We start from the raw sequence: 56,531 nt of genomic DNA, 5'->3' as shown, positions 1-56,531 counted from the left end.
TGGCGAGCTGTGCGAGGCCCTTCCACGCCTGGCCCATCGCCTCCCAGCCACCGAAGCCCACCAGCGTGCCCAGGCCCTTGATCGTGCCCCAGATGCCGTCCACGATCAGCCCGTCCCACACGAAGGACTTCACCCAGTGGCCGACCTCGTACCAGTGGTGCTTCTCCTCCACCGGGTCACCCCAGGGGAGTTTGGCGTTCTTCATGTCCTCGGCCGAGAACCCGTACTGGTCCTTCCGGTCCGAGCCGTCCCCGGCGACCATCTGCGTGCCGCCCCACAACGCCGTGATCTTGTTGTGGCACGTCCGCTCCGCAGCCCAGAACGCCGCCACCGTCGCCGTGATGTCATCACGCAGCTGGTTGTGCTCGGAGACCTTGTCCTCGTCGTACTCCCACTCGTCGTCGTCCTTGACGGAGTCGACGAACGCCGCCGCGTCCGTCTTCAGCTGCTTCAACTTCGCCACCAGCGGCCGGATCTCCGTCGCATACGACGACAGAGCCGACGACACCGTCTCCAAGTCGTCCGCGAAACCGTCCGCACGGTCCTGCACCGGCTTCGTCGTCGCGAACAGCTGCTCCGCCTCCGGAGCCTGGTAGTACGCCGACAGGCCCTGGAACTGGGAGTGGACGTCGGTGCCGGCGTCCCGGATGTTCCCGGCGTCCTTCTTCAGGTCGCCGTAGTCCTTCTCCAACTGCGCCAGATCGCCCGTGAACTGCGGAATCTCCCCCGGCTTGATCACGCTTTCCCCCAACCCCCGTACGTCCGCGTCGCTCCGGCCTGCCAGGCCCAACCCGCCTGTCGTTCAGCTCGCGTGAGTCTCCGTCAAGTCCGTCCATCATACGAACTGGCGCGTGGGGAGAGCTGATTCCGTCACGGAACTACTACACAGGCGGGCAGGTCCCGTTACTCCCGCTCGCGCTCCCGCGTGCGCGGTCCGCCGAAGCGCGCGTGCTGCTCGTCGGACCCGGCGTACGGGGTCCCGTGGGTGCGTACGTCCCGCTCCGCCAGGTCGCGTGCCTCCTGGGCCAGGGTGTCGGCGGCAGACAGCTCGTCCGGCGCGGCCGAGTCCAGGAGCCGCCGGGCTTCCGCCAGGCGCGTGCGGGCGGTCCAGCCGACCGTGCCCCGGTGCGTCGTGACGAATCCGTCCGCCGCGGCGACGGACTGGCGCGCGGCCAGCAGGGCGGCGGCCGACAGGGCGCCGGTGCGCGCGCCCCCGAGCGCCGTGCACGCCCGCACGATGCGGCGCAGGGCGTCCAGCGGGTCGCAGATCCCGGTCGACAGCTCGTTCCGTACGGCGGACAGGACGGTGTCCGCGTGCATCCGGCGTGCACGCAACTCCCCGGCGGGGAGGTCCGGCGCGCCGCTGCCGCTGCCCGCGGTGGCGTTGGTTCCGGCGCTGGTGCCGGTATCGGGGCGCGTCCCCGTCCCGGTGCTGGCGGCGTCGAGCGGGACTCCCCGCGTCGTCGTCGGCTCCGCCTCGGCCTCCGTCAGCGCGGCCGGGAGCAGGTCCTCGGCCGTCGACAGGTCGGCGGCGAGCCGTTCCACGCCGGAGACGAACACCCCCGCCTGAGCCACGGCCCCCTCGGCGGAGCGCAACTGCCGCGCCGCCTGCGCGAGTTCGCCTCGGTCGGCCGTCTGGCGCGCCGCGTTGAGGCGGGTGGTGGCGAACACCAGCCGGTCCTTGGCCTGTTCGACGTACCCGGTGACCGACTCGCAGGCGGCGGGCCCGTACCGCTTGACCAGGTCCGCGAGCACGCCGTCGGCGGCGGCCGTACGGGCGGTCAGCTCCCGGAACCTGGCCTCCGCGACGGTCAGCGCCTCAGCCGGGTCCGTGTCCAGGCCGCGCAGCCGGTCGAAGTCGTCGGCGGCCGCGTCCAGCCGCCGGCCCGCCTCCTCGCACCGCCCGACGATCCCCACCAGCGCCTGACGCCGGCCCGCCGGGTCGGCCGGCACACCGTCCTCGTACCGCGCCCGCATCCGGAACGCCGCCGCCAACTCGTCCCGCGCCTCCCGCAGGGCCTGCGCGAAGGGAGCCATGGCGGCGGCGCCCGACCGCGCCTCGGCGAAGTCGAACTCCTCCCGGCCGGAGCGCACCCAGTCGTCGGCCGCGACCAGCAACGCCCTTGCTCGCTCGTCCAGTTCGACCAGCTCCGGTACGGCCGAAGGGGTCACGGGCGCGCCGCCCGGCGTCGTACGCGTGCGGGCGCGGCGCGTGCGGCGTACGTAGCCGTATCCGCCGAGCACCGCGGCGGCGCCGACCACGGCGACGGGGAGGATCAGCTCGAAGCCCGACGTCTCGTCCTCCTGCGCCGCCGTGGAGGCGGGGGAGGGCACGGACGAGCGCGGCGGCACCGCCTCCGCCGCGCTCGCCACGGGCCCGACAGCGTTGATCGCAACCGGAACAGTCCCGCCCGTCGTCATCACCGGCAACACCAGCCACACGACCCCGGCCGCACCACCCAGCACGGCGTGCCCGACCCGCACGCCCGCGTGCGAGGGGGACGCGCGCCGTGCCAGGCTCCGGATGAAGGAAGGCGTCACATTCCGGAGCGTATGAGCAGCGCAGCGGCTCCGCGACCGGGAGCCGGGGCCGCGGGGCGCCGGGGGAGGGCAGCACGCCGATGAAGCCGACGGAGCACGGGGACCACCACCCCGACGACCGACACCACGACCCGGACCCACCCGTCGACGGGCGGAAGAAGGACGCCGACGTCGCGGCGCTCGCGCGGCGGCTCGACGGGACCGGTGTCCGGGACCTGAACCGCACGGACGCGGACCGCGCGAACTCCCCCGGGTCGCCTTGATGCCGGTCTACGACGACCGGCGGCGGATCTTCGACCCCAGCCACACCAGCGGGTCGTACTTGCGGTCCACGGCCCGCTCCTTCAAGGGGATCAGCGCGTTGTCCGTGATCTTGATGCCCTCCGGGCAGACCTCCGTGCAGCACTTGGTGATGTTGCAGTAGCCGAGGCCGTGTTCGTCCTGGGCCGCCTTCTTGCGGTCCAGGCCGGTCTCGGCCGCCGCGTCCAGCGGGTGCATGTCCAGTTCCGCCACCCGCATCAGGAACCGCGGGCCCGCGAACGCCGGCTTGTTCTCCTCGTGGTCGCGCACCACATGGCAGGTGTCCTGGCACAGGAAGCACTCGATGCACTTGCGGAACTCCTGCGACCGGTCCACGTCCTCCTGCATCATCCGGTACTCACCGGCGCCGACCCCGGCGGGCGGCACGAACGCCGGGACCTCGCGCGCCTTGTCGTAGTTGAAGCCGACGTCCGTCACCAGATCGCGGATCACCGGGAACGCGCGCAGCGGCGTCACCGTGATCGTCTCGGCCCGGTCGAACACCGACATGCGCGTCATGCACAGCAGCCGCGGACGGCCGTTGATCTCCGCCGAGCACGAACCGCACTTGCCCGCCTTGCAGTTCCAGCGCACCGCCAGGTCGGGGGCCTGGGTGGCCTGGAGCCGGTGGATGATGTCGAGGACCACCTCGCCCTCGTTCACCTCGACGGAGAAGTCCGCGAGGCCGCCGCCGTCCGCGTCGCCCCGCCACACCCGGAAACGGGCCTCGTAGCCGCTCATTCGTACAGCTCCTCCTCGGCCAGGTACTTGACCAGCTCCTCCTTCTCGAAGAGGGCCAGCAGGTCCGGGCGGATGGGCTCGGTCGTCTCGCGGGTGAGGGAGATCCGGCCGGGGACCGGGTCCGTGGCCGCCTCGCCGGTCGCCCGGTCGGTGAGGCCGCACAGCAGGTTGACCGCCCGCCAGGCGCGGTCCATGGAGGGATGGTCCTCGCGGGTGTGCCCGCCCCGGGACTCGGTGCGCTCCAGCGCCGCCCGCGCCACGCACTCGCTGACCAGCAGCATGTTCCGCAGGTCCAGGGCGAGGTGCCAGCCCGGGTTGAACTGCCGGTGCCCCTCGACGCCCGCGCGCCGGGCCCGGCCCCGCAGCTCGGCCAGCTTCTCCAGCGCCTGCTCCATCTCGCCCTGCCGGCGGATGATGCCGACCAGGTCGTTCATCGTCTGCTGGAGCTCCTGGTGCAGGGTGTACGGGTTCTCCGGGGGCCGCCCGGCGTCCTCCGGCGTCTCGCGGCCCTCCGCCGAGAACGGCCGCAGCGCCTCGGCCGCCGCCGTGTCGACCTCCTCGTCGGCCACCCGGGGAGGGGCGGCGGCCAGGCCCGCCGCGTACTCGGCCGCGTGCAGGCCGGCGCGGCGCCCGAACACCAGCAGGTCCGACAGCGAGTTGCCGCCGAGCCGGTTCGAGCCGTGCATGCCGCCGGCCACCTCGCCCGCCGCGTACAGCCCCGGCACCCCCCGCGCCGCCGCCGAGTCGGAGTCGACGGCGATGCCGCCCATCACGTAGTGGCAGGTGGGCCCGACCTCCATCGCCTCGGCCGTGATGTCGACGTCGGCCAGCTCCTTGAACTGGTGGTACATCGACGGCAGCCGGCGTTTGATCACCTCGGCCGGCATCCGCGTGGAGACGTCGAGGAAGACACCGCCGTGCGGGGAGCCGCGGCCCTCCTTGACCTCGGAGTTGATCGCGCGCGCGACCTCGTCCCGCGGCAGCAGCTCGGGCGGGCGCCGGTTGGTGTCCGGGTCGTCGTACCAGCGGTCGGCCTCGTCCTCGGACTCGGCGTACTTGTCCTTGAAGACGTCCGGGATGTAGTCGAACATGAACCGCTTGCCGTCGGAGTTGCGCAGCACACCGCCGTCGCCGCGCACCGACTCGGTGACGAGGATGCCCTTCACGGACGGCGGCCAGACCATGCCCGTCGGGTGGAACTGCACGAACTCCATGTTCAGCAGGGGAGCGCCCGCGAGGAGCGCCAGCGCGTGCCCGTCGCCGGTGTACTCCCAGGAGTTCGACGTCACCTTGAAGGACTTGCCGATGCCGCCCGTGGCGATGACGACGGCCGGGGCCTCGACGACGAAGAACCGGCCGGACTCCCGCTCGTAGCCGAAGACGCCCGAGACCCGGTCGCCGTCCTTGAGGACGCGGGTGACCGTGCACTCCTGGAAGACCTTCAGCCGGGACTCGTAGTCGCCGGTCTCGCGGAAGTCCTCCTGCTGGAGCGCGACGATCTTCTGCTGGAGGGTGCGGATCAGCTCCAGGCCGGTGCGGTCGCCGACGTGCGCGAGGCGCGGGTACTCGTGGCCGCCGAAGTTGCGCTGCGAGATCCGGCCGTCCTTCGTCCGGTCGAACAGGGCGCCCCAGGTCTCCAGCTCCCACACCCGCTCGGGCGCCTCCCGGGCGTGCAGCTCGGCCATCCGCCACTGGTTCAGGAACTTCCCGCCGCGCATCGTGTCGCGGAAGTGCACCTGCCAGCTGTCGTGCTCGTTGGCGTTGGCCATGGCCGCCGCGATGCCGCCCTCGGCCATCACGGTGTGCGCCTTGCCGAACAGCGACTTGCAGATCACGGCCGTACGGGCGCCCCGCTCGCGCGCCTCGATCGCGGCCCGCAGCCCGGCGCCGCCCGCCCCGACCACGACGACGTCCCATTCCTGCCGGTCGACCACGGACATCTCAAGGCCTCACTCATCAGAAGAAGCGGCATCGGAAGAAGCGTCATCAGAACAAGCGCGGATCGCCGAACACCCCGGACGCGACGAGATACACGTAGAAGTCGGCGAGCGCCACGCTCGCCAGCGACGTCCAGGCGAGCAGCATGTGCCGGGCGTTGAGCTTCCCCACCCACTGCCACATGCGGTAGCGCACGGGATGCCGGGAGAAGTGCTTCAGCTTGCCGCCGACGATGTGCCGGCAGGAGTGGCAGGACAGGGTGTACGCCCAGATCAGCACGATGTTCACCAGGAAGACGAGCGTGCCGAGGCCCATGTGGCCCCACTCGTAGTGCTCGTCGCGGAAGGCGAGCACCGTGTCGTAGGTGAGGATCGCGGCGACGGGGATCGCGGCGTAGAAGAAGTACCGGTGGATGTTCTGCAGGACCAGCGGGAAGCGGGTCTCGCCGGTGTACTTCTTGTGCGGCTCGGCCACCGCGCAGGCCGGCGGGGACGCCCAGAAGCCCCGGTAGTAGGCCTTGCGGTAGTAGTAGCAGGTCAGCCGGAAGCCGAGCGGGAAGATCAGGATGATGACGGCGGGGGAGATGCCCCACCAGCTGCCGAAGATCTCCCAGTTGGGCCCCGACCGCATCGGCTCGCAGTTCTCCGCGAGGCAGGGCGAGTAGAACGGCGACACGTACGGCGCCGCGTAGTAGTCGGCGTTGGCGAAGGCCCGCCACGTCGAGTAGACGATGAAGGCCAGCAGACCGGCCACGGTGGCGGCGGGCGCCAGCCACCAGCGGTCGGTCCGCAGATGAGGGGCGGCGATCGCGGCACGCGCACCGCTGCGCACGCCGCCGCCCGGGGGACTGGGGTCTGTGGCTGGAGGTTCCGTACCAGTGGCCACGTCTCGCCTCCGGTCGGGGTCAGGGAGCGTGCCGGTCGCGGGCGCCGAGCCCCTCGTCGTCGGAGTCGGTCCACAGCGCCGGGTCGTACGGCGTGTCGGAGATCGTGACCAGCTCGGGCCGCTTCTGCGCGGCCGGGGCCGCCGCGGCCGCCCGCAGCAGCGCCACGCTCTCGCGCAGGTGCTCGGCGTCGGTCCGGACCCGGCGCATCTCAAGACCGCCGCTGCCCAGCTGCTTCTCCAGGCGCCCCACGGACCGGTTCAGGTCGTCGAGGCAACGCTGGACTGATGTCAGGTCGTCGTGCACGGACATGACTTGCCCTCACTTCCACGGGTTTTTCCACCCAAGGCGGCAACGTTCATGCGCCTGAGAGTGTCGCGCGTCACACCGGGCGGTGTGAAGGGACGTGCACGGATTGGCCGAGGCGCGTCCCCGTCCGCCGGCGCACGCCGCGTACGACGCGCCCCGGGCCCCGTTCCGCCGCACGGGTGGGCTTGGACCCTCCCGCCGCCGTGTCGCCGCCCGCTGCCGAACCCTTTCCTCTTCAGTGGCCGCATACATCTGATCAGCTCCATATACGGCCAAAAGTGATCATACCGCCCGCGGCTTCCCGGAGGTAACCCAGAGATGTCCCACCGCGTCGGACCCAGGCCCTCTCGCCAGACCCCCGGCTGCCGCGCGGTGCTGCGCTCGGTCGCCTTCCTCACGGCGGGCGCCCTCGCGGTGCCCCTGCTCACCGCGTGCAGCTCGGAGGACGAGGCGGGCAAGCCCCTCGCCAAGCAGGACATCGCGCCCGCCGCCCGCGACCGGATCGCCGACGGCGGCACCCTGCGCTGGGCCGTCGACTCGGTGCCCGAGACCCTGAACACCTTCCAGTCGGACGCCGACTCCACCACCTCCCGGATCGCCCAGGCCGTCCTGCCCTCCATGTACCGGCTCGACGCGCGCGGCCGTGCCGAGCGCAACCCCGACTTCCTGGAGTCGGCGAAGGTCGTCGAGACCGAGCCCAAGCAGGTCGTGCTGTACAAGCTGAACCAGCAGGCCGTCTGGAGCGACGGCCGCGAGGTCGGCGCCGCCGACTTCGCCGCCCAGTGGCGCGCCCTGTCCGGCAAGGACACCGCCTACTGGACCGCCCGCAACGCCGGGTACGAGCGCATCGAGAAGATCCAGCGCGGCGCCAACGACCTGGAGGTCAAGGTCACCTTCAGCCGCCCCTACGCCGACTGGCAGTCGCTGTTCTCGCCGCTGTACCCGAAGGAGGTCATGGGCAGCCCCGACGCCTTCAACGACGGGGCCCGCCGCAAGCTGAAGGTCACCGCCGGCCCGTTCACCGTGAAACGCGTCGACCGCGCAGAGGAGAAGGTCACCCTGGTCCGCAACCCGCGCTGGTGGGGCGACCCGGCCAAGCTCCACCGGATCGAGCTGCGCTCCGTGCCCCGCGACGAGCGGACCGCCGCGCTGACGGCCGGCACCATCGACCTGGCCGAGATCGACCCCTCGGCCGCCCGCGGCATCACGGTCGCCGCCCGCCCGAAGGCGGCCAGTACGCCGCCGCTGATGGGTCCCGGCCGGGCCCCGCTCACCGGCCCCGCCCTCGCGCCCGCCCCCGGGTCCGCCGCCGACGCCCCGCGCTCCTGGGCCGTCGCGAACGGCTCCGACGACGAGGCCGCCGAGCGCGAGACCGAGGCCCGGCGGAAGCTGCGCGAGGCGGCCGGGAAGAACGAACGCCGGCAGCGGGCGCTGCGCGAGTACGAGGTGCGCAAGTCCCTGGAGCCCGCCTACACACAGCTCGCCCTCAACGGCGCCGACGGTCCGCTCGCCGACGAGCGGGTCCGCCGCGCCGTGGCCCGCGCCCTGGACCGGAAGGAGATCGCCCGCGCCGTCCTCGACCCCCTCGGCCTGCCCGCCGAGCCGGTCGGCAGCCACCTCGCGCTCTCCGGCCAGGCCGCCTACGCCGACGCCAGCGGCACCCTCGGCGGCCAGGACACCGAGGGGGCGCAGGCCCTCCTCGCGGACGCCGGCTGGGTGCGCGGCGGACCCGTCAAGGAACAGAAGGGCGAGAAGGCGGCCGGCGGCGAAGGCGAGAAGACCGGGAAGGACGCGGAGAAGGACACTGGCAAGGACAAGGACTCCGGGGACGACGACGGCACGTACATCGTCGGCGAGGACGACGGCGGCAACGGTGACGGCAAGGCCGACCGCGACAGCGCCTCCGGCGCCTACGCCCCCAAGGGCACGGCCGCTCCCAAGGGCACCGCCGCCCCCGCCGGGGCCGCGGCCGACCGGCTCGCCAAGGACGGCAAGGCGCTCACCCTCCGCTTCGTGCTGCCGTCGGGCCCCGGTACCGAGGCCCTGCGCACCGTGGCCGACCGGATCACCCGCATGCTCGACCGCGTCGGCATCCGCACGGCCGTGACCAAGGTGTCCGACGAGAGCTACTTCAAGGACCACATCGCGTCCGGCGAGTACGACCTCGCCCTCTACTCCTGGCCCGCGTCCGCCTTCCCCGCCACCGACGCCCGCCCGATCTTCGCCAAGCCGGTCCCGGCCGCCGACGGCTCCCTGAGCGTCGAGCAGAACTACACCCGGGTCGGCACCGACCAGGTCGACCAGCTCTTCGAGCAGGCCGCGGCCACCCTGGACGAGGAGGAGGCCCGCTCCCTGATCCGCAAGGCCGACTCCCGCATCTGGGCGGCGGCCGGCTCCATCCCCCTCTACCAGCGCCCCCAGCTGGTGGCGGCCCGCAAGAACCTGGCCAACGCGGGAGCCTTCGGCTTCGAGACGCCGGTGTACGAGGACATGGGCTTCCTGAAGAAGGGATGAACCGCCGGGGCCGCCCACGTCAACGAAGTCCACGTCAGCGGCCCCGTCTCGGCCCGGCAAGCCCCAGCGGCAGCGGCCCCGTACCATGGGGTGAGGCCGTGGCATGTTCAGCCCGGCAGGGCCCGCGCACCACAGGCGTTCGCGCAGGGCATTCCTCAGCACTCCGGGAGTACGCCTTATATGGCCACGCGCCACGACATCCGCAATGTCGCCATCGTCGCTCACGTCGACCACGGCAAGACCACCATCGTCGACGGCATGCTCAAGCAGGCGGGCGCCTTCGCGGCCCACCAGCTCGACTCCGTCGACGACCGCATGATGGACTCGAACGACCTGGAGCGTGAGAAGGGCATCACGATCCTCGCCAAGAACACCGCGGTGAAGTATCACCCGAAGGACGGCGGGGACCCGATCACGATCAACATCATCGACACCCCCGGCCACGCCGACTTCGGCGGCGAGGTCGAGCGCGGCCTGTCGATGGTGGACGGCGTCGTGCTCCTCGTGGACGCGTCCGAGGGCCCGCTCCCGCAGACCCGCTTCGTGCTGCGCAAGGCGCTCCAGCAGCGGCTGCCGATCATCCTGTGCATCAACAAGACGGACCGGCCGGACTCCCGCATCGACGAGGTCGTCAACGAGACGTACGACCTCTTCCTCGACCTGGACGCCGACGAGGAGCAGATCGAGTTCCCGATCGTCTACGCCTGCGGCCGTGACGGCGTCGCGTCGCTGACCAAGCCGGACGACGGCACGGTCCCGGCCGACTCCACCAGCCTGGAGCCGTTCTTCTCCACGATCCTGGAGCACATCCCGGCCCCGACGTACGACGAGTCGGCGCCCCTCCAGGCGCACGTGACGAACCTGGACGCGGACAACTTCCTCGGCCGTATCGCGCTGCTGCGCGTGCACCAGGGCGAGCTGAAGAAGGGCCAGACGGTCGCGTGGATGAAGCGCGACGGCTCCGTCGCCAACGTCCGCATCTCCGAGCTGATGATGACCGAGGCGCTCACCCGCAAGCCCGCCGAGAAGGCCGGCCCGGGTGACATCTGTGCCGTCGCCGGCATCCCGGACATCATGATCGGCGAGACGCTGGCCGACCCGGAGAACCCGGTCCCGCTGCCGCTGATCACGGTCGACGAGCCCGCGATCTCGATGACCATCGGCACGAACACCTCGCCGCTGGTCGGCCGCGGCGGCACCGGCAAGGGCGCCGACAACAAGGCGGCCGTCAAGGACCGCAAGGTGACCGCGCGCCAGGTGAAGGACCGCCTGGACCGCGAGCTCATCGGCAACGTCTCGCTGCGCGTCCTGGAGACCGACCGCCCGGACGCCTGGGAGGTGCAGGGCCGCGGCGAGCTGGCGCTGGCCATCCTGGTCGAGACGATGCGCCGCGAGGGCTTCGAGCTGACCATCGGCAAGCCGCAGGTCGTCACCAAGGAGGTCGACGGCAAGGTCTACGAGCCGGTCGAGCGCATGACGATCGACGTGCCCGAGGAGCACATGGGCGCGGTCACGCAGCTGATGGGCGTCCGCAAGGGCCGGATGGACAACATGTCCAACCACGGCTCGGGCTGGGTCCGCATGGAGTTCGTCGTGCCGTCCCGCGGCCTGATCGGCTTCCGGACCGAGTTCCTGACGCAGACCCGCGGCACGGGCATCGCGCACTCCATCCACGAGGGCCACGAGCCCTGGTTCGGCACGCTCCAGACCCGGAACAACGGCTCCCTGGTCGCGGACCGCGCCGGCGCCGTCACCGCGTTCGCCATGACGAACCTCCAGGAGCGCGGCGTGCTGTTCGTGGAGCCCGGCACCGAGGTGTACGAGGGCATGATCGTCGGAGAGAACTCCCGCTCCGACGACATGGACGTCAACATCACCAAGGAGAAGAAGCTCACCAACATGCGGTCGTCGACGGCCGACGTGGCGGAGTCGATCGTCCCGCCGCGCAAGCTGTCGCTGGAGCAGTCCCTGGAGTTCTGCCGCGACGACGAGTGCGTCGAGGTGACCCCGGAGGCCATCCGGATCCGCAAGGTGAACCTGGACGCCCGCGAGCGCGCCCGCGCCGCGAGCCGCGCCAAGCACGGCTGACGCGCTCTCGGGGCCCCGCCCCGACCGGCCGACACCGGGCACCCCGCCGCGTCGCGGGGTGCCCGGTGTCGTCGTAGAAGCACGGTTCGCGGGGCCGTGAAGAGGAGGGTAGGGAAAACCCTCTAATTGTTCGGGAGGCCCGGTCAGAGGTCCGCGCGGCCACTACCCTGCTGCGGAAAGTCACCTGTGTGCGGGTCATGCGGTGGTCGCGGCCGTCTCGAACGGCCCGTCCGGACCGGCATGTTGAGTGTGCGACAGGTCACTGCGTGGGCCGGCGGGCATGCCGAATCGGCAGCCAGCATGCCGGACACGTTACGCGCAATCGGTTTTTCGCTCCCGTGCGTCCGGAATACGGACACCTACCACCGATAGATGTGTAACAAGTCCGTTTCGCAGGGATCTTTCACCAAACCCTTTGTCCGGATTTTGGAAGATGTAGGCGCGAGCTGTGATCGAACCGAGACCTCAGGAAGGTGGTTCGGTCTTGGCTCTTGGCAGATAGTTAGGCGCGTAGAGCTCGGATGAACGGGGCACGTGCTGCAGGCGGCACCGACTCACGAGCGCGGGGGCACCTGCCTATCTCCGGCACCGACGACGGGCGGTGGACGGTGAAGTGTCGTGTGCTCCCCTTTGCGGTGAACCAATGGACTCATGAGGAGGAACCCATGCGTGGTGCCAAGAGCGCCAAGTGGGTCGCGGGCGCAATAACCGTTGCTCTGGCGGTCACGGCTTGTGGCGGCGGCGACGGTGACAGCGAGGGGCAGAAGAAGGGCTCCGGGCCCGCGGGTTACGTCTCGATCGACGTCGGCGAGCCCCAGAAGCCGCTGATCCCGGCCGACACCAACGAGTCCAACGGCTCGTACGTCATCCAGTCCCTGTTCACTCAGCTCCTGGACTTCGACGCCAAGGGCGAGATCGTCTACACGAACGCCGAGTCGGTCACGTCCGACGACTCCAAGACGTGGACGGTCAAGCTCAAGAAGGGCTGGAAGTTCCACAACGGCGAAGAGGTCACCTCGAAGTCGTACGTCGACGCGTGGAACTGGTACGCCAACATCAAGAACAACCAGCAGAACTCGTTCTGGTTCCAGGACATCAAGGGCTACGACGACGTCCACCCCGAGAAGGGTGACCCGAAGGCCGAGACCATGTCCGGCCTGAAGATCGTCGACGACCACACCTTCACGATCGAGCTGAAGTACACGATGCCGTACTTCAACTACAAGCTCGGCTACACCACCTGGGCCCCGCTGCCCAAGGTCTTCTACGACGACCCGAAGGCCTTCGGCCAGAAGCCGATCGGCAACGGTCCCTACACCTTCGAGAAGTGGGACCACAAGAAGCTCATCCAGGTCAAGGCCTGGGACGAGTACCAGGGTCCGAACAAGGCCAAGAACAAGGGCGTCCAGTTCAAGTCGTACACGACGCTGGAAGCCGCCTACAAGGACGTCGTCTCCGGCAACCTGGACATGATCCGCCAGGTCGGCCCGACGGACCTGCCGAAGTACAAGCAGGACCTGGGCGACGGTGCCATCGAGCAGCCGTACGCGGCCATCCAGACGCTGACGCCGGCGTTCTACTCCAAGACCTTCAAGGACATCGACCCGAAGGTCCTGCAGGGTCTGTCGATGGCGATCGACCGCGAGACGATCACCAAGACGGTTCTGAACAACACCCGCACCCCGGCCAAGGGCTTCACGCCCCCCGGTGTCAAGGGCAACCAGGAACTCGACACGGACGTCTTCACGTACAACCCCGAGAAGGCCAAGCAGCTGGTCAAGGAGGGTGGCGGCGTCCCGGGCAACAAGTTCACCATCCAGTACAACACCGATGGTGGGCACAAGGAGTGGGTGACCGCGGTCTGCGAGTCCATCCGCAAGGCCACCGGCGTCGACTGCGTCGGCGACCCGAAGCCGGACTTCGCCACGGACCTCGAGGCCCGTGACAACGACCAGGTGAAGGGCATGTACCGCGGTGGTTGGGTCGCCGACTACCCGGTCAACGCCAACTTCATGAAGGAGCTGTACCACACCACCGCCGAGGCCAACAACGGTCGCTTCTCCAACAAGGAGATCGACAAGCTGATGAACGAGGCGGACAAGGCCGATTCCCTGGAGGAGTCGGTGAAGGCCTTCCAGGAGGTCGAGAAGAAGCTGGTCGACCACATGCCGGCCATCCCGCTGTGGTACTACCGCATCAACGGCGGCCACGGGAAGAACGTCGACAACGTCAACGTCGACTTCCACGGTGACCTCGAAGTGTGGGCCGTCACCACCAAGTAAGAGGAGTCCTCAGGACTCTTCCCACTCGGCCGTAGACCCGCCGCCGCTCCGGTGGCGGTGGGAGGTGCGGGGGGCCGTCTCATCACCCGGAGACGGCCCCCGTACCTGCGTTAACCCCTCACGGAGGCACCTATGGGGCGCTATGTCGCACGACGACTGCTCCAGATGATCCCGGTGTTCATCGGGTCAACCTTGATCATCTTCTGCATGATGTACGCCCTGCCCGGCGACCCCGTCCGGGCGATGATGGGCGACCAGGCGTACGACCCGGCGGTGGTCGCGAGCATCAAGAAGGAACTCGGCCTCGACCAGCCGCTCCTTCAGCAGTACGCGAACTACATGACGGGTCTGTTCCAGGGAGACTTCGGAACACAGATCGCCAGCAAGCGGCCCATCGCGGACATCATCGCCGACGCGTTCCCGGTGACGATCAGACTCACGATCTTCGCCTTCACCTTCGTCACCGTCGTGGGCATCGGTCTCGGTGTCGTCGCCGGTCTGCGCCCCGACACGCTGCGCGACCGCGGACTGCTCACGCTGACGCTGGTGCTCGTGTCGATGCCGTCCTTCGTGCTGGGCTTCCTGCTGCAGTACCTGCTCGCGTTCAAGTGGGGGGTCACCACCCCCACCGTGACCGACTCCACGGACTTCTCCCAGCTCGCGCTGCCGGCCACTGTGCTGGCGTCGCTGTCGCTCGCCTACGTCGCCCGGCTGACCAGAACGTCGATCGCGGAGAACCTGCGGGCCGACTACATGCGCACCGCCGTCGCCAAGGGCCTGCCGCGCCGCCGCGTCGTCGGCGTCCACCTCATGCGCAACTCGATGATCCCCGTGGTCACCTTCCTCGGTATCGAGATCGGCAGCCTGATGACCGGCGCCATCGTCACCGAGGGCATCTTCAACGTGCGGGGCATCGGTATCGAGATCTACGAGGCGCTCAGCCGCCGTGAGGGCGCCACGGTCGTGGGCATCGCCTCGCTCATGGTGCTCATCTACCTCGCCGCCAGCCTGATCGTCGACCTGCTTTACGCGGTCCTGGACCCGAGGATTCGCTATGCCTGAGAAGACCATCGAGAAGCAGGGCGAAGTCCTTCCCGGCGACACCGTGAGCAGCGCGGGCGTCGTCGTGGCGGAGGCCGGCCCGGCTCCCGGCAAGCCCCGCAGCCTCTGGTCCGACGCCTGGCACGACCTGCGGCGCAACCCGCTGTTCCTGGTCTCGGCCGTGCTGATCGTGTTCCTGCTGGTGATGTCGTTCTGGCCGGGGCTGTTCACCAGTGCCTCGCCGCGCGACGCCGACCTGGCCAAGCACTACCTGGGCAAGCCCAACTGGGGCAACTTCTTCGCCCCGGACTGGCTGGGCTACGACGTCCAGGGCCGTTCGATCTACGCGCGTGTCGTCTACGGCGCCCGCGCCTCGATCACCGTGGGTGTGGGCGTGACGGTCGCCGTGACCCTCATCGGCACCTTCATCGGCATGATCGCCGGCTACTTCGGCGGCCTGGCCGACACGCTGCTGTCGCGGGTGACGGACATCTTCCTCGGCATCCCGTTCCTGCTCGGCGCGCTGGTGGTGCTGAACTCCTTCGACAACCGCACCGTCCTGGTCGTCATCATGGCGCTGGCCTTCCTCGGCTGGACCCAGATCGCCCGTGTCGCGCGCGGCGCGGTGATCACCATCAAGCAGTCCGACTACGTCGTGGCCGCCAGGGCACTCGGCGCCTCGACCTCCCGGATCCTCTTCCGGCACATCCTGCCCAACGCGCTCGCGCCCATCATCGTCGTCGCGACCATCGCCCTCGGCGGTTACATCGCGGCCGAGGCCACCCTGTCCTTCCTGGGCGTGGGTCTCGGCGACACGGCGGTCTCCTGGGGCGGCGACGTGGCGCGAGGACGTGAGCAGCTCCGTATCGCGCCGCACACCCTGATCATTCCGTCGGTGATGGTCTCGATCACGGTGCTGTCGTTCCTTATGTTCGGCGATGCGGTCCGCAACGCCCTTGACCCGAAGTCGCGCTGAGGGAGGCGTACGTGACCATCATCGACAAAGTGGCCGAGAGTTCCGCACCGGACGGCCCGGAGGGCACGGGCGGCGCGCTGCTCGAAGTGCGCGACCTGCACGTGGAGTTCCACACCCGTGACGGTGTCGCCAAGGCCGTGAACGGCGTCAACTACTCCGTCTCCGCGGGCGAGACGCTCGCCGTGCTCGGCGAGTCCGGTTCCGGCAAGTCCGTGACCGCGCAGGCGATCATGGGCATCCTCGACATGCCGCCCGGCCGCATCCCGAAGGGCGAGATCCTCTTCCGCGGCCAGGACATGCTGAAGATGTCCGGCGAGGAGCGCCGCAAGCTGCGCGGGCGGAAGATCGCCATGATCTTCCAGGACGCGCTGTCCTCGCTCAACCCCGTGCTCTCGGTGGGCTACCAGCTCGGCGAGATGTTCCGCGTGCACCAGGGCCTGTCCAAGAAGGACGCCAAGGCCAAGGCGATCGAGCTGATGGACCGGGTGAAGATCCCGGCGGCCGCGGCGCGCGTGAACGACTACCCGCACCAGTTCTCCGGCGGTATGCGCCAGCGCATCATGATCGCGATGGCGCTGGCCCTGGAGCCGGACCTGATCATCGCCGACGAGCCCACCACGGCGCTCGACGTGACGGTGCAGGCCCAGGTGATGGACCTGCTGGCGGAGCTCCAGCGCGAGTACCACATGGGTCTGATCCTGATCACGCACGACCTCGGCGTGGTCGCCGACGTCGCGGACAAGATCGCCGTGATGTACGCGGGCCGCATCGTGGAGCAGGCCCCGGTCCACGAGCTGTACAAGCGCCCGGCGCACCCGTACACCAAGGGTCTGCTGGAGTCGATCCCGCGCCTGGACCAGAAGGGCCAGGAGCTGTACGCGATCAAGGGCCTGCCGCCCAACCTGACGCGCATCCCGAGCGGTTGCGCGTTCAACCCGCGCTGCCCGATGGCGCAGGACATCTGCCGTACGGACGTCCCGGCACTGCACCCGGTCACGGAGCAGGACGGGTCCGACCTCGTCGGCCGTACGTCGGCGTGCCACTTCTGGAAGGAGACGATCCATGGCTGAGCTCAGCAAGAACGACGAGCCGCAGGACGCCACGCCCAACGTCTCCGAGGTGGACGTCGTCGACGCCGCCACCGAGTCGGCCGCGGTCGCGGCCATCGAGGCGCCGGTCGAGCGGGGCGAGCCGATCCTCCAGGTGCGGAACCTGGTGAAGCACTTCCCGCTCACGCAGGGCATCCTCTTCAAGCGGCAGATCGGCGCGGTCAAGGCCGTCGACGGCATCTCCTTCGACCTGTACCAGGGCGAGACCCTGGGCATCGTGGGCGAGTCGGGCTGCGGCAAGTCGACGGTGGCCAAGCTCCTGATGAACCTGGAGCGGGCGACGGCCGGCGAGATCTTCTACAAAGGTCAGGACATCACCCGGCTGTCGGGGCGGGCCCTGAAGGCGGTGCGCCGCAACATCCAGATGGTGTTCCAGGACCCGTACACGTCGCTCAACCCGCGTATGACGGTCGGCGACATCATCGGGGAGCCGTTCGACATCCACCCCGAGGTGGCGCCGAAGGGGGACCGCCGCAAGCGCGTCCAGGACCTCCTGGACGTCGTCGGCCTCAACCCGGAGTACATCAACCGCTACCCGCACCAGTTCTCGGGCGGTCAGCGCCAGCGCATCGGCATCGCCCGCGGCCTGGCCCTCAACCCCGAGATCATCATCTGCGACGAGCCGGTGTCGGCGCTGGACGTGTCCGTGCAGGCGCAGGTCATCAACCTGATGGAGCGTCTGCAGGACGAGTTCAACCTGTCGTACGTGTTCATCGCGCACGACCTGTCGATCGTCCGGCACATCTCGGACCGGGTCGGCGTGATGTACCTCGGCAAGATGGCCGAGATCGGCACGGACGAGCAGATCTACGACCACCCGACGCACCCCTACACCCAGGCGCTGCTGTCGGCGGTCCCGGTCCCGGACCCGGACGCCCGCGAGAACCGCGAGCGGATCATCCTCACCGGCGACGTGCCGTCCCCGGCCAACCCGCCGTCGGGCTGCCGCTTCCGCACCCGCTGCTGGAAGGCCGAGGCCAAGTGCGCCGAGGAGGTCCCCCTGCTCGCGGTCCCGGAGCGCTTCAAGGGCTCGGACTCCCCGGCGGCCCACGAGTCGGCCTGCCACTTCGCGGAGGAGAAGGACGTCGTCCACGCGGCCTGACCCCTCACCGCCCCACCGGTTCCCGGCACCCCGTCAGGGGTCGCCGGGATCCGGCGTTCTCAGGACCGGAACGGGAGAGCCGTGATGCCGCAGTTGGCGGCGGGGGCCGACGTACCTCGTCGTGGAGCAGTCGCCGGCGCTCAGCGGCGACCGGCACGACCGGCTGCTGCCCGGACTCAATCACCTCGCGTTCCACGGGGGAACGGCGGCGGAGGTCGACGCCCTGGCCGGGGAGGCGGCCGGGCACGGGTGGGCCCCGCTGTTCGCCGAGCGGTATCCGCATGCCGGCGGGCCGGGGCACTACGCCGTGTATCTCGTCAACTCCGACGGGTTCGAGGTCGAGGTCGTGGCGGGGGAGGCCGGGGCCTGAGCGGGTGTCAGGCGGCCGGTGCCCCCGTACGGGGGAGTGCGTGTGCGGTAGGTCGGTTTTCGGTTGATATTGGCCGGAAAGGGTCAGTGCTTCGGTGCTGGCGGCAGCGCACGTCCTGCGCACCTACGAGGAGGCACTCCATGCGCGGAGCCACGCACGCCAAATGGGTCGCCTGCGCGGTGGTCGCGGCCCTCGCGGCGACCGCCTGCGGCGGGGAAGGGGCCGGTGGTGCCGCGGGCGACGCCGGGGCCGTGCTCAGCTCCTCCTGGGGCGACCCGCAGAACCCGCTTGAGCCCGCCAACACCAACGAGGTGCAGGGCGGCAAGGTCCTCGACATGATCTTCCGCGGCCTCAAGCGCTACGACCCGAGGACCGGCGAGGCCGAGAACATGCTCGCCGAGAAGATCGAGACCACCGACTCGCGGACCTTCCACGTCACCGTCAAGAAGGGCTGGACCTTCAGCAACGGCGAGAAGGTCACCGCCAAGTCCTTCGTGGACGCCTGGAACTACGGCGCGAGCCTGAGGAACAACCAGAAGAACGCGTACTTCTTCAGCTACATCGAGGGCTACGACAAGGTCCACCCCGAGGACGGCAAGCAGACCGCCGACACGATGTCAGGCCTCCGCGTCACCGGCGAGCGGACCTTCACCGTCAGGCTCGCCCAGAAGTTCTCCACGTTCCCCGACACCCTCGGCTACCACGCCTTCGCCCCGCTCCCGCGCGCCTTCTTCGACGACCACGACGCCTGGGTCGAAAAGCCCGTCGGCAACGGCCCGTACGCCGTGCGGTCGTACACCAGAGGCGCCCAGATGTCGCTGCGCAAGTGGGACCGCTACCCCGGCCCCGACCAGGCCCGCAACGACGGCGTCGACCTCAAGGTCTACACCGACAACAACACCGCCTACACCGACCTGTTGGCCGGCAACCTCGACCTCGCCGACGACATCCCGGCCGCCCAGCTGGGGAACGTCGCGAGCGACCTCGGCGACCGCTACATCAACGCGCCCGCCGGCATCCTCCAGACCCTCGCCTTCCCCTACTACGACAAGGACTGGGGGAAGAAGGGCATGGAGAAGGTCCGGCGCGGGCTGTCCATGGCCATCGACCGCGACCAGATCACCAAGACGATCTTCCACGGCACCCGCACCCCGGCCACCGACTGGACCTCCCCGGTGCTCGGCAAGGACGGCGGCCACCGCGCCGGCCTGTGCGGCGAGGCCTGCGCGTACCGGCCCGCCGAGGCGAAGAAGCTCATCCGGGAGGGCGGCGGCCTCCCCGGCGGCCAGGTCAGGATCACGTTCAACACGGACACCGGCTCCCACAAGCAGTGGGTCGACGCCGTCTGCAACTCCATCAACAACGTCCTCGGCGACGACCGCGCCTGCGTCCCCAACCCCATCGGCACCTTCGCCGACTTCCGCGGCCGGATGTCCGACGAGAAGATGCCCGGCCCGTTCCGCGCCGGCTGGCAGATGGACTACCCGCTCATCCAGAACTTCCTCCAGCCGCTCTACTACACCAACGCCTCCTCCAACGACGGCAAGTGGACCAGCCCCGAGTTCGACGAGCTCGTCGACCGGGCCAACGCCGAGTCCGACCCCGCCCGGGCCGTCAAGCTGTTCCAGCGGGCCGAGGAGGTCGTCCGCGACACCATGGCCGCCATCCCGCTCTGGTACCAGAACGGCAGCGCCGGCTACTCCGAGCGGCTGTCCGGCGTACGGCTCAACCCCTTCAGCGTCCCCGTCTACGAACAGATCGAGGTCGGCTGAGAGGCGGCGGCATGGGACGGTACGTCGTCCGGCGCCTGCTCCAGATGATCCCGGTCTTCGCGGGCGCCACCCTGCTGATCTTCCTGATGGTCAACGTCATGGGCGACCCCGTCGCCGGCCTGTGCGGCGACCGCGCGTGCGACCCGGCCACCGCCGCCCGCCTCAGAACGGAGTTCGGCCTCGACGAGCCCGTCTGGGAGCAGTACCTGACCTACCTGGCCAACGTCCTCACCGGCGACTTCGGCACCGCGTTCAACGGCCAGAAGGTCACCGAGCTGATGGCGACGGCGTTCCCGGTCACCATCCGCCTCACCCTCGTGGCCGTCACCTTCGAGATCGTCATCGGCATCACCCTCGGCGTCGTCACGGGCCTGCGCCGCGGCCGGCCCGTCGACACCGCCGTCCTCGTGCTCACCCTCGTCGTCATCTCCGTGCCCACCTTCGTCACCGGCCTGCTGCTCCAACTGCTCCTCGGCGTCGAATGGGGCTGGATCGGACCGTCGGTGTCCGCCGGGGCCGGCTTCGGCGAACTGATCGTCCCCGGCCTCGTCCTCGCCTCCGTCTCCCTCGCCTACGTGACCCGGCTGACCCGCACCTCCGTCGCCGAGAACCGCCGCGCCGACTACGTCCGCACCGCCGTCGCCAAGGGCCTGCCCCGACACCGCGTCGTCACCCGGCACCTGCTGCGCAACTCCCTCATCCCCGTCGTCACCTTCGTCGGCACCGACGTGGGCGCCCTGATGGCCGGCGCGATCGTCACCGAGCGGATCTTCAACATCCACGGCGTGGGCTTCCAGCTCTACCAGGGCATCCTGCGCCAGAACACCCAGACGGTCGTCGGCTTCGTGACCGTCCTCGTCCTCGTCTTCCTCGTCGCCAACCTCCTCGTCGACCTGCTGTACGCCGTACTCGACCCGAGGATCCGCCATGCCTGAGCAGCCGCTGCGGGCCGCGAGCGCCGTCGCCGGGACCACCGCGGGCACCGCCGCCGGTCTCGCCCCCGGCACACCGGACACCGTGGGGCGCCCGCCCGGCGGCCCCGAGCGCACCCCGCCGCGCGACAAGCCGCGCAGCCTGTGGTCCGACGCCTGGCACGACCTGCGCCGCAATCCCGTCTTCCTCGTCTCCGGGCTGCTGATCGTCTTCCTCGTCGTCATCGCCCTGTGGCCCTCCCTGATCGCCTCCGGCAACCCCCTCCAGTGCGACCTGGCCAAGGCCCAGCAGGGCGCCGGGCCCGGCCACCCCTTCGGCTACGACGGCCAGGGCTGCGACGTCTACACCCGCACCGTGTACGGCGCCCGCACGTCCGTCACGGTCGGCGTGCTGGCCACCCTCGGCGTCGCCGTCCTCGGCAGCGTCCTCGGCGGCCTCGCCGGGTTCTTCGGCGGCCTCTGGGACGCGGTGCTGTCCCGGATCACCGACGTGTTCTTCGCGATCCCGGTCGTCCTCGGCGGCCTCGTCCTGCTGTCCGTGGTCACCGGGAACACCGTGTGGCCCGTCATCGGGTTCATGGTGCTGCTCGGCTGGCCGCAGATCTCCCGCATCGCCCGCGGCGCCGTCATCACCGCCAAGCAGAACGACTACGTCCAGGCCGCCCGCGCCCTCGGCGCCTCCCACTCCCGGGTCCTGCTGCGGCACATCGCGCCCAACGCCGTGGCCCCGGTGATCGTCGTGGCGACCATCGCGCTCGGCACGTACATCGCGCTGGAGGCGACCCTGTCGTACCTCGGCGTCGGCCTGAAACCGCCCGCGGTGTCCTGGGGCATCGACATCTCCGCCGCCTCCCCCTACATCCGCAACGCCCCGCACGCGCTGCTGTGGCCCTCCGGGGCGCTGGCGGTCACCGTGCTGGCGTTCATCATGCTCGGCGACGCGGTGCGCGACGCCCTCGACCCGAAGCTGAGGTGAGCCGCCGTGCTCCTCGAAGTGCGCGACCTGCACGTGGAGTTCCGCACGCGCGACGGCGTCGCCCGGGCCGTCAACGGCGCCGGCTTCGGCGTCGACGCCGGCGAGACGCTCGCCGTGCTCGGCGAGTCCGGCTCCGGCAAGTCCGTCACCGCACAGGCCGTCATGGGCATCCTCGACACGCCGCCCGGCCGGATCACGTCCGGGGAGATCCTCTTCCGGGGCCGCGACCTGCTGAGGCTCAAGGAGGACGAGCGCAGGAGGATCCGCGGCGCCGAGCTGGCGATGATCTTCCAGGACGCGCTGTCCGCCCTCAACCCCGTGCTCACGGTGGGCGACCAGCTCGGCGAGATGTTCGTCGTGCACCGCGGCATGTCGAAGAAGGACGCCCGCGCCCGGGCCGTCGAGCTGATGGACCGCGTGCGCATCCCGGCCGCCAAGGAGCGCGCCGGGCAGTACCCGCACCAGTTCTCCGGCGGCATGCGCCAGCGCGTCATGATCGCCATGGCGCTGGCCCTGGAACCGGCACTCGTCATCGCCGACGAGCCCACCACCGCCCTGGACGTCACCGTCCAGGCCCAGGTGATGGACCTGCTCGCGGAACTGCGGCGCGAGTACCGCATGGGGCTGGTCCTCATCACCCACGACCTCGGCGTGGTCGCCGACGTCGCCGACCGGATCGCCGTGATGTACGCGGGGCGCATCGTGGAGACCGCGCCCGTCCACGACCTCTACAAGGCACCGGCGCACCCGTACACCCGCGGCCTGCTGGACTCCATTCCCCGCCTGGACCGCAAGGGCAGGGAGCTCTACGCCGTCAAGGGCCTGCCGCCCGACCTCACGCGCATCCCGCCGGGCTGCGCCTTCCACCCGCGCTGCCCCCTCGCGGGCGACGTGTGCCGGACCGACGCGCCGCCCCCGCTCCAGGTGGCCGAACTCCGGCACAGCGCCTGCCACTTCTGGAGGGAGTGCCTCCATGGCTGAGCCGATCCTCGCGGTGCGGGGCCTCGTCAAGCACTACCCGCTCACCCAGGGTGTCCTGTTCAAGAAGCGGGTCGGCGCCGTGAAGGCCGTCGACGGCGTCGACTTCGCCCTCGGCCGGGGCGAGACCCTGGGCATCGTGGGCGAGTCGGGCTGCGGCAAGTCGACGGTGGCCAAGCTCCTGATGAACCTGGAGCGGGCGACGGCCGGCGAGATCTTCTACAAGGGTCAGGACATCACCCGGCTGTCGGGGCGTGCCCTGAAGGCGGTGCGCCGCAACATCCAGATGGTGTTCCAGGACCCGTACACCTCGCTCAACCCCCGCATGACCGTGGGTGACATCATCGGGGAGCCGTTCGACATCCACCCCGAGGTGGCGCCGAAGGGCGACCGCCGCAAGCGCGTCCAGGACCTCCTGGACGTCGTCGGCCTCAACCCCGAGCACATCAACCGCTACCCCCACCAGTTCTCCGGCGGTCAGCGCCAACGCATCGGCATCGCGCGGGCGTTGGCGCTCCGCCCGGAACTGATCGTCGCCGACGAGCCGGTCTCCGCGCTGGACGTGTCCGTGCAGGCGCAGGTCGTCAACCTGATGGAACGGCTCCAGGACGAGTTCGCCCTGTCGTACGTCTTCATCGCGCACGACCTCTCCCTCGTCCGGCACATCTCGGACCGGGTCGCCGTGATGTACCTCGGACGGATCGTGGAGACCGGCCGGGACACCGAGATCTACGACCACCCGACCCACCCGTACACGCAGGCGCTGCTGTCCGCGGTGCCGGTGCCCGACCCGGAGGCCCGCGAGAACCGCGAGCGGATCATCCTCACCGGCGAGGTGCCGTCCCCGACGAACATTCCGTCCGGCTGCCGGTTCCGCACCCGCTGCTGGAAGGCGCGGGAGCGCTGCGCGGTGGAGGCCCCGGCGCTCGCGGTGCCGGAGGACTTCCGGAGCGCGGGCGGGCCCGCCGCGCACGCCTCGGCGTGCCACTTCGCGGAGCCGAAGCAGGTGGTGCCCGCGGAACCGGCGGGCGCATAACCGCACATACGTGCACGAACGTCGTTAACACGCAGGCAACTTGGCCGACCCGGTCCCGATATACGGACGGGGCACGCTGAACAGCGTACGGCCGTGCGGGTGCCGTAAACAGGCCGGGGCGCGCGTCGCCCCGGCCTGTTGCCGTACGGGAGCCGTCCCGCGGCGCGCTACGCCATCCCCAACGACCGCTTGAGGAAGTCCACCTGAAGCAGCAGCAGGTTCTCCGCGACCTGCTCCTGCGGGGTCATGTGCGTCACGCCGGACAGCGGGAGCACCTCGTGCGGGCGCCCGGCGGCCAGCAGGGCCGAGGACAGCCGCAGGGCGTGCGCGACGACCACGTTGTCGTCGGCGAGGCCGTGCACGACCATCAGCGGGCGGTGCGGTCCGGCGGGGGAGGACAGCCCGTCGTCGGTCACGAGCGAGCTGTTCGCGTACGTCTCCGGGTCCGTCGCCGGGTCGCCCAGATACCGCTCTGTGTAGTGCGTGTCGTACAGCCGCCAGTCCGTGACCGGCGCGCCCGCGATGCCCGCGTGGAAGACGTCCGGGCGGCGCAGCACCGCCAGCGCGGCCAGCCAGCCGCCGTAGGACCAGCCGCGGATCGCCACCCGGGACAGGTCGAGCGGGTGGCTCCCGGCGAGCGCGTGGAGGGCCTCCACCTGGTCGTCCAGGGAGACCGTGAGGTCGCGGTGGACGGCCTTCTCCCAGGCGGGGGAGCGGCCCGGGGTGCCGCGGCCGTCGGCGACGACCACCGCGAAACCCTGGTCGGCGAACCACTGCGAGGTCAGGTGCGCGTTGTGCGCGGCGACGACCCGCGCGCCGTGCGGACCGCCGTAGGGGTCCATCAAAACCGGCAGGGGGGTGTCACCGGCGTAGTCCCGAGGCATAAGCACGGCGCACGGGATTCGGCGTGCGCCCCCCTGGGTGAGCAGCAGGCGCGGCGACAGACCGGGATCCTCGGCGTACGAGGCGATCACCGCGACCTTCTTGCCGTCGCGCAGCACCTGGACCCGCGCCCCCGGCCGGTCCGGCGCCGCCGACACCAGCACCGTCACGTCCCCGGAACGCACCGCCGCGTGCACGCCGGGCTCCTGCGACACGCGCTCCCAGCCCAGCTCGTTGACCCGGTACACGTGCACCTCGCCGGTCTCCGGCTCGGCCGCCTCCTCGCCCGCCGACGCCTGGACCAGCACGTCGTGGGCGGTGACGTCCAGCACCGCGCGGACGTGCAACTGCGGTCCGGTCAACGGTCGTTCACCCACCGCGAGGACCCGCGCGCCGCCCTCGTCGGCGATGCGCACGAGCTGTCCGGACGGGCTCCAGCACGGCACTCCGGCGAAGATTTCCAGCCAAGTTGGATCTTCATCGGCGTGCACCATCCGGGTCGATCCGGACTCCGGGTCCACGGCCAGGAACAGCTGGCTGCGCTGATCGCGCGCCTGTACGAGAAGCAGCGGCGCACCCGCCGCTGACCAGTGCACACGCGCCAGATACGGGTAGCGCGCCCGGTCCCAGGAGACCTCCGTGCGGGCCCCGTCCAGGCCGATCACGAACAGCCGCACGTCCGCGTTGGCCGTCCCGGCCGCCGGGTACGGGACGTGTTGTGGCTCACGTTCCGGATGGGCCGGGTCCGAGATCCACCAGCGCCGCACCGGCGTGTCGTCCACGCGCGCCACGAGCAGCCGGTCCGACTCCGGAGACCACCAGAAACCGCGCGAACGCCCCATCTCCTCGGCCGCGACGAACTCGGCCAGGCCGTACGTGACGCCGTCGCCGTCCGGCTCCGCCAGCGCCCGGTCCGCCCCGCCCTCGGCCTCCACGACCCGCAGCGCGCCGCGCGCCACGTACGCGACGTGCCGTCCGTCGGGGGAGGGGCGCGGGTCGATCACCGGCCCGGGGACGCGCAGTTCACGGGCCGTACCGGCGCGCAGCTCGGCCGTGAAAAGCCGCCCCGACAAGGCGAAGGACGCCAACTCCACGGCGTCGTCGGTGGCGTATCCGACGACGCCGGCACCGCCCTCACGGCTGCGCTCGCGCCGCGCCCGCTCCTCCGGCGGGAGGTCCTCCGAGGCGCCGCCCAGCAGGGCCCGCGGGTCGGCCGCGACGCGCTCCGCGCCCTCCGCGACGTCGAGCACCCACAGCGAACTCGCCCTGTCCGTACCGGAGTCGGAGCGCAGGAACACGACACGTTCACCGTCGGGCGCCACGGTGAACGAACGCGGCGCGCCGAGCGTGAACCGCTGGGTGCGGGCGTGCCGCCTGGGGAAGGAGTCAGCCTCGGTCGTCATGCCCCGACCATATTGGCCATGCGCCCCCTTGTGTTGCCGTGCGCCGATCGATGCGCACGTACGGATAGTTATGATCAGTGGCGCACAGTGGGTAGAAACCTGCTTGTCCCACTGATCAATCCCCCGCGTCCCCTGGGTCCTTGGAGGTGAGCCGCCGTGGCACTCTCGATTTCGGCGGTGGTGCTGCTGGCGATCATCGTCTTCCTGCTGATCAAGAAGTCAGGACTGAAGGGAGGGCACGCGGTGGTCTGCATGCTGCTCGGCTTCTACCTCGCCTCCTCGACCGTGGCACCGACGATCAGCGACCTGACGACGAGCGTGGCCAGCATGATCGGCAGCATCAAGTTCTGACGGCGTACGGCACGAAGCCGGCCCACGCGGCGGGACTGAACGCCAGCCGCGGGCCGGTGAGACCCCGGCACGCAGTACCCCGTCGGCCGTGTCCAGGTACTCGGGCCGCGGGATTCGCTTGCCGCCCTCGATCTTGTGCACGAGGTCCTCGCCGTACCCGACGGCCACCGCGAACTCGCAGGCACGCATGCCCACCGCCTCCCGGCGCAGCTTCAACCCTCCCCTCACGGTAAGTGAGTTCTGCCGCGCCTCGTGACGTGATCGGAAACGGTGTCGGCGCCGGAACCCGACCGCTCGTGCTCCGGTGGCGCGGGCGGTCTCTTTTGAAGAACCAAGAGGGAAAGAACCCTCACCAAGCCCCACCCCACCCGCCCGCGGCGGCGCGTCACTCGCCCGGGTGAATGTCCCAACTGGGCTGGATTCCGGGGAGGTTGTCAGTCATATGCTCGCGGCAAGGACAACCGCAGACATGCGACGGCCCTCGCCGGGACGGGCAATCCCAGTGCGAGGGCCTGACCACCGAGGAAGAAGAGAGCTTCCCGATGGGTACCCAGAACCCTAGCGTGCCCCCGCACGCCCTCGCCCGCCTTGCGGGCAACAAGCACCCGAACCGGCGGCCCGGGACGGCCCATCGCACCGGCGGGCTCCAGCACGACAACACCCGGCACACCACCCGTTTCACCGTCGTCGGCAACCACCTGGCCCAGCACAGGGAGCTCTCGCTCCTCGCGATCGGGCTCGCCGTGCACCTCCAGTCGCTGCCGCAGGGCGCCCCGGTCGGCATCAAGGACCTCGCGTCCCGCTTCCCGGAGGGCGCCACGCGCATCGCCGCCGCCCTGCGGGAACTGGAGGCCCACGGCTACCTGCGCCGCGAACGGCACCGCACACCCGCCGGGCGCATCGTCAGCCGCACGATCTCCTGCAACCAGCCGGGCGCGGCGCGCCGACCGGCCGAGGCGCACGGCCGGGCTCGGGTCCCTGCGCCGCGCACACCGCGTAAGTCGCTGCCCTCCGTACCGCGCCCCGCCTGCCCCGCCCCCGCGCTCCTCCAGGCCGCCGCCGACGTCCTCGCGGGCCTGCACCGTCACGATCCCCGGCTGCTGCTCTCCGTCCGCGACGCGGAGCATCTGGCCCCCGGCGTCGCCGCCTGGCTGGAGCGGGACGTGCCCCCGGCCGCCGTGAGCCGCGCACTGAGCGCCGACCTGCCACCGGAAGGCGTACGCCGCCCCGCCGCCCTCCTGGCGCACCGCCTCGCCGCTCAGCTTCCGCCCTTGCCGCCCTTCGGCGAGAAGTCCGCCAGGCCACCGGCGCGGTTGCCCATGCAGAACTGCGACGGCTGCGACCGGGCCTTCCGTGCCCCGGAGCCCGGGCCCCTGCCGCGACTGCCGAAGCGAAGGGCAGGAGGGCGCCGGCCCTGGACGACAGCGCGCCGTGAACGCGCCGGGCGCCGCCTCATAAGGTGGCCCCATGACGGAACTGCCAGCCCGGCGGCTGCTGCTGGTGCACGCGCACCCGGACGACGAGTCGATCAACAACGGCGCCACCATGGCCCGGTACGCGGCCGAGGGTGCCCATGTGACCCTGGTCACCTGCACGCTCGGGGAGCGCGGCGAGGTCATCCCGCCGCACCTCGCGCACCTGACGGGACCGGCCCTCGGCGAGTACCGCCACCGCGAACTCACCGAGGCGATGCGCGCCCTCGGCGTACGGGACTTCCGTCAGCTCGGCGGTCCCGGCCGCTACCGCGACTCCGGGATGATGGGCCTGCCCGACAACGACGACCCCGACTGCTTCTGGCAGGCGGACGTCGACGAGGCGGCGGCCCATCTGCTGGAGGTGATCCGGGAGGTGCGGCCCCAGGTCCTCGTCACCTACGACCCCGACGGCGGCTACGGCCACCCCGACCACATCCAGACCCACCGCGTCGCCATGCGCGCCGCCGGACTCGCCGCCGACGCGGGCCTGCCCCTGGCCAAGATCTACTGGAACCGCGTGCCGCGCAGCGCCGGAGAGGCCGCCTTCGCCCGGCTCGCCGACGACCTGCCCGGCCTGCCCTTCTCCAAGGCCGGCGTCCTCGGCGACGTCCCCGGCGTCGTCGCCGACGACCGGATCACCACCGAGATCGACGGCACCGCACACGCCGCCGCCAAGGCCGCCGCGATGCGCGCCCACGCCACCCAGATCGAGGTGGCCGAGCCCTACTTCGCGCTCTCCAACGAACTCGCGCAGCCGCTGTTCACCACCGAGTACTACGAGTTGGTCCAGGGCCCGCGCGCCGCCGGGCTGCGCGAGACCGACCTGTTCGCCGGCACCGGGGAGGCGGCGGCATGAGCGACCGCACCCCGGCGATGGCCCGCCCGCCGCGCCTGCCCGCCGCCGGTCGCGCCGTCGCCCACCTGGGCCTCTTCCTGCTCGGCGGCGTCGTCGCCGTCGCCGGGGCACTCGTACAGCCCGCGTGGTTCCCGGGCGGACTGCTGCTCGCCCTGGCCGCCGAGGCCGGGCTCTGCCTTGGCGCCGGGCGCGCCCTCGGCAGCCGGGGCGGGGCCGCCGCCGCGGCCGGCGGCTGGATGCTCGCCGTCATCCTGCTCACCGCCAGCCGGCCCGAGGGCGACTTCATGTTCGGCGCGGGCAGCGGCTCGTACCTCTTCCTGCTCGGCGGCATGGCCGTCGCTGTGATCTGTGCCACGCTCGCGCCCGTACGGCAACCCGACGAGGCTCCCGCCCGACTTGGGAAGTGACGTACCACTTCGCCGTGACACGCGCGTGGGAGTCCGGTGTGGGTTTCCCCAGCGGTCAGGAGATACGGGCCAGAAGTGGCCAGTATGGTGGTGCGCGCCGCCGAGCTTCTCCCGAGCTCCCGAGTCCGCTCGGGCCGGGGGAGCCCCCCAACGTGAGGTGACGTGACGGGCGGCGGAGCCAACCGGGAGAACCTGCCTTGAGTCGTGAAACTGACAGTCCGTCCACCGGGCCCAACGGGCGCGGCGGAGCCGCATACCCCTCGGGCACGCCGCCGTACGGCACCCCGACGGGGGCCGACGGCGGTGCGGAGGCGGGCCGTTCGGCCGCGCAGCCGGAAGAACGCAAGACCGAGACGACGCTGACGACCCGCGTCCGGATCAACATCCCCGGGTCCCGGCCGATTCCGCCGGTCGTCGTGCGCAAGCCCGTCGGGGACTCCGACGGCGGCAAGGCCGAACCGGAGCCCGAGGCCCCGGCGCCCGGCCCCGCCCCGGCCACCGCGTCCGCCGCGCCTCCCGCCGAGCCCGCGCCGCAGGCCGAGGAGAAGACCAGCGACTGGTTCGCGCCCCGCAAGTCCGCGACCCCCAAGGCCGGTCAGGGCGGCGGCGCCGCCAACGGCGCGGGCCGTCCCGGCGGTTCGGGCGCCGCCCCGGCCGGATCCGGTCCCGCGACGGGCGGTTCCGGCACGCCCGGCACCGGCGCGGCACGTCCCGGTGGCGTCGTCGGCTCCATGAACGCGCCCGGCGGTTCCCGGCCCGGCGCCCAGGGCGGCGGGCGACCCGGCGCGAACGGCGCCGGTCTCTCCGGTGCGACCGGCGGACCCGTCGCGCCCGGACACGGCGGCGGCACCGGCTCCTTCGACGTGACCGAGGCGCTGGCCGCGGGCCCGCTGGGCGGCGGGCCGCGCACCGGCCCCGACACCGACGCGCGCCGCGACGACCTGCCGTACTTCTCGGACGACGGCCGCAACGAGCGGACCGGGCAGCAGCCCCGCGTCGACCGCGACGGCCGCCCCGACTACGGCGACCCCCACGACTTCACCGAGCCCGGCGGCCCGCGCGGCACCACCCGCCCCACGGGCCCCACCGGCGGCCCGGTGACCGGCGACAGCCCGCTGACCCCGCCGCTCGGACCCGGCGGCTCCGGCCCGGCCGGTCTCGGCGGCCCCGGCCTGATCTCCGGCCCCGGCGGCCCCTCCGGTACGACGGGCCCCGGTGGGGCGCCCGGCTCCGGCCCCGGGGGCGGACTCAGCGACGACACCGCCATCCTCACCCCGCAGAAGCCCGCCCCCGAACCGCCGGGCGGCCTCGGCTACGGCAACCCCGGGGAGAACGTCTCGGGGGACACCCTCTCCAGCGGCATCCCGGTCGTCCCGAGCGACCGCAACTCCCTGTACGGTCCGGGCACGCCCTCCGACGGCCCGCTGCCGCACACGCCCCCGCGGCTGCCCGACCCCGCCCCGGCCCAGTCGGCCTCCTCGGCGAAGCCGCCGAAGAAGGGCCGCAACAAGCTGGTGCTGCTGGGCGCCGGCGTCGTGTTCGTCGCCGGTGTCGCCTACGGCGCCGGGCTGCTGATGAACCACTCCGACGTGCCCAAGGGCACCACCGTGCTCGGCGTCGACATCGGCGGGGGCACCCGCGACGACGCCGTCGAGAAGCTCGACGCGGCCTTCGACGACCGCGTGAACAAGCCGCTGAAGCTCACGGTGAGCGGCAAGACCGTCGAGCTCACGCCGGACCGGGCCGGGCTCCAGTTCGACATGCAGGCCACGGTCGCCGAGGCGGCCAAGAGCGACTACAACCCGGTCTCCGTCATCGGCTCCCTGTTCGGCAACCACCGGGTCGTCGAGCCGGTCATGCCCGTCGACGAGGAGAAGCTGTACGCGGCCCTGGAGGACTCGGCCGGCGGATCCGGTTCCGTCACCGAGGGCACCATCAAGTTCCAGTCCGGCCGTGCCGTGCCCGTCTACCCGAAGGCGGGCCAGGGCATCCACGTCGCCAGGGCGGCCGACGTCGTGGCGGAGGCGTACCGCGCCCAGGTCGGCACCGGCAGCTCCGCGCCAGTGAACGTCCCGACGAGCGTCCAGCAGCCCAAGGTCTCCAAGGCCGAGGTCGACCGGATGATGAAGGAGTTCGCCGAGCCGGCGATGTCGGCGCCCGTGACGGTGGAGACCGACGCGGCGCACTCGGTCCCGATGAGCCCGGAGAAGTCCCTGTGGAAGTTCCTCAGGGTCGAGGCCGTGGGCGGCAAGCTGGTCGACAAGCCCGACCTGGCCGCCCTGAAGGCGCTCTACGGCGGGGCGTTCGACGACGTGCGCATCACCCGGGGCAACGGCGAGAAGACCCCGGTCACCCCGCAGGACGTCTACGCCGCCCTCCGCCAGGTCCTGACCAGCAAGGGCGACCGCGTGGCCACCATCGAGACCGACCCCAGCTGAGCGACTGGTTCCGGCTGGGCGATCGACCCGGCTCACGCACCCACCTCACGGGGCACCCGGCAGCCGAGCCGTCGGGTGCCCTGTTGGCGTGCGACCGGCGGGGGTCCGGCCGAGGGCTCGGCAGCCGGCGTGCGTCAGTTCAGCTTGGCGCGGGCCACCCGGGCCTCCGCGCGCACCTTCTCGGCGGCGTCCTCGTCCACCGCCGCCACGACCTCCGCGTACGCGTCCAGCTCGGCGGCGCCCGCGAGGAACTCGCCCCGCCGCACCAGCAGCAGCGCCCGCTCGTAGCGCAGCCTGGCCGGGTGCGCGGGCAGCAGCAGCGACAGCTCCAGCGCCCACAGCGACACGTCGGAGCGCTCCGGCCGCGCGGCGGCCCACGCCCGGATGTTGTTCAGGATCCGCAGCACCACCTCCAGCGGCTCCGCGGGCTCCAGCATCGACGGGTCCAGCGGCGCCCCGGTCGACCCCACGACCAGCAACTCGGCGTCCGGCCCCGTCAGCACCCGCCCGCCGTCGAACGGGTCCGCGAGCACCTGCTCCCGGGCCGGCCCGAAACCCACGACGAAGTGCCCCGGCAGCGCCACCCCGTACACCGGCGCCCCGGCCCGCCTCGCCACCTCCAGCCACACCACCGACAGCAGGATCGGCAGCCCGCGCCGCCGCTGGAGCACGTGCTGGAGCAGCGACGACTCCAGACGCCGGTAGTCGCCCGGCGTGCCGTGGAACCCATTGCCCCCGCCCAGCAGGTCCCGCAGCGCCTCCGCCCAGGCGCGCGGCCCGCCCGGCCGGTACGGCAGCAGCCCCGCCAGCCGGTCCAGCTCGATCTGCGCCGCGTCGACGGAGGCGTCGTCCAGTGTCCCGTCCCCCGCCGCGCCGATCAGCAGGCACAGCGTCGACAGGTCGGGCCGCTCGGAGCGGACCTCGGCGGCGAACCGGTCGCGCAGTTCGGCGGAGCGTTCCGGGGGAGGCGGGAAGGGGGAGCGCATAGCAGGCTGGTGCCCTCTCACGGTGCGTCGTACCGGTCGCCGGCGCCGGTTTCCGGCGCGCGGTAGTGGTGGTAGGCGTGGTGTGCGGCGAAGCCCAGGCGCGCGTACAGCTCGCGCGCCGCCGCGTTGTCCTCCTCGACCTGGAGCCAGGCGGCCGACGCGCCCTCGTCCAGGGCCCGCCGGGCCAGCGCCGCCATCACGGCCGTCGCCAGCCCCCGCCGCCGCAGCGCCGGGTCGACCTCGACGGCCGCGAAACCGGCCCACCGGCCGTCCACCACGCACCGCCCGACGGCCGCGGGCGGCTCACCCCCGGCGGCGCCCGGCACGGTCGCGAACCACACCGAGGGCCCGCTGCCCAGCACCCTCAGCGCCACCTCGCTCACGCCCTTGCGCCCGTAGCGCTCCAGCCACGCCGCGTCCGCCTCCCGCGCCAGCCGCACCGCCGGCGGCTCGGCCACGTCGGCCACGTCCGCCACGGGCGCGAGCGCCCCGGTCCACAGCTCGGCGGTCACTTCACGCACCCAGCCGCGCCGCTCCAGCTCCGCGCACAGCAGCTCCTGCGTACCCTCCGCGCCGGTCGCGGTCTGGACGTACGCGGGCAGGCCGCGCTCGCCGTACCAGCGGCGTACGGCGCTCAGCGCCTCGTCCAGGGGGACGCCCGGGTCGCCGAGCGGCAGCACCGAGTTGGCGCGCCGCGTGAACCCGTGCGCCGCCCGCAGCTCCCAGTCGCCGAGCCGCTCGCTCTCCACCGGCCGCCAGGCCCGCGCCGAGACCCGGGCCAGTTCCTCGTACGAGGAGGCGGGCCCCCGGCGCCGCGCCGGCGCGGCCGGCACCACCTTGCCCGCAACCAGCACGGACTCGGGGATGCGCACGCTCTCGCCGGACTTGCGTGTGATGAGCAGCACACCGTCCGTCCATGATGTGAGAACACCGACCGTGTCAGTGAACTTCTCCGGTGTTCCCCCCGGTACTCTCAGGCACCGCACGGAGACCCGTTTGCCCACGTCAGCAGCGGTGATACGGACCTCAAGGCGCCCGGCGGCAGAGATTTCCACAGGTCAGTTCACCCCTCCTGTTCGGATCATGCCCAGGAACGGAGATACTAGGGGCGGGCATCGACGACGCCGCGCTCCCGCGCGCCAGGCGGCGGAGCCTGAGGAGGCCCGCCAGCGCCCTATCGAGGAGGAACGACAGCGTGACCTACGTCATCGCGCAGCCTTGTGTCGACGTCAAGGACAAGGCGTGCATCGAGGAGTGCCCGGTCGACTGCATCTACGAGGGCCAGCGGTCCTTGTACATCCACCCGGACGAATGCGTCGACTGTGGGGCCTGTGAGCCGGTGTGCCCGGTGGAGGCCATCTTCTACGAGGACGACACCCCGGAGGAGTGGAAGGACTACTACAAGGCGAACGTCGAGTTCTTCGACGACCTCGGCTCGCCCGGTGGTGCCAGCAAGCTGGGGCTGATCGAGCGCGACCACCCCTTCATCGCCGCGCTGCCGCCGCAGGCGTCCGGCGAGTAATTCCCGCAAGCGGCCCGCAAGCGCGCCGCCTCGGTCCCGTACGGCCCGGTCACCGCGACGGCCGCACGGGACCGAGGCGTTTGCCGTTCCCAGCCGGACCGGACCGTCACCGGGCCGACCGTCACCGGGCCGGACCGTCACCGGCCGGACCGTACGGGAACGGGGCGGACAGGGCCGCCCGCACCGCACCGCACGAAAGCGAGCCAGGACCGTGTCCGCAGTCTCCGACCGCCTCCCCACCTTCCCCTGGGACAAGCTGGCCCCGTACAAGCAGACGGCCGCCGCGCACCCGGGCGGCATCGTCGACCTGTCCGTCGGCACGCCGGTCGACCCGGTGCCCGACCTGATTCAGAAAGCGCTGACGGACGCGGCGGACTCCCCGGGCTACCCGACCGTGTGGGGCACCCCTGAGCTGCGTGACGCGATCACCGGCTGGGTGGAGCGCCGCCTGGGCGCCCGGGACGTCACCCACCGCCACGTCCTGCCCGTGGTCGGCTCCAAGGAACTCGTCGCCTGGCTCCCGACCCAGCTGGGCCTCGGCCCCGGCGACCGCGTGGCGTTCCCGCGCCTGGCCTACCCGACGTACGAGGTCGGCGCCCGGCTCGCGCGCGCCGAGTACGAGGCGTACGACGACCCGACCGCGCTGGACCCGGCCGGCCTGAAGCTGCTCTGGCTGAACTCCCCGTCCAACCCGACGGGCAAGGTCCTCGCCAAGGACGAGCTGGCCCGGATCGTGGCCTGGGCCCGCGAGCACGGCGTGCTGGTCCTCTCCGACGAGTGCTACCTGGAGCTGGGCTGGGAGGCCGACCCGGTCTCGGTCCTGCACCCGGACGTCAACGGCGGTTCCTACGACGGCATCGTCGCCGTGCACTCCCTGTCCAAGCGCTCCAACCTCGCCGGCTACCGCGCCGCCTTCCTCGCCGGTGACCCGGCCGTCCTCGGCCCGCTGCTGGAGATCCGCAAGCACGGCGGCATGATGACGTCGGCGCCGACGCAGGCGGCCACGGTCGCGGCCCTGGGCGACGACGCGCACGTCCGCGAGCAGCGCGAGCGCTACGCGGCCCGCCGGGCGGTGCTGCGCGAGGCGCTGCTGGAGCACGGCTTCCGCATCGAGCACAGCGAGGCGAGCCTCTACCTGTGGGCCACGCGGGACGAGTCCTGCTGGGACACGGTGGCCCACCTGGCGGGGCTCGGCATCCTGGTCGCGCCCGGCGACTTCTACGGCCCGGCGGGCGAGCGGTTCGTCCGCGTGGCCCTGACGGCGACGGACGAGCGCGTCCGGGCGGCGGCGGAGCGCCTGACGTCCGCGTAGGCGCGCGCCCGCACACACGCGAGCGGCGGGGCCCAGGAGGGGAATCCTGGGCCCCGCCGCTCTGTGCGTGCCGGGCGGGCGGGCAGCCGGTCGGCCGGGCCGCCGGACAGCCGGACAGCCGGACAGCCGGACAGCCGGGTCAGCCGGGTCAGCCGAGGGGCAGGCCCTTGGTGGGCAGCTGGTCGGTCGGCAGGCCACCGGTCGGCAGCTGGTCGGTCGGCAGGCCGCCCTTCGTCACCGTGCCGGCCGTCTCGCCGACGAGGTCACCGGCGGAGCCGGCCACGTCACCGGCCGCCTTCTGCGCGACCGGGGTGGCCTTCTTGACGGCCTTGCCGCCGGTCTTGCCCGCGACGGGCACGGCCTTCTCGACCGTCTTGCCGCCGGTCTTCCCGGCCGTCTTGGTGACCTGCTGCGTCGCGCCGTCGACGGTCGCGGCGGCGTTCGCCCCGTCCAGGGCGGTGAGCCCGCCGAGGTTCGGGGTGGCGGGCAGCTCGGGGGCGGCGCTCGCGGAGCCGGCCGCGCCGACCCCGGCGGCCGCTCCTGCGGCGACGAGCAGCGCGGCACGGGCGATCCGGCGGGTCAGGGGGAGGGACATGATGCTCCTTCGACGGGAGAGAACGATGAAGTGTCGCCCCGGGCCCGGCAGTTGACCGACTGGGTGTTGATCGTCCGGGCCCGGACGCAGTGACTACCGCTCGAATCCCGCGAAGGTTGCGGCGCCCCGACGTAAAGAGTTGGTAATGCGTCGCATAATCGCCTGCGGAGAAAAACGGGCAAACCCCGTCCGGTGTGAAAGTCCGCCGAATCCTTACAGCCCTTGATTTGCAAGGCTTTTCGCGGATGCACGGGTGACGGGACGAAAACCTGCGCCCCACCGCTCACGGCGGTGGGGCGCATAACCCTCGCGAGTGACGACTCGTACTACCGCGCGGTCACGATGCGGACCGTGCCGACGCCCTTGTCCGAGCCCTCCGCGCCCTCCGGCGCGTTCGGGGCCGCCGCGCCCCGGTCGGCGACCGGCCGCCACTGGCTCTGCGTGTGCCCCGCGGTCCACTCCCGGCCCGCGTACGTCACCCGCTGGATGCGCAGCGCCGAGGCGTTGGCCACCGCCCAGTGCGCCAGCTGCCAGCCGCGCCGCCCGGTGCTCCGCTCCCCGTCCGCGCCCGGCTCGGGGGTCACCGGCAGCACCACCGTGCGGTCGCCGGAGCCGCCGCCCGCCCGGCCGCCCGGGGACGCCGTGGCCGTCGGCGCGGGCGTCGCGCCCGCGTCGCCGACCTCGGCGCCCGCCGGCTGCAGCGCGTCCCGCCCGAAGTCGCGCACCAGCGCCTCGCGCACCGCCTCCGCGCCCGCCTCCCGGGTGGCGCCCGGCCGTCCCTCGCAGGTCAGCGTGGCCGCCGAGCGTCCCGTGAGGGCGGCGGCGAGCAGCGTCGCGTCCGGCTCGTGCTTGGCGTACGCCTGCGGGAAACCGCTGCGCTGCACGCGCTGCGCGGCGACCGTCAGCGGCAGCCGCGTGTAGCCGGGCACCTTCACCAGGTGGTCGTAGAACATGGCCGAGGCGTACGTCGGGTCCATGATCTCGGCCGGGGTGCCCCAGCCCTGCGAGGGCCGCTGCTGGAACAGGCCGAGGGAGTCCCGGTCGCCGTGGTCGATGTTGCGCAGGGCGGACTCCTGGAGCGCGGTGGCGAGCGCGATCGTCACGGCCCGCTCCGGCAGGCCCCGCGCCGTGCCCACGGCGGTGATCGTCGCCGCGTTCACGGCCTGCTCCGGCGAGAACTCGTACGTCGCCCCGTCGCCCTTGGCGGAGACGACCTTGCAGCCCGGCCCGCTCCTGTTCCCGGTGACGTACTGCACGGCGAGGTAGCCGGCGAGCGCGAGCAGGACCACGAAGGCCGCCCCGAATCGGAAGAGGCGGCCGCGACGCTTGGGAGAAGAGGGGGGCGGCTCTGGCACGCGTACAAGGTACTGGAGGCGCACGCCCGTACGGACCCAGGTGTGGACAGCGCCACAGCGCCCCGGACGGACAGCGCCACGGCGGCCCGGGCGGACACCGTCGCAGCGGCCCGGGCGACGGTGCCACGGCGGCCCGACGGTCCGGTGCGGCCGAGGCGCGAAAGCCCGGGGACGTTAGGGTCGGGGCCATGGCCGACACCCCGCTTGACCTCACCCTGGACGCCGCGGAGCTCACCGCCCGGCTCGTCGACTTCCCCTCCGAGAGCGGCACCGAGAAGCCCCTCGCGGACGCGATCGAGAGCGCCCTGCGCGCCCTGCCGCACCTGACGGTCGACCGGTACGGCAACAACGTGGTGGCCCGCACCGACCTGGGGCGGCCCGAGCGGGTGATCCTCGCCGGGCACATCGACACCGTGCCGATCGCCGGCAACGTCCCCTCGCGCCTCGACGAGGACGGCGTGCTGTGGGGCTGCGGCACCTGCGACATGAAGGCGGGCGTCGCGGTCCAGCTGCGCATCGCGGCGACCGTCCCGGCGCCCAACCGCGACCTGACGTTCGTGTTCTACGACAACGAGGAGGTCGCCGCCGAGCTCAACGGGCTCAAGCATGTCGCCGAGGCGCACCCCGACTGGCTGGAGGGCGACTTCGCGGTGCTGCTGGAGCCGTCCGACGGGCAGGTCGAGGGCGGCTGCCAGGGCACCCTGCGGGTCCTGCTGAAGACCAAGGGCGAGCGGGCGCACTCGGCGCGCGGCTGGATGGGCTCCAACGCCATCCACGCGGCGGCGCCGATCCTCGCGAAGCTCGCCGCCTACGAGCCGCGCCACCCGGTCATCGACGGCCTGGAGTACCGCGAGGGCCTGAACGCGGTCGGCATCACCGGCGGCGTCGCGGGCAACGTCATCCCGGACGAGTGCGTCGTGACCGTCAACTTCCGGTACGCGCCCGACCGTTCGGAGGAAGAGGCGCTGGCCCACGTCCGCGAGGTGTTCGCCGACTGCGGCGTCGAGGAGTTCGTCGTCGACGACCACAGCGGCGCCGCCCTGCCCGGCCTGTCCCACCCCGCGGCGGCGGCCTTCATCGAGGCCGTCGGCGGCACGCCGATGCCCAAGTACGGCTGGACCGACGTGTCCCGGTTCTCCGCGCTCGGCGTCCCCGCCGTCAACTACGGCCCCGGCAACCCGCACTTGGCCCACAAGCGGGACGAACGGGTGGAAACCGCGAAGATCCTTGCGGGCGAGGAGCGGCTGCGGTCCTGGCTGACCGCGTGACGCGCGAGCTCCGCAACAGACAGGGCCGGTTTACGGCGCTTCACGGGCGGACATGCGGAGGTCCCTCGGCTGTAACCCCTGTGGATCTACGCTGAGGCCGAACGACATGCCGACGGAGGGAGCGCACATGGCTACCGGAAACCCCGAGGGGAAGAGGAAGCCGCCCGGGGAGCAGCGCCTGGGACCGGTCCTCCGGAGGCGGGACCAGGTACAGGCGAGCACCACCGACCAGCGGCTGCTGGACGCGGGCGGCCCGACCGACTGGGTGCACACCGACCCCTGGCGGGTGCTGCGCATCCAGTCGGAGTTCATCGAGGGCTTCGGCACGCTCGCCGAACTCCCGCCCGCGATCAGCGTCTTCGGCTCCGCCCGCACCCCGGCCGGCACGCCGGAGTACGAGGCCGGCGTCCGGCTCGGCAGCGGCCTGGTCGAGGCCGGGTTCGCCGTCATCACCGGCGGCGGCCCCGGCGCCATGGAGGCCGCCAACAAGGGCGCCTGCGACGCGGGCGGCATCTCGGTCGGCCTCGGCATCGAGCTGCCCTTCGAGCAGGGACTCAACCCGTACGTCGACATCGGCCTCAACTTCCGCTACTTCTTCGTGCGGAAGATGATGTTCGTCAAGTACGCGCAGGGCTTCGTCGTCCTGCCCGGCGGCCTCGGCACCCTCGACGAACTCTTCGAGGCCCTGACCCTGGTCCAGACCCAGAAGGTCACCCGCTTCCCGATCGTCCTGTTCGGCAGCGAGTACTGGGGCGGCCTGGTCGACTGGCTCAGGAACACGGTGATCGCCCAGGGCAAGGCCGCCGAGAAGGACCTGATGCTGTTCCACGTCACGGACGACGTGGACGAGGCCGTCGCCCTGGTCTCCAAGGAAGCCGGGCGCTGAGACCGATCCGCTACGCCAGACCCCGGCGGGCCACCGCCGGGGGACGGTGACCGGCGATCGACGCCACCATGTCCAGCACCTGCCGGGTCTCGGCGACCTCGTGCACCCGGTACACCCGCGCGCCGAGCCACGCCGAGACCGCGGTCGTCGCCAGCGTCCCGAGCACCCGCTCCTTCACGGGCCGGTCCAGCGTCTCCCCGACGAAGTCCTTGTTCGACAGCGACACCAGCACGGGCCAGCCCGTGGCGACCATCTCGTCCAGGCGCCGCGTCGCCTCCAGGCTGTGCCGCGTGTTCTTCCCGAAGTCGTGCCCCGGGTCGATCAGCACCGACTCCCGCGGCACGCCCAGCGCCACCGCCCGCTCGGCCAGACCGACTGTCACCCGCAGGATGTCCGCCATCACGTCGTCGTACGTCACCCGGTGCGGGCGCGTGCGCGGCTCGGCGCCGCCCGCGTGCGTGCAGACCAGGCCCACCCGGTACCGCGCCGCGACCTCCGCGAGCTTCGGGTCGACCCCGCCCCACGCGTCGTTCAGCAGGTCGGCGCCCGCCTCGCACACGGCCTCGCCGACCTCGTGGCGCCAGGTGTCCACGCTGATCACGACGTCCGGGAAGCGCCGCCGCACCTCCGCCACGAAACCGACCGTGCGCCGCGCCTCCTCCTCGGCGGTGACCTCCTCGCCGGGCCCGGCCTTCACACCGCCGATGTCGATGATCGCGGCCCCTTCGGCCACGGCCTGCTCCACGCGCGCGAGGGCCGGCTCGTCGCGGAAGGTGGCGCCCTGGTCGTAGAAGGAGTCCGGGGTCCGGTTCACGATCGCCATGATCACCGGCTCGTGCGGGTCGAATTCGCGCCTGCCCAGCCTGAGCATCCCCTGTGACCTCTCCCTGTACGTCCCGCTCCACGGTCGCCCGCGGCCCTGAGTGTCAGAGTCGCATGGCACGATCGGAGCCTGACACATCCGCATCCGATCCATCCGACGTGGGGGCCCCAGCGATGGTGATGTTCTTGTTCCTGGTCGTGGCGCTCGCCGTCGTGGTCAGCGGGGTGACCCTCGCCGTGGTCGGCGGCGGCGACCGCGCCCCGCTGCCCGACGCCCCGCCCGAGCGGCTCGAGGACCAGCTCCCGCCGGACCGGCCGCTCGGCCGCGCCGACGTGGAGCGCCTGCGCTTCCCGCTCGCCGTGCGCGGCTACCGCATGTCGGACGTGGACGACGCCCTCGGCCGCCTCGGCGCCGAACTCGCCGAGCGGGACGCCCGCATCGCCGACCTGGAGTCCGCGCTGGCCGGCGCCCGGGCCGCCGCCCACCGGGCCGCCCCGGACGAGCCCGCGCCGGAGGACGAGCAGTGAGCGCCGCCCTCGCCGGTCCCGACGGCGCCCCGCGCTGCCCGTGGGCGCTGTCCACCGAGGACTACGTGACGTACCACGACGAGGAGTGGGGCCGCCCGGTTCACGGCGACGACGCCCTGTTCGAGCGGCTCAGCCTGGAGGCCTTCCAGTCCGGCCTGTCCTGGATCACCATCCTGCGCCGCCGCCCCGGCTTCCGCGCCGCCTTCGCCGGCTTCGACATCGCCGAGGTCGCCGCCTTCACGGACGACGACCGCGCGCGCCTCCTGGCCGACCCGGGCATCATCCGCAACCGCGCCAAGATCGACGCCACGCTCGCCAACGCGCGCGTGCTGGCCGACTGGGCCCCGGGCGACCTGGACGACCTCATCTGGTCCCACGCCCCCGGGGCCGGCCGCCCGGCCCCGAAGACCCTCGCGGACGTCCCGGCGATCACCCCGGAGTCGACGGCCCTGTCCAAGGCCCTGAAGAAGCGGGGCCTGCGCTTCGTGGGCCCGACGACGGCGTACGCGCTGATGCAGGCGTGCGGGCTGGTGGACGACCACCTGGAGACGTGCGTGGCACGCGGCCCCGGCCCGTCCGGCGCCTGAGCACCGGGCACCGCGTCCCACCGGCCCGCACGGAAGACGTCGACGCCCCCGCGCGCGACCCTCACCGGCCCAGATACGCGGGCTTCTCCTTGTTGACGAACGCCCGCACCGCGATCGCGTGGTCCTCGGAGGCCCCGGCCCGCGTCTGGAGCTCGTCCTCCTTCTCCAGCGCCTCCTCCAGCGAATGCGTCAGCCCGTACGCCACCGACTCCTTCAGTGCCGCGTAGGCGACCGTCGGCCCCGCGGCCAGCGCCCGCGCCACCTTCTCCGCCTCCGCCCGCAGCTCCGCGGCCGGCACGACCCGGTTCGCGATGCCCAGTTCGTACGCCTCCTGCGCGCCGATGTTGCGCGGGAACAGCAGCAGGTCGGCGGCCCGGCCCGGCCCGACGACCCGCGGCAGCGTCCACGAGATGCCGGAGTCGGCGGTCAGCGCCACCCCCGCGAAGGAGGTGTTGAACGCGGCCGTGTCCGCCACCAGCCGGTAGTCGGCCGCCAGCGCGAAACCGAAGCCCGCCCCGGCCGCGACGCCGTTCACCGCGGCCACCACCGGCTTCGCGGCCCCGGCCAGCGCCCGCACGATCGGGTTGTAGTGCTCCCGCACCGTGCTCATCGTCTGCCCCGAGCCGGACTCCCGGTCCGAGGCCAGCAGCCCGATGTGCTCCTTGAGGTCCTGACCGACGCAGAACGCCCGCTCACCGGCGGCCGTCAGCAGCACGGCCCGTACGGCGTCGTCGTCGGCGGCGGACCTCGCCGCGTCCCGCAGGGCGACCTTGGCCTCGACGTTCAGCGCGTTCATCGCCTCGGGGCGGTTCAGCGTGATCGTCGCGAGCCCGTCGCTCACCTCGTAGAGCACGGTGTCGGCCATGGCGTATCCCCTCCGTGTGGCGGTTGTCTGCTGGACAGCATGGCGGAGATCCACGACGGCGGAACGGACCGGCCGTGTGAGCTGCGTCAAAGAATTCCGGGCGGTTTCCGTTCGGCGGATGTGTGTACGGGCGCGCAGTATCGCAGTCACACCGCCGAATTGAGTGGTTTTGCTCGCGTGCGTTGCCCAAGCGATGCCGACCGATGTTGGTCATCGGGTCCTGCCATGCGGGATAATGGCTGGGAAGCAATGTGTTCGATGCCGGTGTCGCGCGCGTGCCAGTTCCGGACCGTGCGTGCCCTTCAGGGGGCCGTCGGCTTTGACGATGAGCTGGTTTCAGGAAGGGGAACGAGCATGGCGGCCATGAAGCCGCGGACGGGTGACGGCCCGCTCGAGGTGACCAAGGAGGGGCGGGGCATCGTCATGCGCGTTCCGCTCGAAGGCGGCGGTCGGCTCGTCGTCGAGCTGACCCCGGACGAGGCCGACGCGCTCGGCGACGCTCTCAAGAAGGTCGTCGGCTGACGCGCGAGCGACCATACCCTTTCAGTGGCCCCGGCACCGTACGTGGTGCCGGGGCTGTTGTTTTCCCGGGATTCCCGGAATTCCGGGGGCATTGACGGTCAGCGTTTGACCGCGCACAGCAGCCCGTCGCCGACCGGCAGCACCGACGGCACGAGTTCCTGGCTCTCGCGTACGGTGCGCAGCAGCTCGCGCAGCCGCAGCACCTCGGTCGGCTGCGGGCCCGAGTCCACGGTCCGGCCGTTGGCGAAGACGCCCTCGAAGACGACCAGTCCACCGGATCGCAGCAGACGCAACGATTCAGCGAGATAGTCGGGATACTCCAGCCGGTCGCCGTCGCAGAAGACCAGGTCGTACCCGGCGTCCGCGAGCCGCGGCAGCACGTCGAGGGCCCCGCCGGGGATGAACCGGGCGCGGTTGCTGGCGAACCCCGCGGCCCGGAACGCCTGGCGCGCGAACTGCTGGTGCTCCGGCTCCGGGTCGACCGTGGTGAGGACCCCGTCCGGCCGCATGCCGTGCAGCAGGTGGATCCCGGAGACGCCGCACCCCGTCCCGATCTCGGCGACGGCCTTCGCGTCCACGGCGGCGGCGAGCAACCGCAGCGCGGAGCCCGTGCTGGGCGACACCGAGCGCAGCCCTGCCTCACGGGCCCGGTCGCGGGCCCAGTGCAGCGCGTCGTCCTCGGCGACAAAGGCGTCGGCGAACGCCCAGCTCGTCTGCCGGTTGCCGGTAATGACCCTCTCCTGTCCCCGTGGTTGCCTCGGCGTGACTGTATCCGTTGGCGCCGGGAACCCGCAGATGGGACCGGTCGTTAAAAGGGATGAGCAAGGGGCGGACGCCGTGACGGGGGGTGGCGGGTGGACCGGGACGCCGAGCAAGTGCTGACGCAGCCGTACGAGCCGTGTCAGCCCAGATCAATTTCTCGTAAAACCGCTTATCCGGAGCTAACGGGCGAGGTGGCTATGGTAGGGGCTCCACTGGACACCACCAGAGCCGACAGGGGAGGTGCGGCTGCGCCTGTGGATCGGAGAGGAGCGCTGCGGCGCTTCCTCGGATCGGCGGGCAGGCCGAAATCCGTGAACGACACCGCTGACCACAGCCACGCCGCCGGCCACCCGCAGACCGCGACGTTCTCGACCGACGCGGACGGCTCGGCGTGGACTCCGCCCACGTGGGAGGAGATCGTCAGCACGCACAGTGGTCGGGTCTACCGCCTCGCCTACCGCCTCACCGGCAACCAGCACGACGCCGAGGACCTCACCCAGGAGGTCTTCGTCCGCGTCTTCCGCTCCCTGTCGACGTACACGCCGGGGACGTTCGAGGGCTGGCTGCACCGCATCACCACGAACCTCTTCCTGGACATGGTCCGCCGCAAGCAGCGCATCCGTTTCGACGCGCTCGGCGAGGACGCGGCCGAGCGGCTGGCCAGCCGGGAACCCACCCCGCAGCAGATCTTCAACGACGCCCACTTCGACGCGGACGTCCAGCAGGCCCTCGACACGCTCGCCCCCGAGTTCCGTGCCGCGGTCGTGCTCTGCGACATCGAAGGACTGTCGTACGAGGAGATCGCCGCGACCCTCGGCGTCAAGCTCGGCACGGTCCGCTCCCGGATCCACCGCGGGCGCTCCCAGCTGCGCAAGGCCCTCGCGCACCGGTCTCCGGAGGCGCGGGCCGAGCGCCGCACCTTCGCGGCCCGCGTGCCGGCACTGGGAGGAGGGGGCGCGAGCGCGTGAGCGGGTCACGGCCGAAACCTGTCGAGGGACACCTCGCAGAGCAGCATTTGGGAGACCGACTCGCCGCCCTGGTGGACGGTGAACTCGGTCATGACGCGCGCGAGCGCGTACTGGCGCACGTCGCCACCTGCCCGAAGTGCAAGGCGGAGGTGGACGAGCAGCGCCGGCTGAAGAACGTCTTCGCGGAGACGGCCCCGCCGCCGCCCTCGGAGAGCCTGCTGGCCCGCCTCCAGGGGCTGCCCGGCGGGGACCCGGACGGCGGTTCCACCCGCCTGGGCGACGGCTTCGGCGGTCTGCCCGGCCGACTGGGCACGTCCGGCGCCTTCGGCGTGAAGCGGGACGACGGCTTCCCGTTCGGCTACGCGCCCGCCAGGTCCCACGCCGCGGTGCTGCCGTCCGCCCCCGGCCGCGGCTTCCGCATCCACGACGTCGGCCGCCACGACACCGACCGGCCGTCCTCGCGCGGACTGCGGCTGGCGTTCGTCGCCGCCGGGGCCGTGTCGCTGGCCGCGATCGCCCTCGGCGGGGTCACCACCGGCACCACCGCCGACACGTCGGAGTCGCGCGCCGGCTCCGGCAGCAACGTCACTCCACTGCGTCCCCAGGGCGCGGGAGCCGCGGCCACCCCCGACTCACAGCGCCGCCGCACCGCCGGTCCCGTGTCGGTCCAGGGCGGCCAGCAGGCGATCGGCGGGACTCAGGCCGCCCCGACCGCGGTGTCCGCGCCGCTGCTGCCCGGCCTGCCGTCCCCGGCCACGGCACGGCACTACGCGACCCCGCCCGGCACGCCGTCGGACCCGACCGCCGTGTCCCCGCTCATACGCCCGCTGACCGCCACGCCGCCGGTCTCCCTGACCTCGTGGTCCACGCCCCCCGGTCTGCTCACCGCACCCGTCCCCGAGGCCACCCCGGTCCCCACGCCGACGCCGTCCTTCCGCAACCTTCCGTAACGGGCGCGTCGTCCGGCCCGCGAACCTGATTGAATCCGGGGTGGGCCGCGCCCCCGCCAGGGTGCCGGGCGCGGAGTCGACGAACTGCGGCCACCGCCGACGTGCCGTGCCGCGGGCAGCGTGGGGAGAGCATGAACGAGGGGAAGCCCACACAGGGCCCTGCCGGGCAGCCGGTGGCGACGGGGAGCGCACCGGGACAGCCGGACGTACCAGGACCACGGGAACACGGTGAATCGGGCGGCCCGGCGACACCGCCCGACGCGCCCGCCGACACGGCGACCGACAGCGACGGCGACTACGAGCTTGAGCGCCCGGCCGGCACCGGCGCGGAGGCCGCCTCCGGCGCGGCGGATGTCCCGGCCGGCGGCACTGAGACGGCACCTGCCGTTGCCGCCCCGGCCGCGGGAGCGCTCGCCACCGGCGCTCGTCCGGCTGGGGCTTCCGGGGCGCCCGGCGCCGCTGCCGGGGGTGATGCCGAGACGGTCTCCGCCGATTCCGCCGACGCCACGCGGGCGCTCGCCGCTGTCGCTTCTCCGGCCGGCGCGGTCGAGAAGTCCGCCGCCGCGCGGGCCACCGAGTCGCCCGGCGCTTCCGCTTCTCCGGCCGGGTCCACCGAGTCGTCCGCCGGGGCCACCGGCGCGCTATCGGCTTCCCCCGCCGCTGGTCTTGCCGACGCCGAGTCGTCCGCCGGGGCCGCCGGTGGGCTGTCCGCTTCTCCTGCCGCTGGTCTTGCGGACGCCGAGCCGTCCGCTGGTCTTGCGGACGCCGAGTTGTCCGCTGGCTCCGCCGGTGGGCTGTCCGCTTCTCCCGCCGCTGGTCTTGCCGACGCCGAGTCGTCCGCCGGGGCCGCCGGTGCGCCATCCGCTTCCCCCGCCGAGGGTCTCGCCCTCGCCGGGCCGTCCGCCTCGGCTTCCGTCGCCGTTTCCCCCGTGGCCGACGTCGCGACCACCGTCGCCGGGACTCCCGGTGGTGATCGGCCCAAGCCGTTGCACGACCCCGATCCCTACAGCACCCCGCCGTACGGTGAGCCGGGGCCCTGGGCGCCCGCGCCGCCCGTTCAGCACCCGGCGACGACCCCGGCGCACGGCACGGCCGTCGTGGCGCCGCCTGTCGCGCCCGTGCCGCCCGGCCAGGTCCCCGCCGTCGGTCCGGTGCAGCCGGGGCCTCACCCGGCGCCCGCCGTCGCCGCTCCCGCGCCTCACGCGTCGCCTCTGGCCCCGCAGCCCCACGCCTCCGCCTCCCCGGCGCCCGTGCCCGTCCCGGCCGCCGATGCCCACGCCCCGGCGTCCCCAGAGGGCGCCCCCGACCCCTGGCGGCGTTACGACCCCTGGGCCGCGTCGGCCGCGTCGGCCGCGTCCACCGGTGCCGGGGTGTTGCAGCAGACCGGCGCAGCCGTGCCGAGCACCGAGCAGCGGCGCAGGCGCGGGCGCAAGCTGCTGCTCGTAGGCATCCTGCTGATCGCCGTCGTCTCCGGCGGCGTCGGCGGTGTCGTGGGCGCGTACCTCGAGCGCAACGGCGGCGTCGGCGGCGTGGAGCTGCCGCAGGCCGGCAAGGAGAGCTCCGGGCGGGCGCCCGACAGCGTGGCCGGGATCGCCGCCCGCGCCCTGCCCGGCGTCGTCACGCTGCACGTCAGCGGCAAGGACGAGCAGGGCACCGGCACCGGCTTCGTCCTCGACGACCGCGGTCACATCCTCACCAACAACCACGTCGTCGAGCCCGCCGGCTCCGACGGCGAGATAACGGTGACGTTCCACAGCGGAGACACCGCCACGGCGAAGCTCGTGGGCCGGGACGGCGGCTACGACCTCGCCGTCGTGCGGGTGACCGGCGTCAAGAACCTCACCCCCATGCCCCTCGGCAACTCGGACAACGTCCGCGTCGGCGACCCCGTCGTCGCCATCGGCGCGCCCTTCGACCTGGCCGGCACGGTCACCTCCGGCATCATCAGCGCCAAGCAGCGCCCCATCACGGCGGGCGGCGAGAAGGGCGACGGCAGCGACATCTCGTACGTGGACGCCCTCCAGACCGATGCGCCCATCAACCCGGGCAACTCCGGCGGCCCGCTGCTCGACGCCCGCGGCCGGGTCATCGGCATCAACTCCGCCATCCGCTCCGCCGACAGCGGCGCCGACCCGGAGGGCGGCCAGTCCGGCTCGATAGGCCTCGGCTTCGCCATCCCGATCAACCAGGGCAAGCGCGTCGCCGAGGAACTGATCAACACCGGCAGGGCGACCCACCCCGTCATCGGCATCACCCTCGACATGGGCTACGGCGGCGACGGAGCCCGCGTCGGCACCAAGGGCAACGACGGCGGCCCCTCGGTCACCCCGGGCGGCCCCGGCGCCAAGGCAGGGATCAAGCCGGGCGACGTCATCACCGAGGTCGACGGCCAACGCGTCCACTCCGGTGAGGAACTGATCGTCAAGACCCGCGCCCACCGCCCCGGCGACCGCCTCGAACTGACCATGGAGCGCGACGGCGAGGAGCGGACGATCTCCCTCGTCCTCGGATCCTCGCAGGGCGACTGAGGTGGCCGTAACGGGATGGTTCCGGTGAACCGTGCGAAAACCGATCGCATACACGCACCCGGACGTCACGGGACGGTACCGGTGGGGCGGGATCGGCGGGTACCGTGGATCCGGCCCGGACCACGGAAGACCCGCACAGACCACCGAGGGCCGAGGACCGAGGACATCGCAAGGAGCTTCAGGTGTTCAATGACATAGGCGCGCTCGAGCTGGTGACGATCGTCGTCCTCGCCGTGCTGGTCTTCGGTCCGGACAAGCTCCCGAAGGTCATCCAGGACGTCATGCGGACGATCCGGAAGGTCCGCGAGTTCTCGGAGAGCGCCAAGCAGGACATCCGGCAGGAGCTCGGCCCCGAGTTCAAGGACTTCGAGTTCGAGGACCTCAACCCCAAGACGTTCATCCGCAAGCAGCTGGACAACGACGAACTGGGGCTCAAGGAGATCCGCAACGGCTTCGACCTGAAGAAGGAGATGGCCGAGGTCACGGACGCGGTCAACGGCCGCGACACGGACTCCGCCGCCGCCCCCGCGCCCTCGGCCGGCCGCGTCGACATGGCCAAGAAGCCCGAGGAGCCGCGGCGCGACGAGCGCCCGCCCTTCGACGCGGACGCCACCTGAGCCGTACGGGGGAGCGGTTCACCCCCGCCCGCACGTGACGCGTCTCATACGCGGCAGCTCCCGCAGGGGCCCCCTCCTGCCCTTTCGTGTCGTGCGCCCGGCGCGCGGCCGTCGCGCGGATGACCCGCGCGCCGGGCGATTTCCCGGGAGTGCGCACGGGTGTGGATATGCTGCCGAGTTGTTGTGCGGACCGGACGAGTACGCCCGAAGGGGGGCGGGCCGGTCGGTCCGAACTAGAGCGAGGAGGCGTCCGGCACATGGAGACGACGAGTAGGGGAGTCGCGCAGGCGCCGGCCGCGGAGGACGGACAACGGGCCGCCTCCGCCCGGCGCACGGTCGACGACTACCTGCGCGCGAGCTTCCCGTGGTACGGCCTCGACGAGGCGTTCACCGGGCCGCGCTGGCTGATGCAGGTCGGTGCCGCCGCCGACGGCGCCGTGGAGCACGGTTCGATCGGGCACGGCGACGAGCCCTCCGTGCGCAACGAGCACATGGCCGGGGGTGACCAGGACGCCAAGGAGAAGTTCGCGGTCGTCGTCACCGTCGCCGCCAACCCCGTACGGCGCAGCCCGGACGGCACGGGCGTGCTGGAGGCCACCTCGGTGTCCTCCGCGGCCTGGCTCGCGGGCGTCGGGCTGCTCACCTGCACCTGGCCCGGTCAGGTCGACCACACCCTGCGGGACGACTGGCTGGAGCAGCAGACCGAGACGGCCTGGGCCCTCGCGGACGACCTGGCGGGACCGGAGTGGTCGACGCTGTCGCTGCCCGTGGACGGCGTGCCGACGCAGTTCCACTACCGCGAGTCCGAGTTCGGGTGGGTGCTGGCCGGCTCCACCGGCGCCGGGGTCCACGTGGGCGCGTACGGGCGCGGCATGAGCGCGTACGGGCTGGGCTTCGCCGCGGTCAAGGACGTCGCGCTGTACGCGTGACGCCGCTTCGAGCACGACGAGGGGGCGCCGGTGCACACCGGCGCCCCCTCGTCGCTCGACGGGAACCTGTCCCGCTTCTAGAACTTGTTCTTCGGGGTGAGCCCCAGCGACAGACCCGACAGGCCCCGCTGCCGACCGCCCAGCTTGCCGGCGATCGCGCGCAGGGCCTCGCCCGCCGGGGAGTCCGGGTCGCTCAGGACCACGGGCTTGCCCTCGTCGCCGCCCTCGCGGAGGCGGACGTCGATGGGGATGTTGCCGAGGACCGGGACGTTCGTGCCGGTCGTGCGGGTCAGGCCGTCGGCGACGATCTGACCGCCGCCCGTGCCGAACACGTCGACCATCTCGCCGCAGTGCGGGCAGGGCAGACCCGACATGTTCTCGACGACGCCCACGATCTTCTGGTGGGTCTGCACGGCGATCGAACCGGCCCGCTCCGCCACCTCGGCCGCCGCCTGCTGAGGCGTCGTCACCACGAGGATCTCGGCGTTCGGCACCAACTGGGCCACGGAGATGGCGATGTCGCCCGTGCCGGGCGGCAGGTCGAGCAGCAGCACGTCCAGGTCGCCCCAGTACACGTCCGCCAGGAACTGCTGGAGCGCGCGGTGCAGCATCGGGCCGCGCCACACGACCGGCGCGTTGCCCGGGGTGAACATGCCGATCGAGATGACCTTCACGCCGTGCGCGGACGGCGGCATGATCATGTTCTCGACCTGGGTGGGACGCCCGTCGGCGCCCAGCATGCGCGGCACGCTGTGGCCGTAGATGTCGGCGTCGACCACGCCGACCTTCAGGCCGTCGGCCGCCATCGCCGCCGCCAGGTTCACCGTCACCGACGACTTGCCGACGCCGCCCTTGCCGGACGCGACCGCGTACACGCGGGTCAGGCTGCCCGGCTTGGCGAAGGGCACCTCGCGCTCGGTCCCGCCGCCGCGCAGGGCGTTCGCCAGCTCCTTGCGCTGCTCGTCGCTCATGACGTCGAGCGTGACGTCGACGCGGGTGACTCCCTCGACCCGCGAGACCGCCTCGGTCACCCGCTGAGTGATGGTGTCCCGCATGGGGCAGCCGGAGACCGTCAGGTACACGGTGACCGCGACCGCCCCGTCCGCGCCGATCTCCACCGACTTGACCATCCCGAGCTCCGTGATGGGCCGGTTGATCTCGGGGTCGTTCACCGTCGCCAGTGCTTCACGCACCGCGTCTTCCGTAGCCATAGGTCGATGGTACGGGGCACGGTACCGGACCTGGATAGCCCGGTCACCGGTCGTCTATGTCACGCCGCCGTGGGTGACCCGCCGGGAATACGCCCCGGTCGTGGTGGCCGTTGCTCCGCTCCTCCAGCTCCTTCATCACGTCGTGGAGCTCGGAGCGGATCCAGTCCCGGGTCGCGACCTCGCCCAGACCGATGCGCAGCGCGGCGATCTCCCGGGTCAGGTACTCGGTGTCGGCGATCGACCGCTCGTTCTGCTTGCGGTCCTGCTCCAGGTTGACCCGGTCGCGGTCGTCCTGCCGGTTCTGCGCGAGCAGGATCAGCGGGGCCGCGTAGGAGGCCTGCAGCGACAGCATCAGCGTCAGGAAGATGAACGGGTACTCGTCGAACCGCAGGTCCCGCGGCGCGGCCACGTTCCACACCACCCACAGGATGATGACGATCGTCATCCAGACGATGAACCGTCCCGTGCCCAGGAACCGCGCGATCCGCTCCGACAGCCGCCCGAAGGCGTCCGGGTCCCACTCGGGCAGGATCCGGCGGCGCGGCGGACGGGGCTGGTCCAGGCGGGCCCGGGGCCGCCCGGCCGCGGTGGCGCCGACCGGGGTGCGCTCGCGGACGCCGTCACGCTCAGGAGGCATCCGCACCGGCCTCCTCGTCCAGGTGGAACTCCGTCTCGCGCCAGTCGTCCGGCAGCATGTGGTCCAGCACGTCGTCCACGGTGACCGCGCCCAGCAGCGCCCCGGCCTCGTCCACGACGGGGGCCGCCACCATGTCGTACGCGGCGAAGAACCCGGCGACGACCGGCAGCGCGGCGTCGGGCGCCAGCGGCTGGAGGTCGTCGTCGATGATCGAGCTGACCAGCGTGTACGGCGGGTCGCGCAGCAGGCGCTGGAAGTGGACGGTGCCCAGGTACTTGCCGGTCGGGGTCTCGTCGGGCGGCCGGCAGACGTACACCTGGGCGGCGAGCGCCGGGGACAGGTCGGCGTTGCGGACCCGGGCGAGGGCGTCGGCGACGGTGGCGTCCGGGCGCAGCACGATCGGCTCGGTGGTCATCAGACCGCCCGCGGTGCGCTCCTCGTACGACATCAGGCGCCGCATGTCGGCCGCGTCGCCGGGCTGCATGAGGCTCAGCAGCCGCTCCTGCTCCTCGACCGGCAGCTCGCCCAGCAGGTCGGCCGCGTCGTCCGGGTCCATGGCCTCCAGGACGTCGGCGGCGCGTTCCTCCTGGAGCTTGCCGAGGATCTCGATCTGGTCGTCCTCCGGCAGCTCCTCCAGCACGTCGGCCAGCCGGTCGTCGTCGAGGGCGGCGGCGACCTCGGCGCGGCGCTTGGCGGAGAGGTGGTGCAGCACGTTCGCGAGGTCGGCGGGGCGCAGCTGCTCGAACGTGGCGAGGAGGCTCTCGGCGCCCTGTCCGTGCTCCTCCAGGGAGAACCCGGTGACGGCGGACCACTCGACGGTCAGCGCCTCGCCCTTGCCGCGCCGGAAGGCGCCCGCCTTCTTGCCCTTGCGGACGAAGACCCGGTCGATCTCCCACTCCCGCCGGGCCGGGAGCTGCTGCACCGACAGGTCGAGAACGGTGACCTCCTCGCCGGTCTCGACGAGCGTGACCCGCCGGTCGAGCAGCTCCCCGAACACCAGGCGTTCGGTGGCCCGCTGCTCGAAGCGCCGGACGTTGAGCACGCCGGTGGTGATGACCTGGCCGGACTGGATGGCGGTCACGCGGGTCATGGGCAGGAAGATGCGGCGGCGGGTGGCGAGTTCGACGACCAGGCCGAGCAGCCTCGGGGGCCGCCGCCCGACGCGCAGCATGACGACGAGGTCGCGCACGCGGCCCACCTGGTCGCCGGTCGGGTCGAAGACGGCGATCCCGGCGAGGTGCGAGACGAAGATCCGGGGCGCGCCGGCTGCCATGTGCCGCGCCTCCTTTCCGTACGGCGCTGTGTCCGTACCGCCGTGAACCGCACGGTCCGTTCCGGTTGTCCGAACTGCCCGCCCGGTGGGGTTCAGGCTAGCCCGTACCGTTCGGATACGCCCTGGTGAGCGGTCCGGACGGACTGGCTCCGTGGGCCGCGCACGGCCCCGGTACCCTGCGGTACGCCGTGCCGCACGGACCGACCCGGACGTGTCGGTCCCGCCCGCCCCGTCAGCTCCGTCAGAAAGGCAGCCCCACCTGTGACTGCGATTCCCCAGAGCCGTAACCGCAGGGCCGCGCTGGTGGGCGCGATGTGCGCGCTGCTCGTCACGGGGACGGCGCTCACGGGGTGCGGCGAGGAGGACCCGAACGAGGGGACCAACGGGGTGGGCAGACTGTCGGCCGACAAGATCCAGGCCAAGACCCGGAAGGCCGCCGACGCCGCCGAGGCGGTACGTCTTCACGGGACTGTGGTCACCAGCGGACGCACGTACAAACTCGACATGCGCCTGAAGTCCGACGGCGGCACCGGCTCCGTCACCGGCAAGGGGATGACGTTCCAGCTGATGAGGACCGGCGAGGAGCTGTTCCTCAAGGCCGACGCCGGGTTCTGGAGCCACGCGGACGGCGAGGGCGACAGCGGCGGTTCCGACGCGGCGGCGGCCGAGAAGCTCAGCGGCAAGTACGTGAAGGTGCCGCAGGGCGACCCCTCCTACAAGAAGTTCAGCGGGTTCACCGACAAGGACCTGCTGCTGGACGGGCTGCTGACGCTGCACGGCAAGCTCGCCACGGACGGGCACCACGAGCAGGCCGGCGTCCGCACCATCCGCATCACCGGCGACAAGGGCGCGGGCGGCACGCTGGACGTGTCCCTGGAGGGCACGCCGTATCCGCTGCGCCTGGTCAGGGCGGGCAGCGCGGGCACGCTGAGCTTCTCGGACTGGGGCCAGGACTTCGACCTGAAGCAACCGGCGAAGGACGAAATCCTCGACTACGGCAGGCAGTTGCCCTCGTCGTAGCCGGGCGCGCGGCGCGGGGCCCCGGCGCGCACCCGGCGGGCTACTTCTTCCGGCGTCGCTTCAGCAGCAGCCGGGGCAGCCCGGCCGGGATCGGCTCCCGGGTCGTCGCGGGCGTCGGCAGCGGCGCCTCGGCCAGGGAGCCGTCGGGCAGCGGCGCGAGGTCCCCGGTCGGCTCCAGGCGCACGACGCGGCACTCGCGGGCCCAGCGGTCCGGCATGGCCTCCCCGTCGGGGGCGTTCAGCCGCTTGCCCTTGAGCTCGGCGACCGCCGCCTGCCACGCCTCGGAGCCGGACGGCAGCTCGGTGACGCGGGCCGACCAGGAGACGAGCCGGCCGCCCTTGTCCTTGCTGCGCACCGTGACCTCGGCCGAGGCGCCGTCGGTCAGTCCGGCGAGCGGCTGCTCCCCGGGGCCGTCGCCGACGACGCACGCCGCGCCCTCGTGCCACACGTGCCACAGCGCGCGGGCCGGGACGCCGGGCGCCGTGACCCAGATGAGGCCGGACTTCTTCGTGGCCTCCTCGACGAGGGCCCGGTCGAGCAGTTGCCTTGTCATGCGCCCAGCCTATCCAGGGCCGGTCAGAGCCAGCCGTTGCGCTTCAGCGTGCGGTGGATGCCCAGACAGATGGCGACCGTGATGCCCAGGACCAGCGGGTAGCCGTACTTCCAGCGCAGCTCGGGCATGTGGTCGAAGTTCATGCCGTACACGCCGCACACCATCGTCGGTACGGCGATGATCGCGGCCCACGAGGTGATCTTGCGCATGTCCTCGTTCTGGGCGACGGACGCCTGTGCCAGGTTGGCCTGGAGGATGGAGTTCAGCAATTCGTCGAAGCCGATGACCTGCTCCTGCACGCGGGCGAGGTGGTCGGCGACGTCCCGGAAGTACTTCTGGATGTCCGGGTCGATCAGCCGCATCGGCCGCTCGCTGAGCAGCTGCATGGGCCGCATCAGCGGAGACACGGCGCGCTTGAACTCCAGCACCTCGCGCTTGAGCTGGTAGATCCGCCCGGCGTCGGTGCCGCGCGGGGTGCCCTTGCGGCCCGGCGAGAACACCTCGGTCTCGACCTCGTCGATGTCGTCCTGCACGGCGTCGGCGACCGCGATGTAGCCGTCCACGACGTGGTCGGCGATGGCGTGCAGCACCGCCGAGGGGCCCTTCATCAGCAGCTCCGGGTCGTCCTGGAGCCGGTGCCGCAGCGCCCGCAGCGAGCCCTGCCCGCCGTGCCGGACGGTGATGAAGAAGTCCCGGCCGGTGAAGCACATCACCTCGCCGGTCTCGACGACCTCGCTGTTGGCGTCGAGCTGGTCGTGCTCGACGTAGTGGATCGTCTTGAAGACGGTGAACAGGGAGTCGTCGTAGCGCTCCAGCTTGGGCCGCTGGTGGGCCTGGACGGCGTCCTCCACGGCCAGCGGGTGCAGCCCGAACTCACCCGCGATACCGGCGAATTCCTCTTCGGTCGGCTCGTGCAGCCCGATCCAGACGAAACCTCCGTCGCGGCGCACCAGGCGCATCGCCTCGGGCGGGCTGAGCGGGGTCTCGGTCACGACGCGCCGGCCGTCGCGGTAGACGGCGCAGTCGACGACGGCGGACGGCGTCGCGGGGTCCCGGGTGGTGTCGTAGGTCCCGCCGTCCTTGCGCAGCGACACACGGGACGGACGGACCACGGCGCGCAGGTCGCGGATCATCGACATGAGCAGGCTCCTTCGCAGGCGGGCAACGAAAGGCGCCGACGACGGGTGGAACTGCCCGGAATGGGGACGTCCTGACTGCGGATGTTTGGCACGTCCACAAAGCGGGGAGCACCGCACCGTCGCGGTGGCGAGTTTCGCTACTGATTCAGGTACTGATGCAGATCAGACAGATCAGGCACAACGAAACGACGTGCTCTTCCGTGGGCACGAATGCGAGGTGGCACGTAGCCGGCTGAAGCGCAGAAACCGCGTCAGCGGTCGGAAGAGCGGGTAGTACTGCACGGTCGACTTCGATCCATGACAGCCCCACCTCCTCCGGCCGGTCCCTCTTGAGGGACGATCGCACTCCCTGGGAGTCTCATCGGCGTCGAGGGCTGGATCGCAACGCTTCTGCGTGCTGCCCCGACACCGGGCAAGAGTATCAGCCGACCGGCATGTCAAGGCGCCGCTTTGCCGTGCCCTGACGAGTTCTATGCTCGCCGCATGGCTGATGTTCTTCCTCTGGTCGAGGCCCGGTTGCGCACCGCGCTGGGTGAACCCGACGCGCGCGCGGCGGTCACGTTCCTCGGCACCGACCGCATCGAAGTGCTGCGTTTCACTGAGGGGGACGTCGTCCGGTACGCCTCGCTCGGCATGTCCGCGCATCCCATGACGGACCCCACGGCCGTGGTCGCCGACCCCGTCAAGGGACCCCGCGCCGAGCTGGTGCTGTCGGTGCGGGCCGGGATCGCCGACACCGACAAGGTGCTCCGCCCGCTCGCCGTGCTCGCCGCGTCCCCGCAGGTCGAGGGAGTCGTCGTGGCCCCCGGCGCCTCGCTCGACGTCGGTGAACCCCTGTGGCCCGGCGCCCCGTTCACCTCAGTGCTGGTCGCCGAGCCGGGCGGTCTGGTGGAGGACCTGGAGCTGGACGAGCCGCTCGACCCCGTGCGGTTCCTGCCGTTGCTGCCGATGACGCCCAACGAGGCCGCCTGGAAGCGCGTCCAGGGCGCCCAGGCC

50 protein-coding genes and 3 pseudogenes (2 of these 53 running past the window's edge) are annotated in these 56,531 nt (G+C 72.0%); 33 read left to right on the top strand and 20 right to left on the bottom strand.

Features of this window, described 5'->3' with window-relative positions:
• Both ACZ7D7_RS01780 and ACZ7D7_RS01775 read right to left on the bottom strand, forming a co-directional pair.
• A protein-coding gene (locus ACZ7D7_RS01780) for a hypothetical protein (protein ID WP_470821508.1) crosses the window boundary here: on the bottom strand, nt 1-739 show its 5' end (the start). It extends 2,096 nt beyond the left edge of the window; only the first 739 of its 2,835 coding nucleotides appear in the window; the start codon lies at nt 737-739; the stop codon falls past the left edge of the window.
• A 164-nt stretch (nt 740-903) separates the two neighbouring features.
• Complete coding sequence (locus ACZ7D7_RS01775) at nt 904-2,541, bottom strand: hypothetical protein (protein ID WP_470821507.1); 1,638 nt, start codon at nt 2,539-2,541, stop codon at nt 904-906.
• 80 nt (nt 2,542-2,621) lie between these two features.
• Here ACZ7D7_RS01775 and ACZ7D7_RS01770 point away from each other — a divergent pair, with 80 nt between their 5' ends.
• Nucleotides 2,622-2,804 carry a hypothetical protein gene (locus ACZ7D7_RS01770; RefSeq protein WP_470821506.1) on the top strand — a complete coding sequence of 61 codons (183 nt, stop codon included), beginning with the start codon at nt 2,622-2,624 and terminating at the stop codon, nt 2,802-2,804.
• 7 nt (nt 2,805-2,811) lie between these two features.
• Here ACZ7D7_RS01770 and ACZ7D7_RS01765 read toward each other — a convergent pair whose 3' ends face one another.
• Genes ACZ7D7_RS01765 through ACZ7D7_RS01750 form a run of 4 tightly spaced genes read right to left on the bottom strand, consistent with a single transcriptional unit; the run spans nt 2,812 to nt 6,715 of the window.
• Nucleotides 2,812-3,582, bottom strand: coding sequence for a succinate dehydrogenase/fumarate reductase iron-sulfur subunit (locus tag ACZ7D7_RS01765; protein WP_470821504.1), 771 nt, complete (start codon nt 3,580-3,582; stop codon nt 2,812-2,814).
• Nucleotides 3,579-5,522 carry a fumarate reductase/succinate dehydrogenase flavoprotein subunit gene (locus ACZ7D7_RS01760; protein ID WP_470821502.1) on the bottom strand — a complete coding sequence of 648 codons (1,944 nt, stop codon included), beginning with the start codon at nt 5,520-5,522 and terminating at the stop codon, nt 3,579-3,581. Before ACZ7D7_RS01760 ends, ACZ7D7_RS01765 begins: the two co-directional genes overlap by 4 nt.
• A gap of 46 nt (nt 5,523-5,568) precedes the next feature.
• Entirely contained in the window at nt 5,569-6,405 is an 837-nt protein-coding gene (locus ACZ7D7_RS01755) for a hypothetical protein (RefSeq protein ID WP_470821501.1), read from the bottom strand.
• Between the two features lie 19 nt (nt 6,406-6,424).
• Nucleotides 6,425-6,715 carry a hypothetical protein gene (locus tag ACZ7D7_RS01750; protein ID WP_470821500.1) on the bottom strand — a complete coding sequence of 97 codons (291 nt, stop codon included), beginning with the start codon at nt 6,713-6,715 and terminating at the stop codon, nt 6,425-6,427.
• Between the two features lie 315 nt (nt 6,716-7,030).
• Here ACZ7D7_RS01750 and ACZ7D7_RS01745 point away from each other — a divergent pair, with 315 nt between their 5' ends.
• From ACZ7D7_RS01745 to ACZ7D7_RS01685, 13 genes and pseudogenes are all read left to right on the top strand, one after another.
• Entirely contained in the window at nt 7,031-9,226 is a 2,196-nt protein-coding gene (locus tag ACZ7D7_RS01745) for an ABC transporter family substrate-binding protein (protein WP_470821499.1), read from the top strand.
• 180 nt (nt 9,227-9,406) lie between these two features.
• The gene (typA, locus tag ACZ7D7_RS01740; protein WP_470821497.1) at nt 9,407-11,314 is read left to right on the top strand and encodes a translational GTPase TypA; all 1,908 of its coding nucleotides are present in this window, start codon (nt 9,407-9,409) and stop codon (nt 11,312-11,314) included.
• Between the two features lie 665 nt (nt 11,315-11,979).
• Entirely contained in the window at nt 11,980-13,596 is a 1,617-nt protein-coding gene (locus ACZ7D7_RS01735; protein WP_470821496.1) for a peptide ABC transporter substrate-binding protein, read from the top strand.
• Between the two features lie 132 nt (nt 13,597-13,728).
• Complete coding sequence (locus ACZ7D7_RS01730; RefSeq protein ID WP_470821495.1) at nt 13,729-14,658, top strand: ABC transporter permease; 930 nt, start codon at nt 13,729-13,731, stop codon at nt 14,656-14,658.
• The gene (locus ACZ7D7_RS01725; protein WP_470821493.1) at nt 14,651-15,613 is read left to right on the top strand and encodes an ABC transporter permease; all 963 of its coding nucleotides are present in this window, start codon (nt 14,651-14,653) and stop codon (nt 15,611-15,613) included. Before ACZ7D7_RS01730 ends, ACZ7D7_RS01725 begins: the two co-directional genes overlap by 8 nt.
• 11 nt (nt 15,614-15,624) lie before the next feature.
• Complete coding sequence (locus ACZ7D7_RS01720) at nt 15,625-16,683, top strand: ABC transporter ATP-binding protein (protein WP_470821492.1); 1,059 nt, start codon at nt 15,625-15,627, stop codon at nt 16,681-16,683.
• On the top strand, nt 16,676-17,824 hold the full coding sequence (locus ACZ7D7_RS01715; RefSeq protein WP_470821491.1) for an ABC transporter ATP-binding protein: 1,149 nt from the start codon (nt 16,676-16,678) through the stop codon (nt 17,822-17,824). Before ACZ7D7_RS01720 ends, ACZ7D7_RS01715 begins: the two co-directional genes overlap by 8 nt.
• Nucleotides 17,825-17,912: 88 nt before the next feature.
• Nucleotides 17,913-18,194 (top strand): annotated as a pseudogene (locus ACZ7D7_RS01710) (VOC family protein); the annotation flags it as partial.
• A gap of 140 nt (nt 18,195-18,334) precedes the next feature.
• On the top strand, nt 18,335-19,966 hold the full coding sequence (locus ACZ7D7_RS01705) for a peptide ABC transporter substrate-binding protein (protein ID WP_470821489.1): 1,632 nt from the start codon (nt 18,335-18,337) through the stop codon (nt 19,964-19,966).
• Nucleotides 19,967-19,977: 11 nt separating this feature from the next.
• Nucleotides 19,978-20,901 carry an ABC transporter permease gene (locus ACZ7D7_RS01700; RefSeq protein WP_470821488.1) on the top strand — a complete coding sequence of 308 codons (924 nt, stop codon included), beginning with the start codon at nt 19,978-19,980 and terminating at the stop codon, nt 20,899-20,901.
• Nucleotides 20,894-21,874 carry an ABC transporter permease gene (locus ACZ7D7_RS01695; protein ID WP_470821487.1) on the top strand — a complete coding sequence of 327 codons (981 nt, stop codon included), beginning with the start codon at nt 20,894-20,896 and terminating at the stop codon, nt 21,872-21,874. The genes ACZ7D7_RS01700 and ACZ7D7_RS01695 overlap by 8 nt, the downstream gene beginning before the upstream one ends.
• 6 nt (nt 21,875-21,880) lie before the next feature.
• Nucleotides 21,881-22,855 (top strand): ABC transporter ATP-binding protein, encoded by a 975-nt coding sequence (locus tag ACZ7D7_RS01690; protein ID WP_470821486.1) that lies wholly within the window; start codon nt 21,881-21,883, stop codon nt 22,853-22,855.
• Nucleotides 22,848-23,888: an ABC transporter ATP-binding protein gene (locus tag ACZ7D7_RS01685; RefSeq protein ID WP_470821485.1), complete on the top strand. Its 1,041-nt coding sequence runs from the start codon at nt 22,848-22,850 to the stop codon at nt 23,886-23,888. Before ACZ7D7_RS01690 ends, ACZ7D7_RS01685 begins: the two co-directional genes overlap by 8 nt.
• Nucleotides 23,889-24,055: 167 nt before the next feature.
• On the opposite strand, the gene ACZ7D7_RS01680 is transcribed toward ACZ7D7_RS01685, so the two are convergent.
• Nucleotides 24,056-26,173, bottom strand: a complete 2,118-nt coding sequence (locus ACZ7D7_RS01680; RefSeq protein ID WP_470821484.1) for a S9 family peptidase — start codon at nt 26,171-26,173, stop codon at nt 24,056-24,058.
• A gap of 156 nt (nt 26,174-26,329) precedes the next feature.
• Here ACZ7D7_RS01680 and ACZ7D7_RS01675 point away from each other — a divergent pair, with 156 nt between their 5' ends.
• Entirely contained in the window at nt 26,330-26,524 is a 195-nt protein-coding gene (locus ACZ7D7_RS01675) for a hypothetical protein (protein WP_279548410.1), read from the top strand.
• Nucleotides 26,525-26,587: 63 nt separating this feature from the next.
• Here the strand turns inward: ACZ7D7_RS01675 and ACZ7D7_RS01670 are convergent.
• Nucleotides 26,588-26,755 (bottom strand): annotated as a pseudogene (locus ACZ7D7_RS01670) (helix-turn-helix domain-containing protein); the annotation flags it as partial.
• Nucleotides 26,756-27,066: 311 nt separating this feature from the next.
• On the opposite strand from ACZ7D7_RS01670, the pseudogene ACZ7D7_RS01665 reads away from it, so the two are divergent.
• From ACZ7D7_RS01665 to ACZ7D7_RS01650, 4 genes and pseudogenes are all read left to right on the top strand, one after another.
• A pseudogene (locus ACZ7D7_RS01665) lies at nt 27,067-27,982 on the top strand (helix-turn-helix domain-containing protein).
• Between the two features lie 9 nt (nt 27,983-27,991).
• Nucleotides 27,992-28,855, top strand: a complete 864-nt coding sequence (gene mshB, locus ACZ7D7_RS01660) for an N-acetyl-1-D-myo-inositol-2-amino-2-deoxy-alpha-D-glucopyranoside deacetylase (protein ID WP_470821483.1) — start codon at nt 27,992-27,994, stop codon at nt 28,853-28,855.
• A complete protein-coding gene (locus tag ACZ7D7_RS01655) occupies nt 28,852-29,262 on the top strand; it encodes a DUF6113 family protein (RefSeq protein WP_470821481.1) in 411 nt (136 codons plus the stop codon). The genes mshB and ACZ7D7_RS01655 overlap by 4 nt, the downstream gene beginning before the upstream one ends.
• 197 nt (nt 29,263-29,459) lie before the next feature.
• A complete protein-coding gene (locus tag ACZ7D7_RS01650; RefSeq protein ID WP_470821480.1) occupies nt 29,460-31,700 on the top strand; it encodes a hypothetical protein in 2,241 nt (746 codons plus the stop codon).
• Between the two features lie 134 nt (nt 31,701-31,834).
• Here the strand turns inward: ACZ7D7_RS01650 and ACZ7D7_RS01645 are convergent, their stop codons facing one another.
• On the bottom strand, nt 31,835-32,686 hold the full coding sequence (locus tag ACZ7D7_RS01645) for a transglutaminase family protein (protein ID WP_470821479.1): 852 nt from the start codon (nt 32,684-32,686) through the stop codon (nt 31,835-31,837).
• Between the two features lie 17 nt (nt 32,687-32,703).
• Nucleotides 32,704-33,741 carry a GNAT family N-acetyltransferase gene (locus ACZ7D7_RS01640; RefSeq protein ID WP_470821478.1) on the bottom strand — a complete coding sequence of 346 codons (1,038 nt, stop codon included), beginning with the start codon at nt 33,739-33,741 and terminating at the stop codon, nt 32,704-32,706.
• Between the two features lie 140 nt (nt 33,742-33,881).
• Between ACZ7D7_RS01640 and fdxA the strand changes: the two genes are divergently transcribed.
• Both fdxA and ACZ7D7_RS01630 read left to right on the top strand, forming a co-directional pair.
• Entirely contained in the window at nt 33,882-34,208 is a 327-nt protein-coding gene (fdxA, locus tag ACZ7D7_RS01635) for a ferredoxin (RefSeq protein ID WP_365959624.1), read from the top strand.
• 211 nt (nt 34,209-34,419) lie between these two features.
• Nucleotides 34,420-35,520, top strand: coding sequence for a bifunctional succinyldiaminopimelate transaminase/glutamate-prephenate aminotransferase (locus tag ACZ7D7_RS01630; protein ID WP_470821477.1), 1,101 nt, complete (start codon nt 34,420-34,422; stop codon nt 35,518-35,520).
• A 148-nt stretch (nt 35,521-35,668) separates the two neighbouring features.
• Here the strand turns inward: ACZ7D7_RS01630 and ACZ7D7_RS01625 are convergent, their stop codons facing one another.
• The gene (locus ACZ7D7_RS01625) at nt 35,669-36,115 is read right to left on the bottom strand and encodes an ATP-binding protein (protein ID WP_470821476.1); all 447 of its coding nucleotides are present in this window, start codon (nt 36,113-36,115) and stop codon (nt 35,669-35,671) included.
• Between the two features lie 326 nt (nt 36,116-36,441).
• On the bottom strand, nt 36,442-37,470 hold the full coding sequence (locus ACZ7D7_RS01620) for a VldE C-terminal domain-containing protein (RefSeq protein ID WP_470821475.1): 1,029 nt from the start codon (nt 37,468-37,470) through the stop codon (nt 36,442-36,444).
• Nucleotides 37,471-37,658: 188 nt separating this feature from the next.
• Here ACZ7D7_RS01620 and dapE point away from each other — a divergent pair, with 188 nt between their 5' ends.
• Both dapE and ACZ7D7_RS01610 read left to right on the top strand, forming a co-directional pair.
• Entirely contained in the window at nt 37,659-38,738 is a 1,080-nt protein-coding gene (gene dapE, locus ACZ7D7_RS01615; RefSeq protein WP_470821474.1) for a succinyl-diaminopimelate desuccinylase, read from the top strand.
• A 127-nt stretch (nt 38,739-38,865) separates the two neighbouring features.
• The gene (locus ACZ7D7_RS01610) at nt 38,866-39,624 is read left to right on the top strand and encodes an LOG family protein (RefSeq protein WP_470821472.1); all 759 of its coding nucleotides are present in this window, start codon (nt 38,866-38,868) and stop codon (nt 39,622-39,624) included.
• Between the two features lie 10 nt (nt 39,625-39,634).
• On the opposite strand, the gene folP is transcribed toward ACZ7D7_RS01610, so the two are convergent.
• On the bottom strand, nt 39,635-40,495 hold the full coding sequence (gene folP / locus ACZ7D7_RS01605) for a dihydropteroate synthase (protein ID WP_470821471.1): 861 nt from the start codon (nt 40,493-40,495) through the stop codon (nt 39,635-39,637).
• A gap of 125 nt (nt 40,496-40,620) precedes the next feature.
• On the opposite strand from folP, the gene ACZ7D7_RS01600 reads away from it, so the two are divergent.
• Both ACZ7D7_RS01600 and ACZ7D7_RS01595 read left to right on the top strand, forming a co-directional pair.
• Nucleotides 40,621-40,974 (top strand): DivIVA domain-containing protein, encoded by a 354-nt coding sequence (locus tag ACZ7D7_RS01600; RefSeq protein ID WP_470821470.1) that lies wholly within the window; start codon nt 40,621-40,623, stop codon nt 40,972-40,974.
• Nucleotides 40,971-41,561 (top strand): DNA-3-methyladenine glycosylase I, encoded by a 591-nt coding sequence (locus ACZ7D7_RS01595; RefSeq protein ID WP_470821469.1) that lies wholly within the window; start codon nt 40,971-40,973, stop codon nt 41,559-41,561. Before ACZ7D7_RS01600 ends, ACZ7D7_RS01595 begins: the two co-directional genes overlap by 4 nt.
• Before the next feature lie 61 nt (nt 41,562-41,622).
• Here ACZ7D7_RS01595 and chcB read toward each other — a convergent pair whose 3' ends face one another.
• Nucleotides 41,623-42,426, bottom strand: coding sequence for a 2-cyclohexenylcarbonyl CoA isomerase (gene chcB, locus ACZ7D7_RS01590; RefSeq protein ID WP_470821468.1), 804 nt, complete (start codon nt 42,424-42,426; stop codon nt 41,623-41,625).
• A gap of 354 nt (nt 42,427-42,780) precedes the next feature.
• Between chcB and ACZ7D7_RS01585 the strand changes: the two genes are divergently transcribed.
• Nucleotides 42,781-42,948 (top strand): DUF3117 domain-containing protein, encoded by a 168-nt coding sequence (locus ACZ7D7_RS01585; protein WP_003966491.1) that lies wholly within the window; start codon nt 42,781-42,783, stop codon nt 42,946-42,948.
• A gap of 98 nt (nt 42,949-43,046) precedes the next feature.
• Here the strand turns inward: ACZ7D7_RS01585 and ACZ7D7_RS01580 are convergent, their stop codons facing one another.
• Nucleotides 43,047-43,745 carry an O-methyltransferase gene (locus ACZ7D7_RS01580; RefSeq protein ID WP_470822416.1) on the bottom strand — a complete coding sequence of 233 codons (699 nt, stop codon included), beginning with the start codon at nt 43,743-43,745 and terminating at the stop codon, nt 43,047-43,049.
• Between the two features lie 162 nt (nt 43,746-43,907).
• Between ACZ7D7_RS01580 and sigE the strand changes: the two genes are divergently transcribed.
• The 5 genes from sigE (at nt 43,908) to ACZ7D7_RS01555 (ending at nt 49,702) form a co-directional block, all read left to right on the top strand.
• A complete protein-coding gene (gene sigE, locus ACZ7D7_RS01575; RefSeq protein WP_470821467.1) occupies nt 43,908-44,678 on the top strand; it encodes an RNA polymerase sigma factor SigE in 771 nt (256 codons plus the stop codon).
• Nucleotides 44,675-45,628, top strand: coding sequence for an anti-sigma factor family protein (locus tag ACZ7D7_RS01570; protein ID WP_470821466.1), 954 nt, complete (start codon nt 44,675-44,677; stop codon nt 45,626-45,628). Before sigE ends, ACZ7D7_RS01570 begins: the two co-directional genes overlap by 4 nt.
• A 770-nt stretch (nt 45,629-46,398) precedes the next feature.
• A complete protein-coding gene (locus ACZ7D7_RS01565; protein ID WP_470821465.1) occupies nt 46,399-48,156 on the top strand; it encodes a S1C family serine protease in 1,758 nt (585 codons plus the stop codon).
• A gap of 182 nt (nt 48,157-48,338) precedes the next feature.
• Nucleotides 48,339-48,773: a sec-independent translocase gene (locus tag ACZ7D7_RS01560; protein ID WP_470821464.1), complete on the top strand. Its 435-nt coding sequence runs from the start codon at nt 48,339-48,341 to the stop codon at nt 48,771-48,773.
• Between the two features lie 257 nt (nt 48,774-49,030).
• Nucleotides 49,031-49,702 carry a hypothetical protein gene (locus ACZ7D7_RS01555; protein ID WP_470821462.1) on the top strand — a complete coding sequence of 224 codons (672 nt, stop codon included), beginning with the start codon at nt 49,031-49,033 and terminating at the stop codon, nt 49,700-49,702.
• A gap of 77 nt (nt 49,703-49,779) precedes the next feature.
• On the opposite strand, the gene ACZ7D7_RS01550 is transcribed toward ACZ7D7_RS01555, so the two are convergent.
• Genes ACZ7D7_RS01550 through ACZ7D7_RS01540 form a run of 3 tightly spaced genes read right to left on the bottom strand, consistent with a single transcriptional unit; the run spans nt 49,780 to nt 52,823 of the window.
• Complete coding sequence (locus ACZ7D7_RS01550) at nt 49,780-50,913, bottom strand: Mrp/NBP35 family ATP-binding protein (protein WP_470821461.1); 1,134 nt, start codon at nt 50,911-50,913, stop codon at nt 49,780-49,782.
• Nucleotides 50,914-50,956: 43 nt separating this feature from the next.
• The gene (locus ACZ7D7_RS01545) at nt 50,957-51,550 is read right to left on the bottom strand and encodes a DUF1003 domain-containing protein (protein WP_470821460.1); all 594 of its coding nucleotides are present in this window, start codon (nt 51,548-51,550) and stop codon (nt 50,957-50,959) included.
• The gene (locus ACZ7D7_RS01540) at nt 51,540-52,823 is read right to left on the bottom strand and encodes a magnesium transporter MgtE N-terminal domain-containing protein (RefSeq protein ID WP_470821459.1); all 1,284 of its coding nucleotides are present in this window, start codon (nt 52,821-52,823) and stop codon (nt 51,540-51,542) included. The genes ACZ7D7_RS01545 and ACZ7D7_RS01540 overlap by 11 nt, the downstream gene beginning before the upstream one ends.
• A gap of 261 nt (nt 52,824-53,084) precedes the next feature.
• Here ACZ7D7_RS01540 and ACZ7D7_RS01535 point away from each other — a divergent pair, with 261 nt between their 5' ends.
• Nucleotides 53,085-53,843, top strand: a complete 759-nt coding sequence (locus tag ACZ7D7_RS01535) for a hypothetical protein (RefSeq protein ID WP_470821457.1) — start codon at nt 53,085-53,087, stop codon at nt 53,841-53,843.
• A gap of 40 nt (nt 53,844-53,883) precedes the next feature.
• Here the strand turns inward: ACZ7D7_RS01535 and ACZ7D7_RS01530 are convergent, their stop codons facing one another.
• Together ACZ7D7_RS01530 and ACZ7D7_RS01525 are read right to left on the bottom strand one after the other, a co-directional pair.
• Entirely contained in the window at nt 53,884-54,396 is a 513-nt protein-coding gene (locus ACZ7D7_RS01530; RefSeq protein ID WP_470821456.1) for a hypothetical protein, read from the bottom strand.
• 23 nt (nt 54,397-54,419) lie between these two features.
• A complete protein-coding gene (locus tag ACZ7D7_RS01525) occupies nt 54,420-55,535 on the bottom strand; it encodes a magnesium and cobalt transport protein CorA (protein WP_470821455.1) in 1,116 nt (371 codons plus the stop codon).
• Between the two features lie 483 nt (nt 55,536-56,018).
• Between ACZ7D7_RS01525 and ACZ7D7_RS01520 the strand changes: the two genes are divergently transcribed.
• On the top strand, nt 56,019-56,531 hold the 5' portion of the coding sequence (locus ACZ7D7_RS01520; RefSeq protein ID WP_470821454.1) for a suppressor of fused domain protein. Its footprint extends 72 nt past the window's final position; only the first 513 of its 585 coding nucleotides appear in the window; the start codon lies at nt 56,019-56,021; the stop codon falls past the right edge of the window.

The organism is Streptomyces sp. NPDC037054 (genome assembly GCF_055606745.1).
This window is presented reverse-complemented; position numbering and strand designations above follow the sequence as displayed.

Excerpts from the sequence above, each read along its gene's own strand:
- ACZ7D7_RS01680 (WP_470821484.1), bottom strand. The coding sequence starts at position 26,173 with ATGACGACCGAGGCTGACTCCTTCCCCAGGCGGCACGCCCGCACCCAG.
- ACZ7D7_RS01530 (WP_470821456.1), bottom strand. The coding sequence starts at position 54,396 with ATGACAAGGCAACTGCTCGACCGGGCCCTCGTCGAGGAGGCCACGAAG.
- ACZ7D7_RS01610 (WP_470821472.1), top strand. The coding sequence starts at position 38,866 with ATGGCTACCGGAAACCCCGAGGGGAAGAGGAAGCCGCCCGGGGAGCAG.
- ACZ7D7_RS01705 (WP_470821489.1), top strand. The coding sequence starts at position 18,335 with ATGCGCGGAGCCACGCACGCCAAATGGGTCGCCTGCGCGGTGGTCGCG.
- ACZ7D7_RS01750 (WP_470821500.1), bottom strand. The coding sequence starts at position 6,715 with ATGTCCGTGCACGACGACCTGACATCAGTCCAGCGTTGCCTCGACGAC.
- ACZ7D7_RS01600 (WP_470821470.1), top strand. The coding sequence starts at position 40,621 with ATGGTGATGTTCTTGTTCCTGGTCGTGGCGCTCGCCGTCGTGGTCAGC.
- ACZ7D7_RS01730 (WP_470821495.1), top strand. The coding sequence starts at position 13,729 with ATGGGGCGCTATGTCGCACGACGACTGCTCCAGATGATCCCGGTGTTC.
- typA (WP_470821497.1), top strand. The coding sequence starts at position 9,407 with ATGGCCACGCGCCACGACATCCGCAATGTCGCCATCGTCGCTCACGTC.
- sigE (WP_470821467.1), top strand. The coding sequence starts at position 43,908 with ATGGTAGGGGCTCCACTGGACACCACCAGAGCCGACAGGGGAGGTGCG.
- ACZ7D7_RS01700 (WP_470821488.1), top strand. The coding sequence starts at position 19,978 with ATGGGACGGTACGTCGTCCGGCGCCTGCTCCAGATGATCCCGGTCTTC.
- ACZ7D7_RS01685 (WP_470821485.1), top strand. The coding sequence starts at position 22,848 with ATGGCTGAGCCGATCCTCGCGGTGCGGGGCCTCGTCAAGCACTACCCG.
- ACZ7D7_RS01625 (WP_470821476.1), bottom strand. The coding sequence starts at position 36,115 with ATGTCCCTCCCCCTGACCCGCCGGATCGCCCGTGCCGCGCTGCTCGTC.
- ACZ7D7_RS01765 (WP_470821504.1), bottom strand. The coding sequence starts at position 3,582 with ATGAGCGGCTACGAGGCCCGTTTCCGGGTGTGGCGGGGCGACGCGGAC.
- ACZ7D7_RS01545 (WP_470821460.1), bottom strand. The coding sequence starts at position 51,550 with ATGCCTCCTGAGCGTGACGGCGTCCGCGAGCGCACCCCGGTCGGCGCC.
- ACZ7D7_RS01715 (WP_470821491.1), top strand. The coding sequence starts at position 16,676 with ATGGCTGAGCTCAGCAAGAACGACGAGCCGCAGGACGCCACGCCCAAC.
- ACZ7D7_RS01745 (WP_470821499.1), top strand. The coding sequence starts at position 7,031 with ATGTCCCACCGCGTCGGACCCAGGCCCTCTCGCCAGACCCCCGGCTGC.
- ACZ7D7_RS01770 (WP_470821506.1), top strand. The coding sequence starts at position 2,622 with ATGAAGCCGACGGAGCACGGGGACCACCACCCCGACGACCGACACCAC.
- mshB (WP_470821483.1), top strand. The coding sequence starts at position 27,992 with ATGACGGAACTGCCAGCCCGGCGGCTGCTGCTGGTGCACGCGCACCCG.
- dapE (WP_470821474.1), top strand. The coding sequence starts at position 37,659 with ATGGCCGACACCCCGCTTGACCTCACCCTGGACGCCGCGGAGCTCACC.
- ACZ7D7_RS01585 (WP_003966491.1), top strand. The coding sequence starts at position 42,781 with ATGGCGGCCATGAAGCCGCGGACGGGTGACGGCCCGCTCGAGGTGACC.
- ACZ7D7_RS01725 (WP_470821493.1), top strand. The coding sequence starts at position 14,651 with ATGCCTGAGAAGACCATCGAGAAGCAGGGCGAAGTCCTTCCCGGCGAC.
- ACZ7D7_RS01735 (WP_470821496.1), top strand. The coding sequence starts at position 11,980 with ATGCGTGGTGCCAAGAGCGCCAAGTGGGTCGCGGGCGCAATAACCGTT.
- ACZ7D7_RS01645 (WP_470821479.1), bottom strand. The coding sequence starts at position 32,686 with ATGCGCTCCCCCTTCCCGCCTCCCCCGGAACGCTCCGCCGAACTGCGC.
- ACZ7D7_RS01555 (WP_470821462.1), top strand. The coding sequence starts at position 49,031 with ATGGAGACGACGAGTAGGGGAGTCGCGCAGGCGCCGGCCGCGGAGGAC.
- ACZ7D7_RS01655 (WP_470821481.1), top strand. The coding sequence starts at position 28,852 with ATGAGCGACCGCACCCCGGCGATGGCCCGCCCGCCGCGCCTGCCCGCC.
- ACZ7D7_RS01760 (WP_470821502.1), bottom strand. The coding sequence starts at position 5,522 with ATGTCCGTGGTCGACCGGCAGGAATGGGACGTCGTCGTGGTCGGGGCG.
- ACZ7D7_RS01695 (WP_470821487.1), top strand. The coding sequence starts at position 20,894 with ATGCCTGAGCAGCCGCTGCGGGCCGCGAGCGCCGTCGCCGGGACCACC.
- ACZ7D7_RS01525 (WP_470821455.1), bottom strand. The coding sequence starts at position 55,535 with ATGTCGATGATCCGCGACCTGCGCGCCGTGGTCCGTCCGTCCCGTGTG.
- folP (WP_470821471.1), bottom strand. The coding sequence starts at position 40,495 with ATGCTCAGGCTGGGCAGGCGCGAATTCGACCCGCACGAGCCGGTGATC.
- ACZ7D7_RS01550 (WP_470821461.1), bottom strand. The coding sequence starts at position 50,913 with ATGGCTACGGAAGACGCGGTGCGTGAAGCACTGGCGACGGTGAACGAC.
- chcB (WP_470821468.1), bottom strand. The coding sequence starts at position 42,426 with ATGGCCGACACCGTGCTCTACGAGGTGAGCGACGGGCTCGCGACGATC.
- ACZ7D7_RS01540 (WP_470821459.1), bottom strand. The coding sequence starts at position 52,823 with ATGGCAGCCGGCGCGCCCCGGATCTTCGTCTCGCACCTCGCCGGGATC.